Source organism: Microbacterium sp. GCM10027623 (assembly GCF_042666935.1).
GTDB lineage: Bacteria > Actinomycetota > Actinomycetes > Actinomycetales > Microbacteriaceae > Microbacterium.
Window position 1 is genome coordinate 948,139 of sequence record NZ_JBHTHE010000002.1, and the last position, 57,289, is coordinate 1,005,427.

Below are 57,289 nucleotides of genomic sequence, written 5' to 3' on the forward strand. Positions count from 1 at the left end.
GTCGTCGGTTCGATCCCGGCAGGGCCCACCTTCACGCGACGCGCTCAGTCATCCGTGCGGAAGCCCGCCGCCTTGTGGGTCCCATCGCAGAACGGCTTGATCGTGGACAGGCCGCAGCGGCACAGCGCGACGGTCCGACGGTTGCGGGGGATCGGCTCGCCGTCCGCGGTCCGCAGCTCCACATCCCCACGCAGGATCAGAGGTCCGTCGGGGTACGGCGTGATGGTCGCCTCCTCGTGCCGCGCGCTCATGCCGACGCCTTCGCCCGCAGCGAGGATCCGCCGTGCTCCCAGGCGTCCAGCATGTGCGCGGCGACGCGTCCGTCCACGGCCAGGCAGGCCGCAGCCCCGAACATGATGTCGGCCAGCAGGTCCGGCCGGTCGAACGCGAGGGAACCCGCGAGGTCGCGTGCCGCGATCTGCTCGTGCACGGCGTCCGCCTCCACGTGCTCGTCGAAGTAGGCGGTGACGTCCTCGCCGAAACCGAGCCGGCGCAGGCCGTCGGCGTAGAGCCGATTCGGTATCGAGGAGGTCATCTCGAACGCCGCGAGGTGGCCGACGATCGCTCCGACGAGCCGCCTGTTCAGCCCGAACATGGACATCATGTTCTGTGAGGCGAGAGTGACCGCGGGGACCTCGTCGAGGTACGCGCCGTAGGTGTCGTCCAATCCCGCACCACGGACGGCCTTGGCGAAGATGCGGGCGTGGACGCGGTCCGGACGACCACCGCCGTACTCGTCGGACTGGATCTCGACGAGCGCGGCCTTCGGCGCACCCGTGAGCCGAGGGATGGCCCAGGAATGCGGGTCCGCCTCCCGCAGGGTGTAGATCGAGCGCTGCATGAAGAACTCCCGGATCTGCTCGGGAGTCGCCTTCTTCGCGACGTAGCGGGACAGGCTGGGTCCTGTGTCGGCCTGCACCAGATCGAACAGGGCCCTCGCGACGGCGTCGACGGTCGGATCCGGCAACGGCGGCACCTCGACGCTGTCGCGCAGCGACCGCTCGAACGCCCGCTCCAGGGTCGCGCGCACCGTGATCAGTGCGGGATCCCACTCCTTTCGGGGATCGAGCGCCTCGAGGGATCCGTAAGCAGACGCGTAGAGCAGGAACAGGGCCAGCTGCACGTCGTCATCTGCGGCAAGATCGTCGCACGCGCGCACGGCCTTGTCCGCGAGTCCGCCCAGCTCAGGACTGCCGGTGCCGATGAGCGCGGCGAGGACGGCGTCGCTCAGCGGCCCGCGGGCGACGAGCTGCGGCTCGGGGCGGATGGCGAGTGCGGTGTCGGTCATGAAGAGGCTCCCGTCGTCGATGACTGAGGAGAGTCTCGTCGAACCCGTCAGGATGCGGCAGGGTCTTGACCCGTGTCACTCTCTCGCGGTAGCGGTTCGATCGGCGCGTGCCGGCCACAGCCGGCGCGGGAGCTCGAAGAGCAGGCTCACCGGCATCCGGCGACCGATCAGCGCGAACACCGTGGACACGGCGACGGTGGCGATGAAGATGACCATGAGTCCGAGCCCGGGGTGGGAGATGCCGGCCTTCAGCGCGAGCCAGCCGAGCGCGGCGAACACCGGATAGTGCGACACGTAGTAGATCAGCGAGTAGCGGCCGACGAAGCGCGCCGGTGCGAGCCAGCGGGCGTCGGGGGCGATGGCGGTGAGCCTGACCAGGATCAGGATGCCGAGCATCGCGGGCAGCGCCGAGAGCGGTGCGTACCAAAGGGGCTCGATGAATCCGGAGTACAGCGCGACGCCGATCGGGATGATCGCGAGTGCGGCGGCGAGCGGGACGCTGAGCCACCGCGCGTACCGATCCCAGTGCTTCTCGACGAATGCGCCGAGGAAGAAGAACGGCATCAGGTAGAAGAAGCGCTGCAGCAGCTCCAGCTCCGGGGGGATCAGGAACATCACGACGAACGGCACGGCGATGAGCACCCAGGCCGGAATCCACCGGATCAGCAGCGCGATGATGTAGTACGCGAAGATGAACTGCATGAACCACAGGTAGGTGTTCCAGAAGCCGAACTGCCAGGGCATGTACTCGACCTGCCCGACCACCGCCTGCGACCCCGCGTAGATCACCGTCCACACGATGATGGGCCACACGATCCGCCGCACCTTGCCCCACACGTATTTCCCGGTCGGCGCATGCAGTGACCCCGCGACCAGCAGGCCGGAGAGCACCATCAGCATCGGCATCCGGAAGGGCGCGAAGAAGGAGCTCAGGAATTCGAAGAACCCGGGAACCTCGCCGATGCGGTACTCGACGATCTGCGTGCTGTGATGCAGGATGACGAGCAGGATCGACAGCCCGCGCAGCAGGTCCATCCAGCCGATCCGCCGGTCGTGACGGTCCAGCGCGCGCCCGATGTCGGCGCCGGTGCGGACGGTGGCCTTGCGGGCATCGGCGCGGGTGGTCGGCGTGGGCGGCGCGGAATCGGTGTGCTCGGACATCCGGGTCAGTATACGAGGGGCATCCGAGCGGGAGTGTGAGTGACGCTCACATCTCCTCGTGCGTGGCGGGGTCGCCGCCGAAGAGCCTGCCGTCCGGACGGCCGAGCGCGGTGATCGCGTCGACCTCGCCGTCGTCGAGCACCACGGAGGCGGCGTCGAGGTTGGCCTGCTGGTGCTCGGCAGACGAGGCCTTCGGGATGGAGACGACTCCGCGAGCGACATGCCAGGCGATCACGGCCTGCGCCGGAGTGATGTCGTGCGCGGCTGCGACCTCGCGGATCACGGGCTCCGCGAGCACCTCCCGCGCGCGCCCCAGAGGGCTCCACGCCACGGTGACGATGCCGCGCTCGGCGTGCAGGGCGACGGCATCCGTCTGAGGGAAGTACGGGTGCACCTCGATCTGGTTGGCCACCGGTCGCACCCCGCCGTCGGCCTCTATGCGGTCGAGATGCTCGGGAAGGAAGTTCGACACGCCGATCTGGCGGACCGTGCCGCGCTTCTGCGCCTCGATCAGCTCGCGCCAGGCCTGGGTGTAGAGTCCCTCGCTGGGGTTCGGCCAGTGGATCAGGTGCAGATCGGTGGCGTCGACCCCGAAGCGGAAGCGGCTCTCCTCGATGCTGGTGCGCGCCTTCGCCGACGCGTGGTGCCGCCCGGGCAGCTTGGTGGTGAGGATGACCTGGGAGCGGTCGACGCCGGACGCGGCGACACCAGCTCCCACAGCGCCCTCGTTCTCGTAGTTGAACGCCGAGTCCACCAGTCGGTAGCCGAGTCGGATGCCGGCGGCGACGGCGGCGGCACCGGCTTCGCCGTTCAGGCGGTACGTGCCGAGCCCCACGGCAGGCAGGGCGAACCCGTTGTGAGCGATGAACGATGCGGGCTGCGACATGGGTCCTCCTGCTGAGCTGGTTCTGACAGCCTACGCGCGGAGTGGTCGGACCCGGGACGGCCCGACCTGCCACGATGGGAGGATGCCGCACACCGCCCGCCCCACTGACGATCAGCGCTGTCCGTGCACGAGCGGCGATGTGTTCGCCTCCTGTTGCGGACCGGTGATCGCCTCCGGGCTCGCGCCCACCGCGACGCGATTGATGCGCTCCCGCTTCACGGCATTCGCGATCGGCGACGCCGCTCATCTGCGGCGCACCTGGCATCCGTCCACCCGGCCGCGCGATGTGGGACTCGACGATCACGTGCGATGGCTGCGTCTGGACATCCTGGACTCCGTGCGGGGCGGTCCGTTCGACCTGGACGGGATCGTCGAATTCCAGGCGTTCTACCGCGACGAGGGAACGCGAGGGTCTCTGCAGGAGCGCAGCCGCTTCGTCCGCGAGGATCGGGTCTGGCTGTACGTCGACGGGGTCACCGCCAGCAGATAGGTTTGACAGCGTGAAAGCCACTCCCGAGAACCAGCGCACCCTGCTCGAGATCGCAGACCTCGACCGGCGGATCCAGCAGACCGAACGGGCGCGGACGCAGCCGTCGCAGGCAGCCAGGATCAACGAGCTCGCGGCACTGCGCAAGCAGCAGCTCGGCGAGCTGACCGCACTGACGGGAGTCCTCGACGACGCGCGCGCGGAGCAGGCGCGCATCGAATCCGACGTGGTCCTGGCCACGCAGCGCCGCGACCGTGACGGCGAGCGCCTCGCCGCCTCGACGGACCCCAAACAGGCACAGGCACTGGAGAACGAGATCGACAGTCTGACCCGGCGCATATCGATGCTGGAGGACACCCAGCTCGAGGTGATGGGCCGCGTCGAAGAGGCGCAGAACGACGTCGACGCACAGCAGGCTCTCATCGATCAGACCCAGTCCGAGGGCGCGAAGCTGACAGCCGCGGCCAAGGCGGACATCGCGGCGGCCGCCACCGCCGGCGAGCAGCTGGTCCGCGATCGCGCCGCCCTGGCCGGCACGGTCGCCGCCGAACTGCTGGCCGACTACGAGCGCCGTGCATCTCGCGGTGGCATCGGCGTGGGACTGCTGCGCGGAGGCGTGTGCGAGGGCTGCCGCATGGTGCTCTCGGGCACCGACATCACCGAAATCCGCAAGGCCCCCTCCGACGAGGTGCTCTCCTGCCCGGAGTGCGGGGCGATCCTCGTGCGCACTGAGGAATCGGGGCTGTGACCAGCCGGATGCCGTGACCGGGCCCACCAGGCCAGCGCAGCCCCCGCACGCCGTCGTGGCACGCCCCGGTGACGGTCATGGCTGGTTGATCGCCGTCCTCGATTCGCCTTCCGCCGAGCTCCGGTCCGAGAGGATCTCGGATGACGCGTTTCCGGACCGCATCCGCGCACTGGAGGCCGAGCTCGCTCCGCGATGGACGGTCCGCACGCTGCGCAGTTTCTACCCGCCGCTGCTCGCCCACGGCATCCGGCTGCGCCGCGCTCGCGATCTGGTGCTGTGCCATGCGATCCTTCGTGACACCGCCGTGCTGGCGCGCCCGCTGCCGGCCTCCGCCGTCTGGGTGCGCACGGACGACACCGCCGAGACGATCGTGCAGCCGGGGCTGTTCGACGTCGACGCGGAATCCGTCGCCCGTGGTGGCGACTTCGATGAGGTGCTCGCGCAGTGGCGAGCGCAGCTCGCAGCACTCGCGCAGGCCCCGGATGCACGTCTGGAGCTGCTGTGCGCGGCGGAGTCGACCGGTGCGCTGATCGCCGAGGAGATGACCGCGGCAGGGCTGCCGTGGTCCCGCGCGATCCACGAGCGCATCCTCGAGGATTCCCTCGGCGCACGGCCGCTGCGCGGTGCCAGACCGGCGAAGTTGGCCGCACTGGCGACGCAGATCTCCGCGCACCTGAACGATACGGAGCTCAACCCGGACAGTCCGCCGCGGCTGCTGCGAGCGCTGCACCGGGTCGGCGTGTTCGTGGAGTCCACCTCGAGGTGGCAGCTCGCCGAGGTCGATCATCCGGTCGTCGCGCCGCTGCTGGAGTACAAGAAGCTCTCGCGGCTGTTCGCGGCCAACGGATGGACGTGGCTGGACGACTGGGTGCAGGACGACCGGTTCCGCCCGATCTACCTCACCGGCGGCGTGGTGACGGGCCGGTGGGCGTCGTCCGGCGGCGGTGCGCTGCAGATTCCCCGGCAACTGCGACGGGCCGTGCATGCCGATCCCGGCTGGACGCTGGTCGGTGCGGATGTCGCGCAGCTGGAGCCGCGGGTGCTGGCGGCCATGTCGCACGATTCGGCGATGGCGGATGCCGCACGCGGCGCGGACCTGTACGAGGGCGTCGTGCGCTCCGGAGCGGTGGGCACCCGCGAAGAGGCGAAGTATGCGGTGCTGGGCGCCATGTACGGTGCGACCACGGGGGAGAGCGGCCGGCTCGTTCCCCGCCTGCGCACCGTCTACCCGCGGGCGATGGCGCTCGTCGACGACGCGGCTCGCACCGGCGAGCAGGGCGGCGTCGTGAGCACACTGCTCGGACGCAGCTCCCCGCGCCCCGACGACGCCTGGCGCACTGCCCAATCCCGGGCCAGCGACCCGGGCGCCGGCGGTGCCGACGAATCCCGGGCGCGCAGCCGAGCGCGGGATCGGGGACGGTTCACGCGCAACTTCGTCGTTCAGGGAACCGCGGCCGAGTGGGCGCTGCTGTGGCTGGCCGAGATCCGTCATCGCCTGATGGCTCTGCCGCCGGCATCCGTCCCCGCCCCGGCATCCGGACCCGTCTTCGGCCGCCGAGCGCACCTGGCCATGTTCCTGCACGACGAGGTGATCGTGCACTGCCCGATCGACCAGGCGGATGCCGTCGCCGCCGCCGTCCGCGCGGCGGCTGCCGCCGCGACGGCACGACTGTTCCCCGGGTTCGACATCGACGTTCCTCTGGATCTGCATGTCAGCGAGGACGCGCGCAAGTGATCGGCCGCCGAGCGACGTTAGAATCGGAGGGCGAGCGGGTCGGCCGGACGGTCGCGTGGCGGGAGACCGCACCGAGGAACGTCCGGGCTCCACAGGGCAGGGCGGTGGGTAACACCCACCCGGAGCGATCCGCGAGACAGTGCCACAGAGAGAAGACCGCCGTCGCCTTCGGGCGGCGGTAAGGGTGAAAGGGTGGTGTAAGAGACCACCGGGGGACATGGTGACATGTCCTGCCAGGTAAACCTCGCCCGGAGCAAGACCAGACAGAGGACGTCGACGCGGCCCGCCGAGTCCTCGGGTAGGTTGCTGGAGCGGCACGGCAACGTGTCGCCGAGAGAGATGGCCGTCAAGGGAGCGAGAGCTCCTGAACAGAACCCGGCGTACAGGCCGGCCCGCTCGCACCACGACGCAGAAGGACCCGATCACCCCCTGATCCCCAGGGGTGCGACCGGGTCCTTCACGCTTGTCGGACCTCGTGATCAGCCGGCGGCGAGGGAGGCCGCTCCGATGATGCCGGATGCGTTGCGGTGCACGGCGGCCACGATGGGCGTCCTCAGCTCGAGCAGCGGAAGGAACTTCTCGGGGTGCTTGGAGACCCCGCCACCGACCACGAACAGGTCCGGGCTGAAGAGGAATTCGACGTGGCTGTAGAACTCCTGCAGGCGCGCCGACCAGTCCTCCCAGGACAGACTCTCGCGCTCCATGGCGGAGTACGCGGTCCAGCGTTCGATCGATTCGCCCTCGCGGTTCAGGTGACCCAGCTCGGTGTTCGGGATCAGCACGCCGTCGTAGAGGAAGGCGGAGCCGATCCCGGTTCCGAGAGTGGTGAGGATCGTCAGGCCCATGGCATCGCGCGCCGCGCCGTGGCGCGCCTCGGCGACCCCGGCGGCGTCGGCGTCGTTCACGAAGGCGATGTGGCGGCCCAGTCCGTCCTCGAAGAACTTCTCGGCTTCGAAGTCCACCCAGTCCTGGGAGATGTTGGCTGCGGACAGGGTCCTGCCGCGCTTGACGATGGCGGGGAACGCCACGCCGAGCGGCAGCTCCGATTCGGTCACGTTCAGCGTCTTGAGGACCTCGCGCACGGTCTCCAGGACGTCGGCGGGTCGCGCCCCCTTCGGCGTGTCGACCCGGATCCGGTCAGAGTCGAGCGTTCCGTGCTCGAGATCGACGATTGCTGCCTTGATGCCCGTGCCGCCGATGTCGACGCCGATTGCCTGCTGTGCCATGCCGAATAGCCTATCCAGGTGGGCGAGCGCGATTAGGATCGTGACAGATCCCGACGAAGGAGCCGACATGTCCGACGGAGACGAGAAGTACTGGTACAACCTCAGCACTCGCGAGGTGGAGTTCGGCATGCAGTCGGCTGCGGTCGATCGCGTGGGCCCGTTCGACACGGCCGACGAGGCGGCGCACGCCCCGGAGAAGCTCCGCGAGCGCTCGCGCGCCTGGGCGGAGGACGATGCCGCGGAGGACTCGTGGGGCGCGGCGGCCCGCTCAGATGCCGGCGAGGACGAGGAGTGAGCATGGACAAGCAGCGCGATTTCGTGCTGCGCACGATCGAGGAGCGCGGCGTGAAGTTCGTGCGCCTGTGGTTCACCGATGTGATCGGCACGCTGAAGTCGGTGGCCATCGCGCCGGCCGAGGTCGAGGGCGCCTTCGCCGAGGGCATCGGCTTCGACGGCTCCGCCATCGAGGGGCTGTCCCGCAAGTTCGAGTCCGACCTCCTGGCGCAGCCGGACCCGTCGACGTTCCAGATCCTGCCATGGCGCGGCGAGGTCGACCCGACCGCGCGGATGTTCTGCGATCTCGCCACACCCGACGGACGTCCCGCGGTGTCGGATCCGCGTCATGTGCTGCGTCGCACCCTGGAGAAGGCCGCGGATGCGGGCTTCACGTTCTACACGCACCCCGAGATCGAGTTCTACCTGCTGAAGTCGGCGCAGTTCGGCCCGGAGGGCCCGGAGCCGGTGGACAGTGCGGGATACTTCGACAACGTCCCCGGCGGCACGGCGCACGACTTCCGGCGCAGTGCCGTGCGGATGCTGGAGGACCTCGGCATCTCCGTCGAGTACAGCCACCACGAGGCAGGCCCCGGCCAGAACGAGATCGATCTGCGCTACGCCGACGCGCTGACGACGGCCGACAACATCATGACGTTCCGGACCGTGGTCAAGGAGGTCGCGATCGAGCAGGGCGTGTATGCGACGTTCATGCCCAAGCCGCTGAACAACCATCCCGGCAGCGGCATGCACACGCATGTGTCGCTGTTCGAGGGCGACGTGAACGCCTTCTACGAGGCCGGTGCCGAGTATCAGCTCTCCCTCACCGGCCGCCGCTTCATCGCCGGCCTGCTGCGTCACGCCAACGAGATCGCCGCCGTGACGAACCAGTTCGTCAACTCGTACAAGCGGCTGTGGGGTGGTGACGAGGCTCCCAGTTTCGTCACCTGGGGACACGCCAACCGCTCCGCGCTCGTGCGCGTGCCGATGTACAAGCCCAACAAGGAGCAGTCGACGCGTGTCGAGTACCGGGGGCTCGACTCCGCGGCCAACCCGTACCTCGCATACGCCCTGATGCTCGCAGCCGGTCTCAAGGGCATCGAGGAGGAGTACGACCTGCCTCCCGAAGCAGAGGACAACGTGTGGTCGCTGAGCGACTCCGAGCGTCGCGCCCTCGGTTATGCGCCGCTGCCGGCGAGTCTGGATCATGCCCTGGATCTCATGCAGGAATCCGAGCTCGTCGCCGAGACGCTGGGGGAGCAGGTCTTCAACTACGTTCTGCTCAACAAGCGCAAGGAGTGGGAGGCCTACCGCGGTCAGGTGACCCCGTACGAGCTGCAGAACAACCTCGGGCTCCTCTGAGCCGCCGCCATGGCACGACCTGATGCGTCCGTCTCGCTGTCGGCGCTGGCCCGTCTCGGGTTCGTCGAGCTGACGGCCGCGTCGGCCGATCTTACCGAGCTGTCCGAGCTGACCGGCATCGACCGCGCCGAGCTCGCCGACGGGATGACGGCCGCCGACCCGGATGCGGCCGTCGCGGGAATGCTGCGCATCGCGCGCAGGAATCCGGATCGTGCCCGTGCGGTGCTCGGCGATGCCCGGGCGCGCGCTGCGGCCTGGCGGGTGTTCGGCGTCTCGACGGGCATCGCCGACTTCTTCGCCCGGCGGCCCGAGGAGTTCGAGCCCGCCGTGCTGCTGCGCACGGAGCTGCCAGGGGCCGCCGAACTGACCGAGCGGATGCTGGGCGCGGTCGACGCGCAGGACGGATTCGCCCGTGCCGCGCGTCCGGAGGAGGCGCTCCGCGTGGAATACCGCCGGTGCCTGGCCGAGATCATCGCGGCGGACCTGGCCGCCGAACTGCCCGCCGAGGCCGTCTCGGACGTGTCCGAAGCGCTGGCCGATGCCGCGGCAGCCGCCCTGGAGGCGGGGCTGGCGGTCGCACGCACGGCGGTCTCGGATGCGGGCGGCGAGTCCGCCCGGGCCGAGGTCGCCGCGACACGCCTCGCGATCATCGGCATGGGCAAGGCCGGCGCGCACGAGTTGAACTACGTCAGCGACGTCGACGTGATCTTCGTCGGCGGCACCGCCGACGAGGCGACGGTGGATGAGCCCAGGGCCATCGACATCGCCACGCGTCTCGCCCGCGAGACCGTGCGGGTGCTGTCCGGTATCGACGCCGAACCGGCACTGTGGGAGGTCGATACCGCTCTGCGCCCCGAGGGCAAGCAGGGCGCGCTGGTGCGCTCGCTGGCCTCGCACGTCGCCTACTACGACCGCTGGGCGAAGAGCTGGGAGTTCCAGGCGCTGCTGAAGGCGCATCCCCTCGCAGGTGATCGCGACCTGGGAGCGGACTATGTCACCGCCGTGCAGCCGAAGGTGTGGTCCAGCGCCGAGCGGGCGGACTTCGTCGAGAGCGTGCAGGGCATGCGCGAGCGCGTGACGGACAACATCCCGCCGGATGACGTGCCGTACCAGCTCAAGCTCGGTCCTGGTGGCCTGCGCGACATCGAGTTCACGGTGCAGCTGCTGCAGCTCGTGCATGGTGTGAGCGATCCGACACTGCACACGCGCGGCACGCTGGAGTCGCTGGAGGCACTCGCGGCGGGCGGTTACATCGGCCGTGTCGAGGCAGCCGCGTTCGGCGAGCAGTACCGCACCTTGCGGCTGCTCGAACACCGGCTGCAGCTGCACGAGCTCACCCGCACCCACCTGCTGCCGAGAGACGACGACGGCATGCGCCGACTGGCCCGCGCGACAGGTCTCGCCGACTCCGCGTCAGGGCTCCAAGCCGTGTGGGAGGGCGTGCGCCGGGAGGTGCGCGAACAGCATGTGAGGTTGTTCTACCGGCCGCTGCTGGCGGCCGTGGCCTCGCTGCCGCCCGAGGAGCGCGCCCTGACCACCGGCCAGGCGGCGGACCGCCTCGCCGCCATCGGCTTCCGCGACCCGGCGGGGGCGCTGCGGCACATCGCCGCGCTCACCTCGGGTCTCAGTCGCAAGGCCAGCATCCAGCGGCACCTCATGCCGGTGATGCTGCGCTGGTTCGCCGACGGCAGCGACCCGGACTACGCGCTGATCGCGTTCCGGCGCGTCAGCGAACGACTCGGCGACACGCACTGGTTCCTGCGCATGCTGCGGGATTCGTCCGGGGCGGCCGAGCGGCTCACGCGACTGCTGTCCAGCTCGCGGTACGTCGGCGAGCTGATGGAGTGGATCCCCGAGTCGGTCGCGTGGCTCGACAGTCCTGCCGCCCTGCGACCGCGCGGGGCCGCCGCCCTCGACGAGGAGGCGCGCGCGATCCAGACCCGCCACGCGACCACGGCGTCCGCGCTCCGGGCGGTACGGGCGCTGCGCCGTCGCGAGCTGCTGCGCACCGCGATCGGAGCCGTGCTGGACCGCATCGGCGTGGACGAGATGGCGCGAGCGATCACCGAGATCACCGAGGCGACCATCCAGGCGGCGCTGCGCGCGGTGCGCCGCGAGGTCGTCCCACCCGAGGACGACGCGCTGGATTTCTCGATCATCGCGATGGGGCGCTTCGGTGGGGCGGAGCTCGGCTTCGGGTCCGATGCCGACGTGCTCTTCGTCTACGACGCCAACGGGGTGGAGCCGGAGCGCGCGCAGCGCCATGCGGCGGCCATCGTCGCGGGACTCCGGGAGCACCTCACCGATCATCGGCTCCCGCTCGAGTTGGATGCCGGCCTGCGCCCCGAGGGCCGCAACGGACCGATGGTGCGCACCATCGAGGCGTACACCCAGTACTACCGGCGCTGGTCGCTGTCGTGGGAGGCCCAGGCGCTGCTGCGTGCGCGCGGCATCGCGGGGAGCGTCAAGCTGATCCGGAAGTTCACCGAACTGGCCGACAGCATCCGATTCCCCGAGCAGATCTCGCTGCAGGACCTCCGAGAGATCAAACGGATCAAGGCACGAGTCGAAGGGGAACGCCTGCCACAGGGCGCGGATCCGCGTCGGCATCTCAAACTCGGCCCTGGCACGCTCAGCGACGTCGAATGGATGGTGCAGGTGCTGCAGCTGCAGCACGGCCACCGAGTGCCCGATCTGCGCACCACGTCCACGCTGCATGCGCTGGATGCCGCCGTGCTCGCGGATCTGATCCCCGCCGTCGGCGCCGAGCAGCTGCGCGAGGCCTGGGTGCTGGCCAGCCGGTTGCGCTCGGCGATGACACTGCTCACCGGCCAGACGCGCGACGTGCTGCCCACGGAGCTGCGGGAACTGGATGCGCTCGGTCGACTGCTCGGCTATCCGGATCGCAGTGCCGTCCTGCTCGAGGAGGAGTACCTGCGCGTGACGCGACGGGCGAGACGGGTGTTCGAGAAGCAGTTCTACGGATGAACCAGGGGGGAGAGCATGAGCAAGCGCATCGGGATCGTGTGGAATCCGACCAAGATCGACGAGGACGAGCTGAAGGCGGCCGTGCAGACAGCGGTCGGTGACGACGCCGAGGTGCTGTGGTGGGAGACCGCCGCGGACGATCCGGGCCGTGCGATGGCCCTGGCCGCAGTGGAGGCCGCCTGCGACGTGGTGGTCGCGGTCGGCGGCGACGGGACGGTGCGCACGGTCGGCGAGGTGCTCGCCGGGGTCGACGGCGGGCCTCAGCTGGGAATCGTGCCGCAGGGCACGGGCAACCTGCTCGCCCGCAACCTGGGCATCCCGTTGGGCAGCATCCCCAAGGCGCTCGAGAGGATCGCAGCGGGGGAGCATCGCGATATCGACATGGGCTGGGTGAGGATGGGCGATGACGAGGAGGAGACCGGGTTCCTGGTGATGATCGGCTTCGGCCTCGACGCGCACATGCTCGCCGAGACCGACGACGGTCTGAAGGACAAGGCCGGCTGGCTGGCGTACGTCGAGGCCATGGGGCGTGCCTTCACCGCGGCGCAGAACGTGGAGCTCACCCTCTCGCTCGACGACGGCGAGGAGCAGAGCCTCAGCGGTCACACGCTGCTGATCGGCAACTGCGGCGCGATCCAGGGCGGAGTCACGCTGCTGCCGGACGCCGTCCCGGACGACGGTCAGCTCGACCTGCTGCTGGTGAGCGCCGAGAACGCGGTGCAATGGGCGCAGACCCTGCGCACGATCGTCTGGGACAACGGCATCCGGCGCCTGATCGGAGGAGCCGACGAGACCGTGAGCATCGACGCCGCGCAGCATCTCACGGGCGCCGCCGCCCGCGTGCGCATGGACGGGCCCGTGCCGTTCGAGATCGACGGCGAGGAAGCAGGGGAGGTCGCCGCTTTCGAGGTGCGCGTGCAGCCCGGAGCGCTGCGCATCCTGTGCTGAGCGGGCGGTGCTGACGCGCCGGACGTCGGGGATCTGCGCGCGTCGGTAGACTCGGGCAGTCCCCTCAGTCAGGAGTCACCCCGTGCCCTCTTCGCATCCGACGTTCGGCGTGCTCGCAGCACTGCGCAGCCCGCGGCAGCTCTCCCGCGAGTTCTTCGCGGGCGCGGTGACCACGCTCGCGCTGGTCCCTGAGGTGATCTCGTTCTCGGTGGTGGCCGGCGTCGATCCGATGACGAGCCTCGTCGCGTCCATCGTGCTCTGCCTGACCATGACGTTCCTCGGCGGTCGCCCCGGGGTCGTCACGGCGGCGGCCGGCTCGGTCGCTCTCGTGGTCGCACCCCTCGTGCACGAGCACGGCGTGGAGTACCTGCTGCCGACCGTCATTCTGGCCGGGCTGGTCCAGATCGTGTTCGGACTGCTCGGGCTCTCACGGCTGATGAGGTACGTGCCGCGCTCGGTGATGCTCGGCTTCGTGAACGCGCTCGGCATCCTGATCTTCGTCGCGCAGGTGCCGCACGTGCTCGGCGGCACTCTGCCGGTGTGGGGTCTGTTCGCGCTGACGATCGCCATCGTGCTGATCCTGCCGCGGCTGACCAAGGCGGTTCCGTCTCCGCTGGTCGCGATCGTCGTGGTGACCGCCGTGGTCATCATCACCCAGCTCCAGGTGCCCGATGTCGCGGGGGAGGGCCCCATCGACGGCGGACTGCCCGGGCTGACCCCGCTGACGGTTCCGCTGGATCTGACCACACTGCAGCTCATCTGGCCCACCGCGCTGAGCGTCGCCCTGGTCGGGCTGATGGAGTCGCTGCTGACGGCAAAGCTGGTCGACGAGATCACCGAGACCCCCTCGCACAAGGGCAGGGAATCGTGGGCGCTCGGCGTCGCGAACATCTTCTCGGGTCTGTACGGCGGGGTCGGCGGATGCGCGATGATCGGGCAGACCGTGCTGAACGTGAAGACCAGCGGCGCCAGGACCCGCATCTCGACGTTCGTCGCCGGTGTCTTCATGCTCGCCCTCGTGACCGGTCTGAGCTCGCTGATGGGACAGATCCCGATGGTGGCGCTGGCCGCGGTGATGATGGTCGTCGCCGTCACCACCGTCGACTGGCACAGCGTGCGGCCGTCGACGCTGAGGCGCATGCCCATCCCCGAGACGATCGTGATGGCCGTCACGATCGGCACCGTCCTGCTCACGAACAACCTCGCATACGGGGTGATCGCGGGCGTCGTGCTGGCGATGATCCTGTTCGCCCGCCGCGTCGCACACGTCATCTCCGTCGACCGGGTGCCCGCCGAGGACGGCGAGAGCGTGCGCTACGTCGTGCACGGCCCGCTGTTCTTCGGCAGCAGCAACGATCTCGTCGAGTGGTTCTCGTATGCGGAGGACCCCGCGTCCGTCGTCATCGACCTGCGCGACGCGCAGATCTGGGACGCGTCGACGGTCGCAGCCCTCGACTCCATCGCCGCACGCTACGAGCGCCGAGGGGCGGGCATCACCATCGTGGGCCTGGACAGCCGCAGTGAGCGCTTCCACGGCCGCCTGAGCGGCTACCTGGGCGCCTGAGCGACTATCTGGCCGCCTGAGCGGCCCGTCGGCACCGCATCCGCTCGCATCCGCGCCGAAACGCGAGAAACCACTTCGCGCGTGAGACGCACGCGCAGGCGTGGTGTCTCGTGCGAGAAGTGGTTTCTCGGCGTGGGAAGGGGTGTTCAGACTCCGTAGTACAGCTCGAACTCGTACGGGTGCGGGCGCTGCGCCATCGGCAGGATCTCCTTCTCGTACTTGTACGAGATCCAGGTGTCGATGAGCTCCTGGGTGAACACGCCGCCCTCGAGCAGGAAGTCATGGTCGTTGCGCAGGGCCTCGAGCGAGTCGAGCAGCGAGTTCGGCACCTGCGGGATGTTCTTCGCCTCCTCGGGAGGAAGCTCGTACAGGTCCTTATCGATCGGCTCCATCGGCTCGGTGCGGTTCTTGATGCCGTCCAGACCCGCCATCAGCTGCGCGGCGAACGCCAGGTACGGGTTGCCCGACGCATCCGGCACGCGGAACTCGATGCGCTTGGCCTTCGGGTTCGAGCCCGTCAGCGGGATGCGGATGGCGGCCGAGCGGTTGCCCGCCGAGTAGGCCAGGTTGACCGGCGCCTCGAAGTGCTTCACCAGGCGGTGGTAGCTGTTCAGGGTCGGGTTGGTGAAGGCCAGCACAGCGTGCGCGTGCTTGAGCAGTCCGCCGATGTACCAGCGCGCGACATCGCTGAGCTGGCCGTAGCCGGCCTCATCGAAGAACAGCGGCTTGCCCTCGAGCCACAGCGACTGGTGCGTGTGCATGCCCGAGCCGTTGTCGCCGAACAGCGGCTTCGGCATGAACGTGACCGTCTTGCCCCACTCCTCGGCCGTGTTCTTGACGATGTACTTGAACTTCAGGATGTCGTCGGCTGCGCTGACCATCGTGTCGAAGCGGTAGTTGATCTCCTGCTGACCCGCGGTGCCGACCTCATGGTGCGAGCGCTCCAGGTGGAAGCCCGAGTCGATCAGACGCAGCGTGATGTCATCGCGCAGATCAGCGGTCTTGTCGACCGGCGCGACGGGGAAGTAGCCGCCCTTGAACGGCGTCTTGTTGCCGAGGTTGCCGCCCTCCTCCTCGCGGCCGGAGTTCCAGGCGGCCTCCTCGGAGTCGACCTTGTAGAAGCTCTCGCCGGAGGTGACGGAATAGCGCACGTCGTCGAAGATGTAGAACTCCGCCTCGGGCGCGAAGTATGCCGTGTCGGCGATGCCGGTGGAGGAGAGGTACTTCTCTGCCTTCTTGGCGACCTGACGCGGGTCCTTGCTGTAGATCTCGCCGGTGCGGGGGTTGTAGATGTCGAAGATCATGACGAGCGTCTTCGCCTCGCGGAACGGGTCGAGATACGCGGTGGTGACATCGGGGATCAGCTGCATGTCGGATTCGTGGATGCTGGCGAAACCGCGGATCGAGGATCCGTCGAAGAGCTGTCCGTCGCGGAAGAAGTCCTCGTCCACCGTCGATGCCGGGATGTTGAAGTGCTGCTGCACCCCCGGGAGGTCGGTGAATCGGATGTCGAGGAACTTGACGTCGTTCTCCTCGATATAGCGGAGGACCTCTGCGGACTCTGTGAACATGTACGACTCCTGATCGGGTATCGGTTGCATCAACCTTACGCAGGTTATGCATGGGGAGTTTCTCAGTCGTGTCCGCCGTGTTTCGGGCATGTTACGCGTCGTCGGTAGGCTTGAGGGGTGAACGACTACCCCGGCGAACGTCTTGGACTGCCCGCGACGGGCCCCCGCAGCATCGCCAGGATCGGCCGCAGGATCGGCGCCCTCGCGATCGATTACCTGGCAGCGACGATCATCGCCACCGGGTTCTTCGGCTTCGACCAGTTCGCTCTCCCCGGCGAGGCGGGGCTGAGCCAGTTCGCTCCGATGATGGTGTTCGCCGTGCTGCAGATCGTGTTCATCCCGTTCGCGGGAGGAAGCCCCGGTCATCGCCTCCTGGGCATGCGGGTGGTGCGTTACGGGGGCGGGTGGATCGGGCTGTGGCGACCGGTCGTGCGCACACTGCTGCTCGTCCTGGTGATCCCGGCGGTGATCTGGGATGCCGATCAGCGCGGCCTGCATGACAAGGCGGCCGGCACCGTGCTCATCCGCGCCTGATCCTCAGACGCGACCGCTGTTGCGTCGGCGGGCCTCGCGCGGCGCGCGGCCTCCGAGGAACGATCGCGCCGGGTCGATCGCGTAGCCCTGACGCAGCACCTCGCGCCCGATCAGCATCCGGAATCCCATCTCGTCGCGATTGGTCAGCGTGACCTCTCCCGTGACCTCCCGCCCTACCAGGCTGATCCGCAGTCGCACGACGATGCGGTTCTCCGCATGCCCCGACGAACTGCGCACGGCACGGCGGTCGTGGACGCGGCATTCGTGCACGACCGCGTCCTCCCGGCTCTCCTGCCAGGGGTGAACGGCGAAGCGCACCCAGTCCTGTCCGTCGCGGGTGAACTCCGACACGTCGAACGCGTGCAGCGACGAGGTGCGCGCTCCCGTGTCGATCTTCGCCTTGATCCAATCGACGCCCAGCTCGGGCAGTGCGACCCATTCGCGCCAACCCGTGAACGTGTTTGAATGAGAAGACCGATTCACCCCTACATCCTGGCAGGAAACCTCTGTGAAGATCGCCGTCCTCTCGCGGGCACCGCAGTCCTACTCCACGCAGCGCCTTCGGACGGCTGCCCAGCAGCGCGGCCACACCGTGAAGGTGCTCAACACGCTCCGATTCGCGATCGATCTCACCGCCGACGCCCCCGACCTGTTCTTCCGCGGCAAGCAGCTCAGCGACTACGATGCGATCCTGCCACGCATCGGCAACTCCATCACCTACTTCGGCACGGCCGTGGTGCGCCAGTTCGAGCAGATGGACGTGTACACGCCGAACACGGCGAACGGCATCTCCAGCGCCCGCGACAAGCTGCGCGCGAACCAGATCCTCTCCCGGCACAACATCGCGATGCCCGCCACAGCGTTCGTGCGCAACCGCGCCGACGTGCGGCCGGCCATCGAGCGGGTCGGCGGCGCCCCGGTGGTCATCAAGCTGCTCGAGGGCACGCAGGGCATCGGCGTCATCCTTGCCCCGCAGGTGAAGGTCGCGGAGGCCATCATCGAGACGCTGCACTCCACCAAGCAGAACGTGCTGATCCAGAAGTTCATCGCCGAGAGCAGGGGCCGCGACATCCGCGCCCTGGTCGTGGGCGATCGCGTGGTGGCCGCGATGCGGCGCGTGGCGGACGGCGACGAGTTCCGCTCCAATGTGCACCGCGGAGGTCGCGTGGAGCCGGTGACCCTCGACCCGGTGTACGAGCAGACCGCCGTGCGGTCCGCGCAGATCATGGGGCTGCGCGTCGCCGGCGTCGACATGCTCGAGGGCGAGGACGGCCCGCTGGTCATGGAGGTGAACTCCTCGCCGGGACTGCAGGGCATCGAGGCGGCGACCAACCTCGACGTGGCCGGCGCGATCATCGACTACATCGCCGGCCAGGTCGCCTTCCCTGACATCGATGTCCGCCAGCGACTGAGCGTGTCGACGGGCTACGGCGTCGCCGAGCTCCTCATCCACGCCGGTGCCGAGCAGGTCGGAAGACAGCTCGGCGATCTGGGTCTGTGGGATCGTGACATCACCGTCCTGACGCTGCACCGCGGTGTGAGCGTGATCCCGAACCCGCGCAAGCATGTGGTGCTGCAGGACGAGGACCGCCTGCTGTGCTTCGGCAAGCTCGAGGAGATGCGCACCATGATCCCGGAGAAGCGCCGCAGGCGCCCGCGTGTGCGGCGACTGCCCAAGGAGCCTCTCGGCGACTGACGACGAAGCGGCCCCTCTCCGTCGGGGAGAGGGGCCGCTTCGTGTCCAGCGATCAGCGCGGTCGCTGCGCCCGCACCTTCGTGGGGTCGATGCCCTTGGGGATCGGCAGCGACGAGAGGGACTGCGAGACCGATTCGATCCTGCGGATGACAGCGGCCATCGTGGCCTTGTCGATGGCCTTCGGGATCTTCTTGATGGTCTTCGAGAGATCCGAGATCTTGACCTCGTCCTCGCCGTGGCCGACGTACAGGACGGTGACCGGCACGCCGTGCGCGACCCGCTGCGCCTTCTGACGTTCTTCGTTCACGAGACGGGTCAGACGGCCCCTGGTGCCCTCGCCGACGATGACGATCCCGCCGCGACCGACTGCGCGGTAGACGGCCTCCTGGGTCTTCGGGTTGATGCCGACCGGGGTGTCGGATGACTGCCAGCTGCGACCGAGGCTCGTGCTCAGCACGTGTCCGCTGGCTCCGGGCATGCCGTCGATCTTCGCATACATCGCATTGGTCGACAGCCGCGTCATCAGGAACATCGCGCCGAGGATTCCGAACATCAGACCCGTGATGCCCCACAGGATGAGGGACAGCACGGTTCCGCCGCCGAGGAGGAACGCGAGGACAAGGCCGACCAGCACACCGGCGATCAGGATCGCGACCTGCGCCCAGGGAAGCCAGCCGTAGACCTCACGGGTGAACCGGTAGAGGGAACGGATCTGGGAGAAGAAGCCTGGTCGCTTCTCAGCTTCGGGAGCACGCTTTGCCATGAGGACCAGCTTACCGAGCGTTCCGGCCCGCAGTGTCCCTGCACATCGATGAGCAACCGGCAGTTCTCCACAGATCGTGGAATCCGCGGCCCGGTGCTCTCCGCGGCGGGGTGTGATGAAGGCATGGACGATGCGGACGAGGTCACGACCCTGGTCCCGGGCGCGCACCGCGTGATCCGGCGGCTGGAGAGTTCGGCGGCGTTCGCGGGCGAGCTGGTCAGCGACGGGGACCGACAGCGGGTGCGGGCGGACGCCGATGGTGTGGACGAGACGCTGTGGCGCTTCTCGGGTGCGGAGCACGTCGCCGGTGTGCGGGATGTCGAGCGCACCCGTGACGGACAGGCAGTCCTGCTGCCCTGGTGCGCCGACGCGGTCGATGCGGTGCTGGCCCGTCGTCTGGCCGCCGGCCGGGCGCTGGTCGCGGGGGAGGTCGTCACGCTGGTCGGCAGCCTGCTGCGGGGAGTCATCGAAGTGGCGGGGCATGACCTGCGTGGCAGGTGGTGGCTGGACGATGAAGCCAGACCGCTGTTCGTGCCGGGGGAGGGCACGACCTGCGCCGACGCTGCGGTGGAGATCATCGAGCGGCTTCGACGCGATTGCTCGGATCGCGCGCTGGAGAGACTGCTTCGGCGTGTCGCGGATGCTGCCGCCGATCACCGCGTCGTGCTTCGCACGCTCGATGCCTGGGAGCACGAGCTGAGCGAGCTCGCCGCTCCTCGACCGATCGATGTCGCCGTGTACGCCCCGGAACGGGTTCGGGAGCTGCCGGTGCATCGCGCGCGGCTGCCTCAGGATGCCGAGCGGATGCAGCAGGGCAGTTCCCTGCGCGATCGAGTGGACGACACTCGGGCGCGGATGGTGGCGCGCCTGAACGCTGTGCGGACGCGTGTCGGGCGGCTGCGACCGAGGCCAGGCGGCCAGGACCGGATGCCGGGCGGGCGCAGGCGGTCGGCCGGTGACAGTCGCACGCCTCGGCGGCGGATGCTGCTGGTCGGTGTGGCCGTCGCCGGGGTGGTGCTCACGGGCGGGCTGATGTGGCCCCCGGATGGCGACGATGCTCCGGGGACGGATGCGGTCGCCGTGGAGGGCGTGCCCGATGCGCCCGCGGATGTCGGCCCGATGCCTGCTGGGGCCTCCGCTCCGGCGGACGCGGCGCAGCCCCCGGACGGCCGGGGCGAGGAGGCCGCGCACGAATCTGCCGAGGACGCGGCGGATGCCCCGTCCGTCGACGGATCCATCGAGGAGGCGGTCACCGGCCTGCTCGTCTCCATCGACTCGTGCCGTGCCGATGACGACGCCGAGTGCGACGGGGCGGTCGTCCGCGGCGCCGTCGACGGCATCCGCGATCGACTCGGCCCCGGCAGCGCCACCCGAGAGGTGTCGCTGATCGAGGATTACGGCGACATCGCGGTGCTGCGTCTGGGGAGGACCGAGGAGCGGCGCGAACAGATGATCGTCATCGTCCGGGAGAACGACGAATGGCTGGTCCGCGACGTGTACGACGTCGCGGACCAGCCATCCGAGGAGGACTGAGCGAACTCAGATCCCGAGGTTCGCGTCGAACTCCGCGGCCTCCAGACGGTTCTTCAAGGCGCCCAGGAACCGGGCGGCGTCCGCTCCGTCGACGATGCGGTGGTCGTACGAGATCGCGAGGTACACGTACGAACGGATCGCGATCGCATCCGCACCGTCGACCGTGATCACGCCGGGGCGCTTGAACACGATGCCGGTGCCGAGGATCGCCGACTGCGGCAGGAACACCAGCGGCGTGTCGAACAGGGCGCCGCGCGAGCCGGTGTTGGTCACCGTGAAGGTGCCGCCTGCCAGCTCGTCCGGCTTCAGCTTGTTGTCGCGGGTCCGCGCAGCGAGATCGGCGATCTCATGCGCGATCTGCGCCAGGTTCTTCGTCGCCGCGTCACGCAGAACCGGCGTCAGCAGGCCGCGCTCGGTGTCGACCGCGATGGAGATGTTCTCGGTCGGCGGGTAGACGATCTTGTCGCCGTCCACCGTCGCGTTGATGATCGGGTAGGCCTGCAACGCCTCCGCGGCCGCGAGGGTGAAGAACGGCAGGAAGGAGAGCTTGTCTCCGGTCTTCTGCTGGAACTCGTTCTTCTTCGCGTTGCGGAAGTCGGCGAGCTTGGTGACGTCCACCTCGACGAACGTGGTGAGCTGAGCGGTCTGCTGCATGGAGGCGACAGCACGCTCCGCGACCACCTTGCGCAGACGCGACATCGGCTGGGTCGTCCCGCGCAGCTCCGAGACCTCCAGCGGCGCTGCCGCGGGTGCGGCGGCCGGAGCGGACTGTGCGGGAGCCTGGGCCTTCGCCTCAGCCGCCTTGAGCACATCCTCCTTGCGGATGCGACCGCCGACGCCGGTACCGGTGACCGAGGCCAGGTCGATGCCCTGCTGGCTCGCCAGGCGACGAACGAGCGGTGTCACGTAGAGCGTGTCGGCATCGGTCGCGGACGCGGTGGACTCGGCGGGAGCAGCGGTTGCGGGGGCCGACGCGGCGGGGGCCGACGCGGCAGGTGCCGCAGGGGCGGGGGCCGCAGGGGCAGGGGCCGCAGCAGGTGCCGCGGGGGCGGGTGCCGCAGCAGGGGCTGCCTCAGCAGCCGGTGCCGCGGGCTGGGCCGCAGGCTCAGCGGGGGCAGGCGCCTCAGCGGGGGCAGGCGCGGGCGCGGCAGCGCCGGAGCCGATGCGCGCGAGCACCGCGCCGACGGCGACCGTCTCGTCCTCTTCTGCGAGAATCTCCTGCAGGGTGCCTGCGACCGGGGAGGGGATCTCGGTGTCGACCTTGTCGGTCGAGATCTCCAGCAGAGCCTCGTCGACGGCGACGTCGTCGCCCACGGCCTTCAGCCAGCGCGTGACCGTGCCTTCGGTGACGCTCTCGCCGAGCTCCGGGAGAACGACATCGGTCGCCTCGCCTGAAGCCGCAGGAGTCTCCGCCGCCGGCGCGGGCGCCTGCTCGGCGGGTGCCTGCTCGGCGGCGGGTGCCTGCTCGGCGGCGGGCGCCTGCTCGGCCGGAGCCGACTCGGCTGCCGGCGCAGCGGCGGCAGGAGCGTCGCCGGCAGAGCCGGCAGCGCTGCCATCGCCGATGCGAGCGAGAAGGGCGCCGACCTCGACGGTCTCGTCCTCGGCCACGAGGATCTCCTCGATGACGCCGCTGACCGGTGAGGGGATCTCGGTATCGACCTTGTCGGTCGAGATCTCGAGCAGGCCCTCATCCGCCTGCACCGTGTCGCCGACCTGCTTCAGCCAGCGAGTGACAGTACCCTCGGTGACGCTCTCCCCGAGTGCGGGGAGGACCACGGGTGTGCTCATGACGGAGTCTCCTTCAGAAATCTGTGACGCCCCAAGCTTAGTGACCTGGACGCCGGGTTGGTGCGTTCAGAGTGCGTGCAGGGGTTTTCCGGCGAGTGCGAGGAAAGCCTCGCCCAGCGCCTCGCTCTGCGTCGGGTGTGCGTGGATGAGCGGTGCCAGGTCCTCGGGATGAGCCTCCCATGCGACGGCCAGCTGACCCTCGGTGATGAGCTCGCCGACGCGGTCGCCGAGCAGATGCACGCCGAGGACGGGGCCGTCCTTCTGACGGACGACCTTCACCGTTCCCGCCGTGCCGATGATCTCACTCTTGCCGTTGCCGGCGAGGTTGTACTCGTAGGCGACGACGGCCTCCGCGCCATGCGCCGCGATCGCGGCCTCCTCGGTGATGCCGACGGACGCCACCTCCGGGCTGCAGTACGTCACGCGGGGGATCTGGGACTCGGGCACCGCAGCGACCGTCATGCCCGCGATGCGCTCGGCGACCGCGACGCCCTGCAGGAAGCCGCGGTGCGCGAGCTGCAACCCCGGAACGATGTCGCCGACCGCCCAGAGCCCCGGTACCCCGGTGCGCAGCTGCTCATCGACGATCACGAAGCCGCGCTCCATGGTGACGCCGGCCTCTTCGAATCCCAGGCCGGCAGTGGCGGGCCCGCGGCCCACGGCGACGAGCAGATAGTCGGCGGTGAAGGTCTTGCCGTCCTCGAGCGTGACGGTCACCTGAGCATCGTCCTGCTCGGCCTTCTGGAACCGGGTGCCGAGGTTGTAGGCGATGCCCTTGCGGCGGAAGGCGCGCTCCAAACCCTTGCTCAGGACGACGTCCTCGTTGGGCACGAGGTGCGGCAGCGCCTCGACGATCGTGACCTCGGCGCCGAAGGAGTGCCAGACGCTGGCGAACTCCACGCCGATGACGCCTCCGCCGAGCACGATGACCTTGGCGGGCACCTCGTCGAGCTCGAGCGCCTGCTCGCTGGTGAGGATGCGCCCGCCGATCTCCAGGCCGGGCAGCGTGCGGCTGTACGAGCCGGTCGCCAGCACGACATCCGCGCCGACGTAGCGGTCGTCGCCGACGCTCACCGAGCGGTCGCTCTCCAGCCGGCCCTCACCGGCGACGACGGTGATGCCGCGCGCCTTGATGAGGCCATCGAGGCCCTTGAACTTCTTCGCGACGATGCCTTCGCGGTACGCCGTGACACCGGCGACGTCGATGGCCTCCAAGCTCGCGGTGACGCCGACGGATGCTGCGGTGCGCACGTGATCGGCGACCTCGGCCGCGTGCAGGAGGGCCTTCGTCGGGATGCAGCCGCGGTGCAGGCAGGTGCCGCCGACCTTGTCCTTCTCGATCAGCGCCACCTTCTTGCCCAGCTCGCTGGCGCGCAGCGCTGCGGCGTATCCGCCGCTGCCGCCGCCGAGGATGACGAGGTCGAACTCGTGAACAGCCATCAGGCCTCCTTGACCGAAGCGCGCGCGAAGGCCACGAGCGCGCGGACCGCGACGCCGGTCGGCCCCTTCTCCGTGAACCCGTACGGTGACCCCTTGTGCTCCGAGGATCCGGCGATGTCGAGGTGCACCCAGGGGATGCGCGGCGCGTCATCGGCATCCGATACCCGGCCGACGAAGCGCTGCAGGAAGAGTCCTGCGAACAGCGACCCGCCGGAGCGGTCCGACATGTTCGCGTTGATCATGTCCGCGATCTGGGAGTCGAGCAGGTCCTCCATGTACTCGGGCAGCGGCAGGGCCCAGGCCTGCTCGCCCACCTGCTCGGCGGCGGCCAGGTACTCGGCGACCGCGGCGTCGTCTCCCATCACACCGGTGTGGCGCATGCCGAGCGCGACGATGATCGCACCGGTCAGGGTGGCGACGTCGACGATGACGTCGGGATGCTCACGACTGGCGGCGACCAGACCGTCGGCCATGACCAGACGTCCCTCCGCATCGGTGTTGAGCACCTCGACCGTCTGGCCGTCCAGCATCCGCAGCACGTCGCCAGGACGCGTGGCACGCCCCGAGGGCATGTTGTCGGCGATGCACATCCAGGCGGTCACGCGGACCGGCAGCCCGAGCGCGGCGATCGCGCGGATCGCGGCGAGGATCGTCGCCGCCCCTGCCATGTCGAACTTCATGCCGACCATGCTGGCCGGAGGCTTGAGCGACAGCCCACCGGTGTCGAAGGTGATGCCCTTGCCCACGAGCGCGATGTGCCGGCCAGCGTCGGCGGGGGAGTAATCGAGGCGGACCAGCCGCGGCGGGCGGTCGGATCCGCGTCCCACGCCGAGGATGCCGCCGAATCCCTGCTCTTCGAGCTGAGCCTCGTCGAGCACCTCGACCTCGATCGGCAGCGCGTCGACCGCGTCGACGGCGGACTGCGCGAGCTGCGCCGGGCTCTGCCATTCGGCGGGCACGGACACGAGGTCCTTCGTGAGGGCGACGGCTTCGGCGATGATGCGGGCGTCCTCGAGTGCGCGGTCGCCGACCTCGGGAGCGTGCAGGATCAGCGACTCTGCCTTGGCCGGCTTCTTCTCGGAGCGGTAGTCGTCGAAGCGGTATCCGCCCAGGAGCGCGCCTTCCGCAGCGGCATCCGCGAACTGCTCCAGTCCGCCGGCGAAGCCGATGGCGACGGTGTCGAAACCGGTGAGGGAGCGGACCGCAGTCGCCGCGGCGTCGCGAACGGTCTGCGCCGTCGGAGTGGCCCCGGCGCTGACCACGGCGAGCGGAACGGAGGCGACGGAGGGGAGGTGCACGCGGGTGAAGGCGGACGCGGAGCCCTTGTAGCCGATGGCGGCAAGCGTCTCGGCCAGTCCTTCATAATCGGACAGTGCGTCTGCGGAGCCACCGGGATCAGGGATGACGAGCACGGCGGCGGCGGCAGAACTTCCAGGGAACGGATCGGTCGTGTGAGTGATCACGGGAAGCGTCATGCTTCCATCCTAGGGATCAGGCGTGCGGTCCCGTCGCCACGCACGGTGCGAGTTCGTCCTCTTCATGTTCGCCCTGAGCGTGAGCAACACCGCTCCGGTACCGGCGACGACTCGTAGCATTGAGGTATGCCGCACTCCGCAGACCTGTACGACTCGATCGCCGGCGCACCCGACGTGCCGACGGGCCTGCCCCTGGTCATTCTGCTCACCGGCTTCACCGATGCGGGAAGCGCCGTCGCAGGCCTCATCGACCACCTGGACGCGACGGCGTCGCCCCAGACCCTGGTGGCCTTCGACAACGACGTCCTGCTCGATTACCGCGCCCGGCGACCGGTGATCGTCTTCGATCAGGACCACCTGACCGAGTTCCGCCCCGCCCGTCTGGAGCTGGCGCTCGCGCACGACGCCCTCGGCCAGCCTTTCCTGCTGCTGTCCGGATACGAGCCGGACTTCGCCTGGAATGCGTTCACGGAGGCCATTCTGAGCTTTGTCGACGCGTTCCAGGTGTCCTCCGTCAGCTGGGTCCACTCGATCGCCATGCCCGTGCCGCACACACGGCCGCTGGGGACAACCGTCAGCGGCAACCGTCGGGACCTTGCCGCGGCGCACTCCGTGTGGCGGCCGCGCACGCAGGTGCCCGCAACGGTGGGCCACCTGCTGGAGTACCGGCTCGTGGAGCACGACGTCCGCGTGGCGGGCTTCGTGCTGCTCGTACCGCACTACCTGGCGGACACCGAGAATCCGGACACCGTGCTGACTGCCGCGGACAAGCTGATGGTCGCCACGGGACTGGTGCTCCGGATGGATGAGGTGCATGCGCGCTCCGAGGAGTATCTCGCGCGCGTGCAGGATCAGGTGACGGGCAGCGATGAGCTGACCCAGATGGTGCACACCCTCGAGCGGCGGTACGACGCCTACATGGCGGGCCGGGAGGGCGACAGCGAGACCGGGGGAGCCGACGAGGCCTTCGACGAGCGCGATCTGCCCAGCGCGGACGAGCTGGCGGCGGAGTTGGAGCGCTACCTCGCCAACCGCCGTCCCGGCGACGAGGACCGACGCGCCTGAAACGACGCGCGGTGTGCAGGCTGAGGATGCCGGATGCTCTCGGGTGTGTGATAATGGACATCTGACCCGTTGTCAAGCATCGATCTCCGCGATCGGGCTTGACAAGGGTCTTACTAGTGTCCGAAATGGCCCGGAGCGTGTGCACCGCTCCGTGAAAGGCGAAACGTGACTCCTGCCACGACCAAGAAGACCCGGACGACCACCAAGAAGACTGCAGATGCAGAGGTCGAGACTCCCGAGGTCGAGACCCCCGAGGTCGCAGACACCGCTGCGAAGACTCCGGCGAAGAAGACTCCCGCCAAGAAGGCGGCCGCCAAGCGCGCCCCTGTGAAGCGCGCGTCGAAGAAGAAGGACGAGACTCCCGAGGTCGACGACGAGGCCGTCGAAGCGGCCGAGGCCGAGGATGAGGAGGAGAACAAGAAGCCCACGTTCTCCGAGCCGCTTCCCACCGGCGCGATCGTCATCTCCTCCTCGGACGAGGATGACGCCCCGGTCTACTCCACCCAGATCACGGGTGCGACGGCCGACCCGGTCAAGGACTACCTCAAGCAGATCGGAAAGGTCGCACTGCTGAACGCGGCCGAAGAGGTCGAGCTCGCCATGAGGATCGAAGCCGGCCTGTTCGCCGAGGAGAAGCTGTCGGCGATGTCCGCTGCGGAGAAGTCCAGCCAGCTGGGACTGGATCTGCAGTGGGTCGCCCGCGACGGACACCGCGCCAAGAGCCACCTGCTGGGCGCCAACCTGCGTCTGGTGGTGTCGCTGGCCAAGCGCTACACCGGCCGCGGCATGCAGTTCCTCGATCTGATCCAGGAGGGCAACCTCGGTCTGATCCGTGCGGTCGAGAAGTTCGACTACACCAAGGGGTTCAAGTTCTCGACGTACGCGACCTGGTGGATCCGTCAGGCGATCACGCGCGCGATGGCCGACCAGGCCCGCACCATCCGCATCCCGGTGCACATGGTCGAGGTCATCAACAAGCTCGCCCGCGTGCAGCGGCAGATGCTGCAGGACCTCGGCCGCGAGCCCACGCCGGAAGAGCTCTCACGCGAGCTCGACATGACGCCCGAGAAGGTCGTCGAAGTGCAGAAGTACGGCCGTGAGCCGATCTCCCTGCACACGCCGCTCGGTGAGGACGGCGACAGCGAGTTCGGTGACCTGATCGAGGACACCGAGGCGGTCGTCCCCGCAGACGCCGTGGGCTTCACGATGCTTCAGCGTCAACTCGAGCAGCTTCTGGACTCGCTGTCCGAGCGCGAGGCCGGCGTGATCCGGATGCGCTTCGGGCTCGGCGACGGACAGCCCAAGACGCTCGACCAGATCGGTGACACGTTCGGCGTGACGCGTGAGCGCATCCGCCAGATCGAGTCGAAGACGATGGCCAAGCTGCGACACCCGAGCCGGTCGCAGTCGCTGCGGGACTACCTCGAATGATGTCGACGGCACCGCAGGCCCGCTCAGCCGGTCTGCGGTACGTCTTCCCTGTGCTGGCGGGCAAGATCGCGCGTGTCGCGACCCGTCTGCGCGGGGGAGGCTCGGCGTTCCCGGGGTATCTCACCAACCGGCTGGCTCCGTCGCTGCTGCCGACTCTGGCCGACCAGTTCCCGTACGGCGTCGTGTTCGTGCTGGGATCGAACGGCAAGACCACCACGACGCACATGATCAGCGAAGTGCTGCGCGCCCACGGGCTCACGGTGTTCACCAACCCGACCGGCGCGAACCTGCCCCAGGGCGTGACCAGCGCGCTGCTCGCGGATGCGACGCTCACCGGCCGCATCCGCGCCGACGTCGCCGTTCTCGAGGTCGATGAGGGCTATGCGGCCGAGCTGGCCGACAAGCTCTCGCCGGCCGTGATCCTGTCGTTGAACGTGCAGGTGGATCAGCTGTACCGGTTCTACGAGACCGAGCGCGTGGCCGACATGATGCTGGACGCGTCGACGCGCGCGCAAGCGCACGTCATCGTGAACCGCGACGACCCGTACCTCAGCAAGATCGACGTGGACGCGATGCGCGCCCCGGTGTCGTTCTTCGGCGTGGCGGCCGAGATCGTCGCCGCTTCCGCGCACGGGCTGGCCAATGCCACGGACACCCGCAGCGGCAACGCCGGCATCCAGGACCGCGAAGCGTACTCGGAGGTGCGCAGCGTGACGGGCCGTGACATCACCGTGCGGGTGGGCGAGGCGGACACCGCCGTGCGGCTTCCCGCCCGAGGCCTGCACTACGCGGCGGATGCCGCTGCTGCACTGGCCGTCGCATCCCGCACCCTGGGGGACCGGTTCTCAGCGGATGCCGCATCGCGCGGTTTCGATCGCATGGCCCCGGCCTACGGACGCGGCGAGGTCATCCCGCTGCGCCGTGACCCGTCGGGCGAGCAGGTCGAATTCGTCATGTTCAAGAACGCGCCCAGCCTGCAGATGAACCTCGACGCGCTCGACGGTGTGCCTGAGCGGTCGCTGATCGCGATCGACGAGGGCACCCCGGACGTGTCGTGGCTGTACGACGTCGACTTCGATGCGCTGGAGTCCGTGGACGTCGTGACCGGTGAGAAGGCGTACCAGCTGGCGTTGGCTCTGGAACACGCCGGGGTGCGCATCGGCGCGGTGGAGCCCGACATGGAGAAGGCCGTCGCGATGATGCGCGCGTTCCCGCCCACGGCGGCGGGGCGGCAGACCTGGTTCGTGAACTACGAGCTCATGATGATCGGCCGCAGGATCCTCGGCCATGGTGACCAGGAGGTGGCTCGCCGATGACCCAGATCACGATCGCGCAGCTGTACCCCGTGGAGCTCGGCGTGACCGGCGACCGCGGCAATGTGCGCGCCATCGAGGCGCGCGTCCGCGCGGCCGGCGCGGATCCCGTGACCGTGCGGGCGGGCGTCGGTGAGGATCTCCCCGACGACATGGACATCCTCGTCATCGGCAACGGCCCGCTGTCGGCCATGCGCGGCGTCCATGCCGATCTGACCGCGCGCGGCGACCGCATCCGCACCTTCGTCGACGACGGCGGCGTGCTGCTCGCCGTCGGCGGCAGTGCCGAGCTGCTCAGCCGCGGGGTGACCACGCTGGACGGCGAGACCATCGAGGGCCTGGGAGTGTTCGATGCGCGCGTCGCACGCACCCGCCAGCGCAAAGTCGGCTACATCACCGTGGAGACGGCCATCGGGCGGGTGATCGGCTTCGAGGACCACGCCAGCGAGTGGACGCTCGAGGACAGCGCCCGTGGCTACGGCCGGGTGACGTTCGGGCAGGGCAGTTTCGCCCTCCCCGGTGCCGCCGAGCGGCCCGTGCGCGGAGAGCTCGTCCGAGTGGGGAACGCCATCGCCGCCAACACGCAGGGTCCGCTGCTGCCGCTGAACCCCGATCTGGTGCGCGAGATGCTCTCCCGCACGGCTGCGCGCCGGGGGATCGAGCTGGACCTGGGCACCGGCGTCGACGCGCTGGATTCCTACGCGGCCGGTGCGCGCGCGGCGATCGAGGAGCTCGTGCACGGCAAGGGCTTCAACACCATCCAGCTCTGAGCCGGAGGACAGTCATGGCAGGCAGCGCAGCTCCGCACGTGCTCCTCTCCCGGAGCGCGCTGGAGGAGAACGCCCGACGCCTTCTGCGCGAGGGCGGCACCGTCGACCTGCGTCACGACGCCTTGGGGCACGGACTCGACGAGGTCGTGCCGATCGTTCGGGACGCCGGTGCGAGCGCCCTCCTGATCGACGAAGGTGGCGACGCCGGTCGCTTCGCGGACGACGCGGGCATCCCCGTGCTCCTCGACGGCGAGGCCGACGTCGATGCGCACGCGCTGTTCGGCATCCCTGACGGCGAGTCCTCCTCCGCTCCGGTGATGCAGCTGCAGGGCCGAGTCCTGTCCACCAAGCCCCTGCTCGCAGGGGAGGCGGTCTCGTACGGCTACACGCATCGCGCGCAGCACGACACGCGGGTGGCACTCGTCACCGGCGGGTATGCCCAGGGCATCCTTCGAGCCCTCGGCAACCGTGCTCGTGTGCAGATCGGGGAGGGCGCGCACCCGATCGTCGGGAGGATCGCGATGGACGTGTGCGTCGTCGACCTGGAGGGTGAGGATGCCGCCGTGGGCAGTCCGGTGATCTACTTCGGCGGGGCGGGCCCGATGCGGGACGCGCTTGGGCAGTGGTCCGCCGTCACGGGGTTGACCGCACTGGAGATGGCCGTCGTCGTCGGCCGACACGGCGAGCGGAGATGGACCGCATGAGCACGCCCGTCCTGAAGATCTCGCGCAGCGCGTTCCGGCACAACATCGCGGTGGTGCGCGAGCGCCTCGGCGGCTCGGAGCTGATGCTGGTCATGAAGGACGACGCGTACGGGCACGGCATCGATTGGGCGGTGCCCGAGGCGGAGCTCGCCGGTGTGACCTGGTTCGGCGGCTACGACATCCCCACCGCGCTGCGGATCCGCAGCCTGACCAGCCGGCGCGTGTACGCCTGGGCGACGTCGTCCGTCGACGAGGTGGAAGCCGCCATACGCGGCGACGTCGAGCTGGGCGTCGGCTCCGAGGACTACCTGCAGGACGTCATCGGTGCGGCCGAACGACAGGGCGCAGCGATCGGCGTGCACCTGAAGATCGACACCGGCCTGCACCGCAACGGCTTCCGTCCGGAAGAGTGGGGACGCGCCCTCGACATCGCGCGTCGAGCCGAGCGTCGCGGGGCGATCCGCATCGTCGGGGTGTGGAGCCACCTGGCGGAGGCGAGCGATGCCGAGGATGACGCCGCGCAGCGGGTGTTCCTCACCGCGGTGCAGCAGCTGACCGACGCCGGCGGCGCCCCGGAGGTGCTGCACCTAACCGCATCCGCGGCCGCCTGGTGGCGGCCGGAGCTGCGCGGCAGCCTGAGTCGCATCGGCGCCTTCTGCTACGGCATCCGCTCGGCTGAGGGCCCGACGCTGGAAGGTCTCTCACTCATCTCCACACTGGTGGCGACGGTGGACGCCGTCGACGGCGACCGGGTGCGGATCGGCGTCGGCGCGTACCACGGACTTCCATCGACCCTGCGCGGCGCGAGCGTCATCACGCCCGGGGGAGCACGTCCGCTCACGGACATCGGCGGCGACAGCTCCGTGGTGCAGGGATGGCCTCATGCCCGGGTGGGCGACGAGGTCATCGTGTTCGGCCCCGGCGCGGCCGGGGAAGCGGATGCCACGGCTCTTGCCGAGCGCATCGACACCGTGGGCGAGGAGATCCTCACCCGCCTGACGCCGGCCGTGCGCCGTGTCGTCGGCGCCTAGCCGGTGGCGCGAGCCGCTCAGGCTTCGATGAGACGGGCGGTCTCGTCCAGCCAGCTGGTCGCGACCGCGCGCAGCTTCTCCTCGTACTTGCGTCCGTGGTGTGCGCAGAACAGCAATTCGGAGCCGTTGACCTCGGCAGCGATGTAAGCCTGTGCCCCGCAGGAATCACAGCGGTCCATCGCGGTGAGGCGGTACTCGACGGTCTCTCGCTCAGTCGTAGCGTTCATTTCGGTGCCTCCTCGGGTAGCGATCTTCGAGATCGTGCTCAATACAACCACGCGTCAGCTGGACACATGCCCGGTTCGCGGCGTGTTCGCTGTACGCGTAGCCCACCTCCGCCGGGCTGCGGTGAGGGGGAGTGTCGCGGCTCCCGAGGGGCTGGCGGCGAAATAGACTCGAGTACTGTGACTGCCGAGTATTCCGCCCACCATCTTCAGGTTCTTGAGGGGCTCGAGGCCGTCCGCAAACGACCCGGGATGTACATCGGGTCCAACGGCTCGCCGGGGCTCATGCACTGCCTCTGGGAGATCATCGACAACGCCGTCGACGAGGCGGTCGACGGCAACGGTTCCCGCATCGACATCACCCTCTTCGACGACGGCAGCGTGCAGGTGTCCGACCGCGGTCGCGGTGTGCCCGTCGATGTGGAGCCGCGCACCGGGCTCACCGGTGTCGAGGTCGTATACACCAAGCTGCATGCCGGAGGGAAGTTCGGTGGCGGGTCGTATGCGGCCTCGGGCGGCCTGCACGGAGTCGGAGCCTCGGTGGTGAATGCTCTGTCCGAGCGCCTGGACGTCGAGGTCGACAGGGGCGGCAAGACGTATGCGATGTCGTTCCATCGCGGTGAGCCCGGCGTGTTCGCCGATGACGGCGAACCCCGGCCCGACGCGCCGTTCACCCCGTTCGAGAAGCGCAGCGAACTGCGCGTCGTCGGCAAGGTCGCCAAGGGCGTCACCGGCACTCGGGTGCGCTACTGGGCCGACAGGCAGATCTTCACGAAGGACGCCGCGTTCCAGCTCGGGGAGCTGGAGAACCGGGCTCGTCAGACCGCGTTCCTCGTCCCCGGCCTCGAGCTGGTCGTGTCGGACGCGCGCGCGGACGTCGCGGCGGGATCCGATGGCGATGCGTCACCGACGGTGACGTCGTATCTGTACGAGGGCGGAATCTCCGAGTTCGTCGACTACCTGGCGGTGGACGCGCCGGTGACCGACACCTGGCGCATCCAGGGCTCGGGGACCTTCACGGAGACCGTGCCGGTGCTGCAGCCGGACGGGCACATGCGTGCCACCGAGGTGCAGCGCGAATGCCAGGTCGACATCGCCCTGCGCTGGGGGACCGGATACGAGACCACCACCCGGTCGTTCGTGAACATCATCGCCACACCCAAGGGCGGCACGCATCAGCAGGGCTTCGAGCAGGAGCTGCTCAAGACGCTGCGCGGTCAGGTGGAGCAGAACGCCCGTCGGCTGAAGGTCGGCAATGACAAGCTCGAGAAGGACGATGTGCTGGCGGGTCTCACTGCGGTGCTGACCGTGAACCTTCCCGAGCCGCAGTTCGAGGGCCAGACGAAGGAGGTGCTCGGCACTCCCGCCGTGCGCTCGATCGTCGCGCAGGTCGTCCGCAAGGACCTCGCCGCGCGGTTCGCCTCGACCAAGCGCGACGATAAGAGCCAGACGTCGATGCTGCTCGACAAGATCGTTTCGGAGATGAAGGCGCGCGTGTCGGCACGGGCGCACAAGGAGACGCAGCGCCGCAAGACGGCACTGGAGTCGTCCTCTCTGCCTGCCAAACTCGTGGACTGCCGGTCGAACGACGTCGCGCAGAGCGAACTGTTCATCGTCGAGGGCGACTCCGCACTGGGCACCGCGCGGCACGCCCGCAACAGCGAGTTCCAGGCGCTGCTGCCGATCCGGGGCAAGATCCTCAACGTGCAGAAGGCGTCGATCGGCGACATGCTCGGCAACGCCGAGTGCGCCGCGATCATCACGACGATCGGTGCCGGCTCCGGGCGCTCGTTCGATCTGTCCGCCGCGCGCTACGGCAAGATCATCCTCATGAGCGACGCCGACGTGGACGGCGCGCACATCCGCACCCTGCTGCTCACACTGTTCTTCCGGTACATGCGTCCGCTCGTCGAAGCGGGCCGGGTGTACTCGGCCGTGCCGCCGCTGCACCGGGTGATCGTGGTGAATCCGGGATCCAAGCCCAACGAGACGATCTACACGTATTCCGAAGCCGAGCTGCACGCGCTGCTGGCCAAGCTGCAGAAGTCCGGCAAGCGCTGGCAGGACCCGATTCAGCGGTACAAGGGACTCGGCGAGATGGATGCGGATCAACTGGCGAACACGACGATGGAGAAGTCGGGACGACTGCTGCGCCGCGTGACCATCGACGATGCCGAGGCCGCGGATGCCGCGGTGCGCACCTTCGAACTGCTCATGGGCAGCGAGGTCGCTCCGCGCCGCGAGTTCATCATGAGCTCCAGCGACCGGCTCAGCCGCGAATCCATCGACGCCTGATCCGCGCCGTCGCGGCCCGCGCTGCTCCTTTCTGCTCGCGCTGCTGATCCCCGCAGGCTTGTCTGCTCGCGCTGCTCTTTTCTGCTCGCGCTGCGTGAATATGCGCAGCGCCAACAGAGAACAGCAACGTGAACGGATGCTCGTCGCGAACGCGCACGGGCGAACCCGACGTCGCGAGGGCCTCGACAGCGGATCCTCAGCGGGGATGCCGGGGCCGCGCGCTGCACGGCGCGGATCATTTAGCCGATGACGGTGCCGATCGAACCGATGACGGCATCAAGAAGCTGGCCGGAGCCATCGCGCTTGGCGCCGGACTCCGGCAACTGTCGCGCGGCGCCGTCGGTTCCGATCGCGTGCGGCTCGACACCCACCCACGCCAAGCGCAGTCGGTCTTCGCCCTTGAGGAAGGCGTGCGCTCGCACACCGCCCGTGGCGCGACCCTTCCCGGGGAACTCCGCGAACGAGGACACCTTCGCGCGCCCGGCATCCGCTCCGGCCAGCATCCCCTCGGAACCCGACACGGTCACGACCTCGGCGCGCTCCGCGTCGGCCACAACGGTGAACGAGATGACCTCGGCGGACGCACTGAGCTTGACGCCCGCCATGCCGCCCGCCGCCGCGCCCTGCGGGCGCACGTGGGAGGCGGCGAAATGCAGCAGCTGGGCGTCGGAGGTGACGAAGACCAGCTCCGCCTCATCGGAGGCGTTCGCCGCGCCGACGAGGCGGTCCTTCGGCTTGAGGGCGATGATCTCCAGCTCAGGGCGCACGGCGAGCGTGGCGGGCACGACGCGCTTGACGACGCCGTCCTTCGTTCCCAGGGCGAGCGGCGTCTCGTCGTCGAAGCGGACCAGAGCCAGCACCCGCTCCGTGCGGTCCGTCAGGCCGAGATAGTCGGCGATACGCACCCCGGCGCCCAGCCCGACGGAGGTAGCGGGAACGGCGGGAATGTCGACCGGGGTGAAGCGCAGCACGCGCCCCGTGCTGGTGACCGCGCCGATCTCACTGCGCGTCGTGGTGTCCAGGCGGGACTGGATCGCGTCGTGCTTGCTGCGGCGCTTCGGCGCCGGGATGCTCGCATCCGCTTCGAGGTCGACGCGCACGGCGCGGCCCGTGGTCGACAGCAGCACGGTGGTGGGTGCATCGGCGATCTGCAGTTCGGCAGCGGACTTGGTCGTGCGCTGCTTCGGGGGAGCGGCGTTCAGCAGCAGCGTGCGCCGCGGCGTGCCGAAGGTCTCGGCCACCTGATCGAGCTCGAGGGCCACCTGGGCGCGCACCAAGGCGGGATCCGCCAGCAGGTTCTCGAGCTCGGCGATCTCGGCCAGCAGCTTGTCGCGCTCGGTCTCGAGTTCGAGGAGCGAGAACTTCGTCAGGCGGCGCAGACGCAGCTCGAGGATGTACTCCGCCTGGACGTCGTCGAGGTCGAAGACCTGCTTCAGCCGCTCTCGGGCGGTCTCCGAATCGTTCGACGAGCGGATGACCTGGATGACCTCGTCGATGTCGAGGATGGCCAGCAGCAGCCCGCGCACCAGGTGCAGGCGCTCGTTGCGGCGTGCGAGGCGGTACCGGCTGCGTCGGGTGACGACTTCAATGCGATGCTGCAGGTAGACCCGCAGCAGCTCCTTCAGGCCGAGGGTGCGCGGCTGGCCGTCCACGAGGGCGACGTTGTTGATCGAGAACGAGTCCTCGAGCGGCGTGTAGCGGAACAGCTGCTCCAGGACGGCGGCCGGATCGAATCCGGTCTTGACCGTGATCACCAGCCGCAGACCGTTCTTGCGGTCGGTGAGGTCCTGGATGTCACTGATGCCCTGGAGCTTCTTCGCGTTGACCGCGTCCTTGACCTTCTCGATCACGCGCTCGGGGCCGACCTGATAGGGCAGTTCGGTGACGACGATGCCCGTGCGTCGCGGGCCCAACGGCTCGATCGACGTCTTCGCGCGCAGTTTGAACGCTCCGCGTCCGGTCTCGTAGGCGTCCTTGACCCCGTCCAGGCCCATCAGGATTCCGCCGGAGGGAAAGTCCGGCCCCGGCACGAACTCCATGAGCTCTGCGGTCGTGGCATCCGGATTGTCGAGCAGGTGCGTCGCCGCGGCGATGACCTCGATGAGGTTGTGCGGCGCCATGTTCGTCGCCATGCCGACGGCGATGCCGCTGGCGCCGTTGACGAGGAGATTGGGGAAGGCGGCCGACAGCACGGCCGGCTGCTGGAACTGACCGTCGTAGTTCGGGACGAAGTCCACGACATCCTCGTCGAGGTTCTCGGTGAGTGCGAGCGCGGATGCCGCCAGACGCGCCTCCGTGTACCGCGAAGCGGCCGGGCCGTCGTCGAGGGAACCGAAGTTGCCGTGCCCGTCGACGAGCGGCACGCGCAGGGCGAAGCTCTGCGCCAAGCGCACCAGTGCATCGTAGATGGCGCTGTCGCCGTGCGGGTGCAGCTTGCCCATCACCTCGCCGACCACGCGGGCGCTCTTGACGTGCCCGCGGTCGGGGCGCAGCCCCATCTCGGCCATCTGATACAGGATGCGGCGCTGCACGGGCTTGAGCCCGTCACGGGCGTCGGGCAGGGCGCGCGAGTAGATCACCGAGTACGCGTACTCGAGGAAGGACCCCTGCATCTCCTGGGACAGATCGATGTCCTGGATGCGCTCGTGGACGGGCTCGGATGACGAGGGCTGTGGCATGGACTTCCTGCTGGACGTTCGGGGTGGACTCGCGACGACGCCCCGGACACGGCGCGGCGATGGGACGCCTGTGAAAGACTGACCCGGATGCCTCTCATGCTACCGTCCAGCCCCGACTCGACGCGGAACATCGCCGGGGTGGCGCCCGAGCTGCTCGCCGCGCTGCGCGGGGCCGGGACGCACCTCGCCCCCGCTCGCTCGGTGGTGCTCGTGGTCATCGACGGCCTCGGCGCGATACCGCTCCGTGCGCATGCAGGTCATGCACGCACCCTGGCCTCGGCGATGGCGAAGAAGGATGTCGCCGGATCCGTGTTCCCCACCACCACCGCTGCGGCACTGACGAGTCTGCTGACGGGCGTCGCTCCGGGAACCCACGGCATGGTGGGCTACCGGGTCCTGAATCCCGAACGCGGCATCCTCGTGAACCAGCTCACCGAGTGGGAGTCCGTGGGCGTGGATCCGCTGGTGTGGCAGTCCGCGCCCACGCTCTTCGAACGGGCGACCGCCGCCGGCCATCCCGCCTTCGTCGTCGGCTTCCCCGCGTATGCCGGCACCGGCTTCACCCGAGCGATCCTGCGCGGCGCCGAGTTCCGCTCCGCGCAGTCGCCGGCTGACCGCGTCGAGCTCGCCTGGGAGCTGGCGGATGCCCACGACGGTGCGATCGTGTACTGCTACCTGCCCGAGATCGACAAGGCCGGACACAAGCACGGGGTGGACTCCGCGGAATGGGCGCGCGCGCTCGAGGACATTGATGCGGCGCTCTCCCGCCGCATCCCCGATGGGGTGGGGGTGCTCGTCACAGCCGATCACGGCATGATCGATGTCCCTCAGCACCGACAGCTGGTCCTCGATGCCGCCGCAGGGTGGCACGACGGCATCCGTCACATCGGAGGCGAGCCGCGGATGCTGCACGTGTACACCGAGCCGGATGCCGACCTGTCCACGATTCTGGGCCGTTGGCGGCGCGATCTCGAAGGCGCAGCCGACGTCCTGAGCCGCACAGAGGCCATCGATGCCGGCCTGTTCGGGGCGGCGGTGACTGACGCGTCCCGATCACGGATCGGCGATCTCCTGGTCGCCGCGCGTTCGAACCACGCCGTGTACGACGGTGAGGCGGAGGATCAGCGCGGACGCAGCATGGTCGGGCAGCACGGATCGCTCACCCCGGAGGAGTGGCGGGTGCCGTTCATCCGGATGGGAGCGTTCGCGCGCTGAGCGCCGTCGCGACCCCGTGGCGCCCTGGCATCCGCGCGTCACGCATCCGCGCGTCACGCGTCCGCGTCCACGCCCGGCTCACTCGTCCGTGCGGGCGCCGAAGACGATCTCATCCCAACTGGGCATCGCGTTGCGGCGCTTGCGCCGACCCGAGGAGGACTCGGCGCTCTCGGGTGCAGGAGTCCGCGCGGGTTCCTCCGGCTCCTCCTCGACCGCGTCGAAGAGAGCGATGGGATTGGGCTCCTCGGCGTCCGCCTCGTCGAACAGGGGAGCCGACTCGCGCTGGCCGCGACGGCGACGCAGCGCCTCCAGCAGGTCGGCGGTCTCGGCGCTCGAGTGGCTCTCCTCCGGGGCGCGACGCGCGGCGGCCTGCTGCACCGCCGGACTGGAGTGCTCCGGCGCGGGACGCGCGGCGTCCGGCTGCTCGTCGGGCGGAGGGAGCAGTCGAGGGCCGAACGCGCCCGAATCGAAACGGCTGTCGTCCTTGTACGGCGAGACGCGCTCGGAATCCACCGCGCGCAGGCGGGGGATCAGACCCTCCGGGAGCGCGCCGGCCCGCGACAGCTGCGTGGCATCGGCGTTCAGCGGTGAGAGCGAGCTGCGGCGCGGGTCGAAAGCCCAGCGGGCGTCGTGCTCGACATCCTCCGCCGTGAACTCCAGCTTCACGGTCCAGCCCGACTCATCCTTCCAACTGGCCCAGCGTTCGTCCACGGCGCCGAGATCCGCGAGCTTCGCGCGCACGGCCACGCCGAAGGTGGGCTGCGCGTCGGGCTCGACCTCACTGCCGATCAGGACGGGCACGGCGAGCGCCTGCCCGACGATGTGCTCCCGCTCAGCCAGCACAGGTCCCTCGAAGCGGGCGACGTCCGATTCGCTGACTCCGAGCAGTGCGGCGACCTCGGAGGTCGACAGGCCCGCGCGGATCTGCGTCTGGATGTCACGCGGGCTCGCGGCAAGGCGCGCGGCCGTCGGCTCGCTCTCTCGGGTCGCCCGTCGGACCTCGCGGTGCAGCACGTCGTCGATGGGCAGGGCGAAGCGCTGTCCGGACTCCGTGGCGAGAACGAGTACGCCCGCCTCTGTTCCGACGATGGTGACGTTTTCCATGCGAATGCCCCTCTGATGGGTGTGCGTTCATGGTGTCACGGAGACCCGGCGGACGGTGGGAATACCGTGGGCGTGCCGTGAGTTTCCCCGTGCGAGGACGGGAGCATTTGCGAAATGGCTCGCCGTCGTGCAAACTAACGCCGCTGAACACCCGAATCAGCACACCCCCCGAAACCACTCGCACCACGGAAAGTGGAGATTTACCGCATGGCAACCGACTACGACGCACCCCGCAAGAGCGAAGACGACTCCGAGTCGATCGAAGCACTCAAGGAGCGTGTGCCGAACGGCCAGACCGGCGCCGGCGACGTCGAGGACTCCGACAACCCGGCGGCTTTCGAGCTGCCCGGAGCCGACCTCTCGGATGTGGAGGACGTCATCGTCGTCCTCCCCGCCCAGGAGGACGAGTTCACCTGCATGAGCTGTTTCCTCGTGAAGCACCGCTCTCAGCTCGACCACGACGGCCCCGACGGGCTGATCTGCAAGGAATGCGCCGCCTGACGCATTCTCGACGCGCGCGCCCCGGCCTCACGGCTCGGGGCGCGTTCTGCGTCAGTCGGGTGTCCGTATCGCGCGGATCGCGGCGCTGAGACGATCCGGGGTGCGCGAGGAGATCGTCCAGGTGCGCATCGGGTCAGCCGGATCGGTGACCGGCACCACGACGATGCCATCGATCCCGCCTCGGATGAGGTGCCAGCCGTCGCGCGCGATGTCACGACTGCGACGATCGTGCGCCTCCTCGCCGGTGAAGGCGGCGGGCTCCCCGAGCCATCGTGCGTCGATGTGCGCGCGGCCCGCGTACAGCACCGTGCCGCGCACCTCGATGGTGGGGGAGAGCAGGATGCTCAGCACCACCAGCACGAGCGCGACCGCTGCACCGATGGCGACCGCGACCCCCGCGGCCACCGGTGCGAACACGAGTGACACCATGGGTCCGACCAGCGCGATGACCACGATCATCCACAGACTGGGCGCGAGTCGCTCGCGGTAGATCGGTCGCGCGTCGCGCTCGGTGTTCTGCATTAGCCTCATGGGGTGACTCATTCCGTTGCCGTTCCCATTATCGCCGCGAACGTCCCGTTCTATGCCAACCCGGGCGACGCCGGAGCCGACCTGGTCGCCACGGAGGCGGTGCGCCTGGAGCCTGGCCAGCGCGCCCTCGTCGGCACAGGGGTGCGCATCGCGCTGCCGGAGGGGCATGCGGCGTTCGTCGTACCCCGCAGCGGCCTGGCCGCCAGACACGGCATCACGGTCGTCAACGCACCGGGCACGGTCGATGCCGGGTATCGGGGCGAGATCAAGGTGAGCCTTCTGAACACCGACAGCGAGCACGCGTACGATGTGGCGGTCGGCGATCGCATCGCGCAGCTGATCGTGATGCCCGTGGTCCAGGCGCGCTTCGAACCCGTTGCCGAGCTCCCGGACAGCGTCCGCGGCGAGGGCGGCTTCGGATCCACCGGCTATACCCAGGGAAAGAGCGAATGACTGAAGAGATCGAACCCACACTCAAGTCGGCGCCGGTGGACCGCGCGACGGCCGGGCCGTTCGACGACGCGGAAGCCAACCCGGTCCGCCCCTATATCGACCTCGGCGGCATCAAGGTGCTGCCCCGCGAAGGACTCAATCTGCGCCTCGAGGTGGAGGAGCAGACCAAGCGCATCGTCGCGGTCGGGCTCGACTACGCCGGATCGTCGCTGCAGGTGCAGCCGTTCGCCGCGCCGCGCTCCCGCGGGCTGTGGGATGAGACACGGGTGCAGCTGCGCGATCAGATCCGCACGCAGGGCGGCCGCGTCGAGGAGCGCGAGGGCCCGCTCGGCAAGGAGCTGCTGGCCGAGGTGCCGGCGACCGCGGCGGAGGGCTCGGAGATGCGCCTCGCGCGCTTCGTGGGAGTGGACGGCCCCCGATGGTTCCTGCGCGGCGTGATCGGCGGAGACGCGGCATCCGACCCCGCGGCCGCGGAGCAGGTCGAGGATCTGTTCCGGTCGATCGTCGTCGTCCGCGGTGGATCGCCCATGCCCCCGCGTGACCTGATCCCGCTGAAGATGCCGTCGACCCCGGGCTCGGCGTGACCGGCTCCGACGACACGCAGCCGAACCGCGGGGCGACGGAGCCCTCGGCCGCCGAACTCGTCGGAGCCGCGCTGGGCGGTGCCGCGCGCCGTGCGGGCCTGGACCCCGATAGCGGCGCGAGCACGCAGAAGGTCGTCTGGAGCGCCATGGGCGGCTGGCGCGGCGTGCTGGAATCGGTGCTGCCGAGCCTGGCGTTCGTGCTGCTGTTCACGCTGCGCCCCGACCCGCTGATCCTCTCTCTCGGGGTCTCGGTGGGGCTGGCGGCTGTGTTCACCCTGGTCAGGCTCGTGCAGAAGTCGCCGCCGTCCGCGGCACTGGGCGGGCTGTTCGCCGCCGGAGCCGCAGCACTGCTGGCGCTGTGGACGGGTCGCGGCGCGGACAACTTCGTCCCGGGGCTCATCACGAATGCCGTGTACGGCACCGCGATGCTCGTCGCCGCACTCGTCGGCTGGTCGCTGATCGGTCTTGCTGTCGGATTCCTGATGGGTGAAGGCACGGCGTGGCGCGCGGACCGGAGGAAGCGCCGGGCCTTCTTCTGGCTCGGCATCGCCTGGGGTCTGCTGTTCCTGCTCCGTCTCGCGGTCCAGCTGCCCCTGTACCTGACCGATCAGGTGACCCTGCTCGGCACGCTGAAGCTGATCATGGGACTGCCGCTGTTCGCTCCGATGATCGCGGTCACCTGGCTCGCGGTGCGTGCGCTGTACCCGCGTCGCGAATGATCGGGATGCCTTCCGCATCTGATAGATTTATCTCGACATCAAGATAAATTTCAGGCTTCTGTCGAGAGAGCAGGCGGTGCACACTGGTAAGGCGTGCCTTGCTAGCCGCGATGCTCGATCGACGAGCAAGATGGAGTCGCCTGTCGCTCCCATCAGATTCAGAAGGAGACGGATACGTGTCCACGGTGAACAGCTTCGGTGCCAAGAGCACCCTGACGGTCGGCAGCACCGACTATGAGATCTACCGCATCGACACGGTCGAGGGAAGCGAGCGGCTTCCGTTCAGCCTGAAGGTGCTCCTGGAGAACCAGTTGCGCACCGAGGATGGTGCCAACGTCACGAAGTCCCAGATCGAGGCGCTCGGCTCGTGGGATCCGACCGCGGATCCCGACACCGAGATCCAGTTCACGCCGGCCCGCGTGCTCATGCAGGACTTCACCGGCGTGCCCTGCATCGTCGACCTGGCGACCATGCGCGAGGCGGTCACCGCTCTGGGCGGCGACCCCAGCCGCATCAACCCGCTCTCGCCCGCTGAGATGGTCATCGACCACTCCGTGATCGCCGATCTGTTCGGCACCGAGAACTCCCTGCAGCGCAACGTCGAGATCGAGTACGAGCGCAACGGCGAGCGTTACCAGTTCCTGCGCTGGGGCCAGACGGCCTTCGACGACTTCAAGGTCGTCCCCCCGGGCACCGGCATCGTGCACCAGGTGAACATCGAGCACCTGGCCAAGGTCGTCTACGACCGCACCGTCGACGGCGTGCTGCGCGCCTACCCCGACACTCTCGTCGGCACCGACTCGCACACCACCATGGTCAACGGGCTGGGCGTGCTGGGCTGGGGCGTCGGCGGCATCGAGGCGGAGGCGGCCATGCTCGGCCAGCCGGTCTCCATGCTGATCCCGCGGGTGGTGGGCTTCAAGCTCACCGGCGAGATTCCCGCCGGTGTCACCGCGACCGACGTCGTGCTGACCATCACGGATCTGCTGCGCCAGCACGGCGTGGTGGGCAAGTTCGTCGAGTTCTACGGCGCCGGAGTCGCCTCCGTGCCTCTGGCCAACCGTGCCACGATCGGCAACATGTCGCCGGAGTTCGGCTCGACTGCCGCCATCTTCCCCGTGGATGACGTCACGCTGGACTACCTCCGCCTCACCGGTCGCCCCGAAGAGACCGTGGCACTGGTCGAGGCATACGCCAAGACCCAGGGCATGTGGCACGACGCCGACAAGGAGCCCGTGTACAGCGAGTACATGGAGCTGGACCTCGGCACCGTCGTCCCCTCGATCGCCGGCCCGAAGCGCCCGCAGGACCGGATCCTGCTCTCCGAGGCCAAGGAGCAGTTCGAGAAGGACATCCTGAACTACGCCGCGGCATCGACCAGCGACGACATCGTCGACCTGGAGTCGAAGCACTCCTTCCCGGCCTCCGACCCCGGTCAGGTCCCCGGTGACGAGGAGTCGACCACTCGTCCGGTGCACATCAACAGCGGCGCCCCGGCGCAGGCCTCGACGCCGGTTCCCGTCACCACCCCTGCCGGCGACAACTACATCCTCGACAACGGCGCGGTCACGCTGGCGGCGATCACCTCCTGCACCAACACGTCGAACCCGTCGGTGATGGTCGCGGCCGGTCTGGTCGCGCGCAAGGCGCTGCAGAAGGGCCTGAAGCAGAAGCCCTGGGTCAAGACCACCCTCGCCCCCGGCTCCAAGGTCGTCACCGACTACTACGAGAAGTCGGGTCTGAACGAGGATCTCGAGGGACTGGGCTTCTACACCGTCGGCTACGGCTGCACGGTCTGCATCGGAAACTCCGGTCCGCTCATCGACGAGGTCTCTGCCGCCGTCAACGAGCACGACCTCGCCGTCACCGCGGTCCTCTCCGGAAACCGCAACTTCGAGGGCCGCATCAGCCCGGACGTGAAGATGAACTACCTGGCTTCGCCGCCGCTGGTCATCGCGTACGCCCTCGCGGGTTCCATGCACTTCGACTTCGACACCGATCCGCTCGGGAAGGACACCGAGGGCAACGACGTCTTCCTGAAGGACATCTGGCCCACCACGGACGAGGTGCAGGAGATCGTCGATTCCTCGATCTCGCGCGAGCAGTTCATCAAGCAGTACGCCACCGTCTTCGATGGTGACGAGCGCTGGACGAGCCTGCCGACCCCGACCGGTCCCATCTTCGAGTGGGATGAGGACTCGACGTACGTGCGCAAGGCGCCGTACTTCGACGGCATGACGATGGAGCTGACCCCGGTCGCCGACATCACCGGCGCTCGCGTGATGGCGGCTCTGGGCGATTCCGTGACGACCGACCACATCTCGCCGGCAGGCGCGATCAAGGCCGGCACGCCCGCAGCGCAGTACCTGCAGGAGCACGGCGTGGAGCGCAAGGACTTCAACTCCTTCGGCTCGCGGCGCGGAAACCACGAGGTGATGATCCGCGGCACGTTCGCGAACATCCGCCTGAAGAACGCTCTCGTCAAGGCCGTCAACGACGGTCAGCAGATCGAGGGCGGCTACACCCGCGACTTCACCCAGCCCGGTGGCCCGCAGGCGTTCATCTACGACGCGTGCATGAACTACCAGGCGCAGGGCGTGCCGCTGGTCGTGTTCGGCGGCAAGGAGTACGGCTCCGGCTCATCGCGCGACTGGGCGGCGAAGGGCACCACGCTGCTGGGTGTCAAGGCGGTCATCGCCGAGAGCTTCGAGCGCATCCACCGTTCGAACCTGATCGGAATGGGTGTCGTCCCGCTGCAGTTCCCGGAGGGGCAGTCCTGGGAGTCGCTCGGCCTGGACGGAACCGAGATCATCGCGATCGAAGGTCTCACCCAGCTCAACGAGGGCACCACGCCGAAGACGGTCAAGGTCACGGCCACCCCCAGCGAGTTCTCGGACGAGGGCAAGCAGCCGGTCACGTTCGATGCCGTGGTCCGCATCGACACGCCCGGTGAGGCCGACTACTACCGCCATGGCGGAATCCTGCAGTACGTGCTGCGCTCGCTGGTCTGACGCGCACTCATCGAAGGGCTCGGATGCTTCAGGCATCCGAGCCCTTCGGCGTCGCCGCACCTTCCGCACAGCCACCCGGAGATAGACTTGACGGGTTCGCGCGTCCTCCCGGTCGCGCAGTCGTCGAGTCGCGGAGGAGCGTCCATGCCGATCCTGCCGAGTATCACCGGTCCCAGAGACCTCGACCGGCTCACGCCGGAGCAGCTCGCCGAGCTGGCCGCCGAGATCCGTGCGTTCCTGGTCGAGAACGTCGCACGCACCGGAGGGCACCTGGGTCCCAACCTCGGCGTCGTCGAGTTGACGATCGCGCTGCACCGGGTCTTCTCCTCTCCGGAGGATCCGTTCATCTTCGACACCGGTCACCAGTCGTACGTGCACAAGCTGCTCACGGGACGGCAGGACTTCTCTCAGCTGCGCTCGCGCGGGGGCCTTGCCGGCTATCCCCAGCGTGCGGAGAGCCCGCACGACGTCGTGGAGTCCTCGCACGCGTCGAGCTCACTGAGCTGGGCCGACGGCATCTCCCGCGCCCTGACCGCCACCGGCCGCGCGGACCGCCATGTGGTCGCCGTCGTCGGTGACGGCGCGCTGACCGGTGGGATGACCTGGGAGGCGCTGAACAACATCTCCGACGACAACGAACGCAACCTCGTCATCGTCGTCAACGACAACGGCCGCTCGTATGCGCCCACGATCGGCGGTATGTCCCGCTATCTGAACCGGGTGCGCACGGCCGCGACCTATCGAGAGATGCATCGCAAGTCCGACCGGCTGTTCCGCGCCTTCGGGCCCTTCGGACGGGCGCTCTTCCGCGGCGTCCGCGGTGGGACGCGCGGCTTCCTGTCGCGCTTCACCAACAACGTCGCACTGTATTCCAACCTCGACATCAAGTACCTCGGCCCGGTGGACGGACATGACATCCCCGCGCTCCTCGAGACCCTGGAGCTGGCGAAGGACTACGGCGCACCGGTGATCGTGCATGTCATCACCGAGAAGGGCCGCGGCTATCAGCCCGCCAGGGATGACATCGCCGACCAGTTCCATGCTGTTGGGCGCATAGACCCCAAGACGGGCGATGCCCTCGGTGCTGCCTCGGGCGTCTCCTGGTCGTCGGTGTTCGCCGACGCGCTCGTCGAGGCCGGTGCCAGGAACGAGAAGATCATCGCCATGACGGCTGCGATGCTGCGCCCCACGGGCCTCGCACCGTTCGCGGAGCGCTTCCCGAACCGGGTCTACGACGTGGGCATCGCCGAGCAGCACGCCGTGGCCTCAGCAGCCGGCCTCGCCTACGGCGGATTGCACCCCGTGGTCGCGATCTACGCGACCTTCATGAATCGCGCCTTCGACCAGGTGCTGATGGACGTCGGGCTGCACAGGGCCGGCGTGACGTTCGTCCTGGACCGCGCCGGGGTCACCGGGCCGGATGGTCCGAGCCATCATGGCATCTGGGATCTGGCGATGCTGCAGATCGTTCCCGGCATCCGTATCGCCGCACCGCGCGACGCGACCCGTCTGCAGGAGCTTCTGGATGAGGCGGTGGCGGTGGACGACTCCCCGACGGTGATCCGCTACCCGAAGGGATCCGTCCCCGACGACATCCCTGCGATCGAACGGCTTCCCGATGGCGTCGACCTGCTGATGCGAGACGAGACCGAGGACGTGCTGCTGGTGGGCATCGGTCCGTTCGCGGCACTGGCACTGGACGTCGCCAGCCGATTGCGCGCTCAGGGCATCGGGGCGACGGTGATCGACCCGCGTTGGGCGATCCCCGTGCAGCCGTCCGTCCTGGAGCTGGCGGCACGGCACCGTCTGGTCATCACCCTGGAGGACGGCATCCGCGTGGGCGGTGTGGGAACCCGGGTGCGCCAGGTGCTGCGCGAGGCCGGGATCGACACGGCCGTCGACGAGCTGGGCGTGCGGGACGAGTTCATCGAGCACGCCACGCGCGAGCAGATTCTGCAGGATGCCGGGTTGACAGCGGCGAAGATCGCCCAGGACGTGGTTGCCCAGGTGCTCGGCAAGCGGGTGCCGGTGGCGCGTCAGTCGGGTGAGACCGGCGCGATCGAGCTGCCTGTCCACGAGTCCCGCTGACCTCAGGATCGCCTGCCAGGACCGAGGAGCCGACCTCAGCCGCGGGACTCCTGACGAAGCGGCCTGGTCGCCGCGCGGCCAGGTGGATCCGTGACTGCCGCGCGGCCAGGACGATCCGCGACCGTCGCGACGGGTCGTAGCGGGGGTGGCTCCTGCGAAGGGGCCACCCCCGCTCGACGTGGTGTGGTGGGCGCGTGCCGATCAGCTCGCGATGCCGCGGATGGGCGGGTTGTGGAACGTCGCACCGAACACGCGCTCCGAGGCGTCCTCGCGGTCCAGGTACGGTGAGGCACCGCCGTCGATGAACGGCCAGCCGGCGCCGAGGATCAGGCAGAGGTCGATGTCCTCGACCTCGGGCACGACGCCCTCATCGAGCATCAGCTTGATCTCCTGGGCGAGCCCGTCCTGCACGCGGCGGAGGATCTCGTCGGCGGATGCCGGAGTGCTCCCGGCGACCTGCTTGACGATCTTCTCGGCTGCCTTCGTGAAGCCGGTGACACGACCGCCCTTGTCCTTCTCGACGACCTGATCGAGATCGGCCAGTGCGTGGAAGTTCTCGTTCGCGTAGAAGCGGTCGGGGAAGTGACGGACCATGGTATCCTGCACGTGTGCGGCGACCTTCCACCCCACCAGGTCGATCAGCTGGAACGGACCCATCGGCAGACCGAGCGGTCCGAACGCCTTCTCCACGTCGGCGACCGGGGTGCCCTCGTACACGGCACGCGCCGCCTCGCCCATGACCTTCGCGAGCAGACGGTTCACGACGAACCCGGGCGCGTCGGCGGTGAGAACCGCATTCTTGCCCAGGCCCTTCGCGACGACGAATGCCGTCGACAGCGCGGCTTCCGATGTGGCATCCGTCTTCACGATCTCGATCAGGGGCATGACCGCGACCGGGTTGAAGAAGTGGAAGCCGACGAGTCGCTCGGGGTGCGCGAGCTTCGAGCCGATCTCGGCGACCGACAGCGAGGAGGTGTTGGTCGCGAGGATCGCGTCCTCGGCGATGAGCTTCTCGATCTCGCCGAACACCTGCTGCTTGACGCCGACCTCCTCGAACACCGCCTCGATGACGAAGTCGCAGTCCGCATACAGGGACTTGTCGGTGGTGCCGGTGACGAGCGCGCGCAGCCTGTTGGCGGTGTCGCCGTCCAGACGGCCCTTCGCCTCGAGCTTGCCGATCTCCTCGTGGATGTAGGCGACGCCCTTGTCGACACGCGCCTGGTCCAGGTCGGTGATGAGCACGGGCACCTGCAGCTTGCGCACGAACAGCAGCGCGAACTGGCTGGCCATCAGGCCCGCACCGATGATGCCGACCTTGGTGACCTTCTTCGCCAGTGCCTTGTCGGGGGCGCCGACAGGTCGCTTGGCGCGCTTCTGCACGAGGTCGAACGCGTACATCGACGCGGCGAACTGGTCGCCGGTGACGAGATCGGCGAGCGCCTCGTCCTCGCGGGCGAAGCCCTCGGCCCTGGTGCCGCTCTTGGCCTTGTCCAGCAGGTCCAGGGCGACGTACGGCGAGCGGGGAACCGTGCCGATCTTGGACTCCAGCATCCCGCGGGCCATCTTGATGGCGATGGGCCACTTCGTGAGTCGCTCGATCTTGCCCGGCTCGTTCTTGCGCTCGACCTTCTTGCCACCGAGGACGGCATCCGCCCAGGCCAGCGAGTTCTCCAGGAAGTTCGCGGCGGGGAAGATGGCATCCATCAGGCCCATCTCGAACGCCTGCTGGGGCTTGAGCATCCGGTTCTGCTTCAGCGGGTTCGAGATGACGACCTCGAGGGCGTTCTCGATGCCGATCAGGTTCGGGACCAGGTAGGCGCCGCCCCAGCCGGGGATGATGCCGAGGAATACCTCGGGCAGTGCGAGGGCCGCCGCCGACGCGTCCACGGTGCGGTACGAGGAGTTCAGGGCGATCTCCATGCCGCCGCCGAGGGCGAGGCCGTTCACGAAGGCGAACGAGGGGACGCCGAGCTCGGACAGCGAGCCGATCACCTTGTGACCGAGCTGCGCGATGAGGCGGGCGTTGTCCTTCGAACCGACCCGGCTGATGTCGGACAGGTCGGCTCCGGCAGCGAGGATGTACTGCTTTCCGGTGATGCCGACGGCCTGGATCTCGCCGGCCGCGGCTCGTGCCTTCAGTCCTGCGAGGGTCTCACCGAGCTCGGCGAGGGTCGCCGGGCCCAGCGTGTTCGGGCGGGTGTGATCGCGACCGTTGTCGAGCGTGATCAGGGCGAGGACCTTGCCCGAGGCGAGACGGATGTCGCGCACCGGGGAGTGTGTGATGACCTCTCCCTCGGTCAGTGCCATGATGGGTGCGAAGTCGACGTCGTCGTAGCTCACTTCTTCCTCTTCTTTCCGTCGAAGAACGGGTTCTCCCAGATGACCGAGCCACCCTGTCCGAGGCCGACGCACATCGCGGTGAGGCCGTAGCGGACATCGGGACGCTCGGCGAACTGGGCGGCGAGCTGGATCATCAGGCGCACGCCGGTCGCGGCGAGCGGGTGCCCGACGGCGATGGCGCCGCCCCACGGGTTGACGCGCGGGTCGTCATCGGCGATGCCGAAGTGGTCGAGCAGCGAGATCACCTGGATGGCAAAGGCCTCGTTCAGTTCGAACAGGCCGATGTCATCGATCGTGAGTCCGGCCTTCTTGAGCGCCTTCTCGGTGGAGGGGATCGGGCCGATGCCCATGATCTCGGGCTGCACTCCGGCGAACGCGAACGACACCATCCGCATCTTCGGGGTGAGGCCGAACTCCTTGACGGCGCCGCCGCCGGCCAGCAGCGACATCGTGGCGCCGTCGGTGAGGGGCGACGAGGTGCCGGCGGTGACCCTGCCGTGAGGGCGGAACGGCGTCTTCAGCGCGGCCAGGTCCGCCATGGTGGTCTGCGGGCGTCGGCCCTCATCCTCGGTGGCGAGCCCCCAGGCGCCGTCTGCGTCCTTGACGGCCACAGGCACCAGGTCGGGCTGGAGCTTGCCCGCGTCGTACGCGGCCTGCACCTTGTGCTGGCTGAGCATGCCGAACCTGTCGGAGCGCTCCTTGGTCAGGTGCGGGAAGCGGTCGAAGATGCGCTCTGCGGTCACGCCCATGTTCAGCGCGCCGGCGTCGACCATCTTCTCGGCGACGAACCGCGGGTTGGGGTCGGCGTTCGTGCCGATCGGGTGGTGGCCCATGTGCTCGACTCCGCCGGCGAGGGCGAGATCGTACATCCCGATGCCGATCGAGCCCGCCATGGTCGTCACGGAGGTCATCGCGCCCGCGCACATCCGATCGATCGCCAGTCCGGGGACGGTCTGAGGGAGCCCGGCGAGGATCGCGACCGAACGGCCGAGGGTGAGCCCCTGGTCTCCGGTCTGCGAGGTCGCGGCGATCGCCACATCGTCGATGCGGTCGGCCGGGACGGAGGCGTTGCGCTCCATCAGCCCGATCGTCGCCTTGACGGCGAGGTCATCCGCGCGGGTGTTCCAGTACATGCCCTTTTCGCCGGCGCGCCCGAAGGGTGTGCGCATTCCGTCGACGAAGAAGACGTCCGAGATCTCGGCCACTCCTGCCTCCATTGGTTTGGGATACCGCCAGCCTAGGAGTGGGCCCCGAGCGTCAGGAATCGGTTGGGTCGAACCTACGAAGCCGCTTCGACGGCATCCGAATCGATTTGCGGGCCTTCTACAAAGGCGGTCGCGATCTTCTGTGCAGTATGCGCAATCTGCCAGGGGCGCGCCCCGAGCTCGGCGAGCGCTTCGCCGATGGCCTCGGGTGTGAGCCCGGGCGGATGCCATGCCACCCGGCGCAGGTGGTCGGGGGTGAGGAGGTTCTCCGTCGGCATGTGCATCTCCTCGGCCAGGGCCTCGATGACCGGCCGGGCCGCCTTCAGACGGAGATCCGCCTCGGGATTGCGGTCAGCCCAGGCCCGCGGTGGCGGGAGGGCGTCGCTGGGAACACGTTCACGGGGGAGGTCCTCGGTCGTTCGTCCGCGCTCGATGGCGTCCCACCAGCGGTCGAGCTGGGTGCGACTGGCTCGACCATTGAAGTCCTTGAGCCCGGCCAGCGCCTGCTTGCTCGTCGGCGACGCGAGGACCGCGGCCAGCAGGGACCGGTCCGGGATCAGACGGCCGGGGGACACGTCGATCTCCTTCGCATACTCCTCGCGCGCGGTCCACAGTTCGCGCGCCACGGCGAGTTGCCGCGCTCCACGGACCTTGTGCAGCCCGCTCAGGCGGCGCCAGGGCTCGGCGCGCGCCGGCTTCGGCTCGCGCGTGAGAGTCGCCTCGAACTCCTCGCGAGCGATCTCCGTCTTGCCCGCCTCGCTGAGCTCCTGGGCGAGGACGTCGCGGACGTCGATGAGGTGGAACACGTCCAGTGCGCCGTACTCGAGCCACGACTCGGGGAGAGGACGCGTCGACCAGTCGGCGGCCGAGTGCGCCTTGGTCAAGGTGATGCCGAGCGCATGCTCGACGACGGCGGCCAGGCCGAACCCGTCGCTGCCGAGCAGCCGCGACGCCAGCTCGGTGTCGAAGATCGTCGCCGGGTTCAACCCCAGCTCGCGCAGCGACGGCAGATCCTGACTCGCGGCGTGGAAGACCCACTCCACGTCGCCGATGGCGCTCTGAAGGGCGGAGAAATCGCCGATCGCGGGCGGATCGAAGAGGAAGACGCCCGCACCGCGGCGGTAGACCTGCACGAGGTAGGCGCGCTGGGAGTAGCGGAAACCGGAGGCCCGCTCGACATCGACCGCCACGGGGCCGTCGGCCTGCGCAAGGGCGCGACATGCTTCCTCGAACTCCGTGCGGTCACTGATCACGGAGTATTCAGCCACGTCCGCCCCTTCTCGCGCCGAACACGGCGACGTCCTCGGACCCGGGCGGCAGACCCGCCAGCATCCCCACCAACTCCACCCATGCTTCCACATGCAGGCGGAGCGGCGCAGCGGGAGTCCAGGAGGCGCGCAGCTCGATCTGCGCGCCATCGCCTTCCCGGGAGAGCGATCCGAAGCCCTTGGAGAGCATCTTGGTGGAGGTGCCGGATGCCGAGTGGTAGCCGGCAGCGCGCGATTCCAGGGCGTCCACGAGCCAGGACCAGGCGACGTCCGCGAGCAGCGGGTCGGTGCCGATCTCGGGCTCGAGAGGCGCCTGCGCGAACGCGATGATCCGCCATGCCCCGTTCCAGGCGTCCGGCTCCTCCGGGTCATGCAGCAGCACGAAGCGCCCGGAGCCGTACGACGAGTCTCCGTGCTCGTCCGGTCGGACGTCCGCGGCGAACGCGATCGAGAAGGGCGCTATGCCGGTGGGAGAGGGGATCTCCCGCACGACGATGTCCGTCCGGAACGGGGTATCGCGCAGCTGGGCCGCGGCCTCGTCGAAGAGGGCTGCGGCATCCGGGTGTGCGGTCACGTGGACAGGCTAGAGTCAGGAGGCGATGAAGAGTCTCAGGCACGCCGTGGCCGTCGCCGTCCCCGCCCTGCTCGCGGTGGGCGCGGCAACTGCCTTCACCGTGCTCGCCACCGCCCGCCGCGTGGTCACGCCCTCGGTCCGTCGTCCGGACACGCACATCCTCGCCGTCGACACCGGGGCGCAGACCATCGAGCTCAGCCGCACCAGGGACACGGAGCTGCCCGGCCGCTACGGCCTGTTCACGTCGGGAACCTACGACTACGTGAAACTGGGCGCGGTGCTCAGTGCGGATGCGAGGACCGTGCGCCGCAAGCTGCTGACGCAGATCGAGGCGGGGTCGCAGGTCGATCGGGATGCCGCCTTCAGCGGCTGGTATTACGTCACGCCGAGCGAACTGCACCTGCCGTGGGAGAGCGTGCTCATCGGCTCCCCGGCTGGTCCCTGTCCGGCGTGGTTCTTCCCCGGCTCCTCGGACACGTGGGTGATCCAGGTGCATGGCAGGGGCACGACGCGCTCGGAGTGCCTGCGGGCGGTGCCGGTGTTCCACGCGATGGGACATCCCACGCTCGTCGTCTCCTACCGCAACGACGGGGAGGCGCCGCCGTCCCGCAGCGGCAGGTACGCGCTCGGCTCGTCGGAGTGGCGTGATGTGGATGCCGCCATCGGCCATGCTCTGCGCCACGGGGCGAAGCGCGTCGTGCTCATGGGCTGGTCCATGGGCGGTGCGATCGCGTTGCAGACCGCCGTCTCGTCGGAGCACAGAGAGCACATCGCCGCACTCGTCCTGGATTCGCCGGTCGTGGACTGGCGGACCGTGCTGCGGTTCCAGGCGCGCGAGCAGGGTCTGCGCGAGCCCATTCCCGCCCTCGCCATGGGGGTGTTGGAGAACACGGTGATGGCGCGCCTGCGGGGGGCGGAGGATGCGATCGAGTTCGATCGTCTCGACATGGTGGCGCGGGCATCGGAACTCGACGCACCGATCCTCATCCTGCACAGCGACGACGACGGGTTCGTGCCGTCCGACGCCTCTCACGCCCTTGCGGCGGCACGGCCCGACCTGGTGACCATGCCGACGTTCGCGGTGGCGCGTCACACCAAGCTCTGGAACTATGACCAGGCCGGCTGGACGGCTGCCATCACCGATTGGATGATCGCGCGGGAGCTCAGCGCTTCTGCCTGACCTGCTTCTTCGCCCGCATCAGCATGCCGGTCATGCCGCCGATCCGCAGCGGTGAGACGGCGCGGGTGAGCCCGATCGTCTGCGGGTAGTCGTTCGGGATGGCGAGCACCTCGTCGGGCGTGAGCCCGGTGATGCCCTGCACGAGGATACTGGCGAATCCTCGCGTGGTCGGGGCCTCCGGCGGCGCCGTCGCATGCATCGCGACGACGCCGTCGTTGACCTCGACGTAGATGTACACGGGGGACTGGCATTCGGCGACACGCTCGCACATCTCCGGATGGTTCGCGACCTCTTCCGAGACCTCGGGAAGCTCATTCGCGTACTCGAGCAGAAGCTCGAGGCGATCGGCTTCGGGGAGTTCCAGGAACTCGTCGCGGGTCGTGGCCAGCGTGTCGGGTACGTACGTGTCAGTCACCGTGCAATTCTCTCACCATCAGAGTGAGCCGGGCTCGCTGCCGCTGACGATCGGAACGCGCACAGCGCTGCCCCACTCGGTCCAGGACCCGTCGTAGTTGCGCACCTTCTCCAACCCGAGAAGGTGCTTGAGCACGAACCAGGTGTGGCTGGACCGCTCTCCGATGCGGCAGTACGCGATGACGTCGTCGCCGTCGGCGATGCCCGCCCCGTCACGGTAGATCGCGTCGAGCTCGGCGCGGGTCTTGAAGCCACCGTCCTCGGCGACCGCCTTGCCCCACGGCACGCTCTGAGCGGTGGGGATGTGGCCGGCGCGCAGGCTGCCCTCCTCGGGGTAAGCCGGGGCGGTGGTCCGCTCGCCGTTGTACTCCTCGGGGGAGCGCACGTCGATCAGCGGGCCCTGACCGATGAACGCCAGCACGTCCTCCTTGTAGGCGCGCAGCACGGAATCGTCGCGCTCGACGACCGGGTACTCGGTCGCCGCACGCACCGTCTTGTCGGTCGTGAGCGGGCGTCCCTCGGCGATCCACTTGTCGCGGCCGCCGTCCAGCAGACGCACGTCCTCGTGTCCGAACAGCGAGAACACCCAGAGCGCGTAGGCGGCCCACCAGTTGTTCTTGTCGCCGTAGATGACCACGGTGTCGTCCCGTGAGATGCCCTTGCGGCTGAGCAGGTCCGCGAAACCCTGGCCGTCGACGTAGTCGCGCACGACCGGGTCGTTGAGCTCGGTGTGCCAGTCGACCTTCACCGCTCCCGGGATGTGTCCCGTCTCGTACAGCAGGACGTCCTCGTCGGACTCCACGACGACCAGTCCCGGCGTGTCGACGTTCGCTGCCAGCCATTCCGTGGTGACGAGGCGGCCGGGTTCGGCGTACTCGGAGAATTTGGTGGATGAGTTGTCGTGCTCGACAGTCACAGTTGCTCCTCTGGATTCAGGACGCGGGGTTGGGTCGGTCGACGGCGTAATGTTGAGCCGTCTCCTTTGACCATAGATCCCTTTCGGCACGCCGGCATCCGGATCGTAAGACTATGACTTCAGGAATGTGATGACCCAGCAGACCAGCACCGGCGTCGTGCACCTCACCGAGCGCACACCGTCAGTCACCGGACCCGAGATGCTGGCGAGCCTGGTTCCGCCGCCGCAGTTCTCCTCCGCCACCTTCGACACCTATCGAGCCGATCCGACCTATCCCTCGCAGGCGGGTGCGAAGGACGCGCTGCAGCGCTTCTGCGGCGGCGGCGAGCCGGCGAAGAAGACGGGATTCTTCCGCCGCGCGCCGAAGCCCACGCCGATGAAACCGGGCGTCTACCTCGACGGCGGCTTCGGCGTGGGGAAGACGCACCTGCTGGCGGCGGTGTATCACGCGCTGCCAGCGCGACGGAAGTACTTCGGCTCGTTCATCGAGTACACGGCCCTCGTCGGAGCCCTCGGTTACCGCAACACGGTGGACCTGCTGCGCGGCGCCGATCTGCTGTGCATAGACGAGTTCGAACTCGATGACCCGGGCGACACGATGGTGATGACACGCCTGCTCGGCGAACTCGTGGCGTCCGGTACGAAGCTCGCCGCCACCTCGAATACCCCGCCGAACGCGCTCGGGGAGGGCCGCTTCGCCGCGCAGGACTTCCTGCGCGAGATCCATGCGATGTCCGACAGCTTCGAGACTCTCCGCATCGACGGCGTGGACTACCGGCAGCGGTCCATCGACGGCAGCGCCGCCGTGCTGGACGACGCGGACTATGCGCGGCGCCTGGCCGACGCGGCCGGCGACGGCGTCGCCTCGGACGACGAGTTCTCCGACGTCATCCGCCACCTGGCCAAAGTGCATCCGTCCCGCTACATCCGCATGATCGACGGACTGGACGTCGTCGGGCTGCGGGATGTGCGCGTGCTCACGGATCAGTCCGAGGCCCTGCGCTTCGTGGCGTTCGTCGACCGGGTGTACGACGCGCAGCTGCCGGTCCTGGCCACCGGAGTAGGACTGGACTCGGTGTTCGCCGACGAGATGATGGGCGGCGGATATCGCAAGAAGTACCTGCGCGCCGTCTCCCGCCTCAATGCCCTCACGCACTCCGCGGACACCGTGTAACGAGATCGTCATTTCGACACCGCCCGCGTAACACGATCGCAACACGGGGTGCGTACGGCCGAAACACGGCGATCCCAGACTTGACCTCATTCTTCGATGAAAGAGGTTCGACATGGATGCTGCTGGGAACATCTCCTGGGCCATCACCGCGACCGCGCTCGTGCTGCTGATGACGCCCGGAGTCGCGTTCTTCTACGGCGGGCTGGTCAAGGCAAAGAGCGTCATCAGCATGATGATGATGAGTTTCGGCGCGATCGGCCTGATAGCCGTGCTGTGGGTGCTCTACGGCTACTCGATGAGCAGTGTGGCCGACCCCGCGCACTTCGCCGGCGACCCACTCGCCGACTTCGGCCTCGCCGCCACGACGGAGGGCGACGGCTCGAACGTGGCGCTGCTGAGCATCGCATACGGCGCGACCTTCGCCATCATCACGATCGCCCTCATCTCCGGTGCGATCGCGGATCGTGCCCGCTTCGGCCCGTGGCTGATCTTCGTGGGCGTGTTCGGCACGATCGGATACTTCCCCATCGCCGCCTGGGTCTGGGGCGGAGGCTGGATCATGAACCTCGGCACCGCGCTGTTCGGAGCCGACAGCGGCATCGCCGTGATCGACTACGCCGGCGGCACGGCCGTGCACATCAACGCGGGAGCCGCAGCTCTGGCGCTGTCGCTGGTCCTCGGCAAGCGCATCGGATTCCAGAAGGGCATCCTGAAGCCGCACAACGTCCCTCTGACGCTGCTGGGAGCCGCGCTGCTCTGGTTCGGTTGGTTCGGCTTCAACGCAGGCGCCGAGTGGCTGGCGGAGGACATGGGCAATGTCGGCCTGATCGCCATCAACACCCTGGGTGCGTCGGCCGCCGGCATCCTCGGCTGGATCCTCATCGAGAAGATCCGCGACGGCAAGCCGACCTCGGTGGGCGCGGTGTCCGGTCTGGTCGCCGGCCTCGTCGCCATCACCCCGGCCTGCGCCAACCTGGCTCCGGGATGGGCGCTCCTGCTCGGCGCGCTCTCGGGCATCGCCTGCGCGCTGGCCGT

49 protein-coding genes, 1 tRNA gene and 1 other RNA gene (2 of these 51 running past the window's edge) are annotated in these 57,289 nt (G+C 68.8%); 30 read left to right on the forward strand and 21 right to left on the reverse strand.

Annotated elements, in window-relative coordinates; all coding sequences use genetic code 11:
- Positions 1 to 28, forward strand: a tRNA-Val gene (locus tag ACFQY2_RS11915) (it extends 45 nt beyond the left edge of the window).
- 16 nt (positions 29 to 44) lie between these two features.
- Here the strand turns inward: ACFQY2_RS11915 and ACFQY2_RS11920 are convergent.
- From ACFQY2_RS11920 to ACFQY2_RS11935, 4 genes are all read right to left on the reverse strand, one after another.
- Positions 45 to 251, reverse strand: a complete 207-nt coding sequence (locus tag ACFQY2_RS11920) for a CDGSH iron-sulfur domain-containing protein (protein ID WP_378746029.1) — start codon at positions 249 to 251, stop codon at positions 45 to 47.
- A complete protein-coding gene (locus tag ACFQY2_RS11925) occupies positions 248 to 1,288 on the reverse strand; it encodes an iron-containing redox enzyme family protein (protein ID WP_378746031.1) in 1,041 nt (346 codons plus the stop codon). The genes ACFQY2_RS11920 and ACFQY2_RS11925 overlap by 4 nt, the downstream gene beginning before the upstream one ends.
- 75 nt (positions 1,289 to 1,363) lie before the next feature.
- Complete coding sequence (locus ACFQY2_RS11930; RefSeq protein ID WP_378746032.1) at positions 1,364 to 2,449, reverse strand: acyltransferase family protein; 1,086 nt, start codon at positions 2,447 to 2,449, stop codon at positions 1,364 to 1,366.
- Positions 2,450 to 2,495: 46 nt separating this feature from the next.
- Positions 2,496 to 3,335 (reverse strand): aldo/keto reductase, encoded by an 840-nt coding sequence (locus ACFQY2_RS11935; protein ID WP_378746033.1) that lies wholly within the window; start codon positions 3,333 to 3,335, stop codon positions 2,496 to 2,498.
- 82 nt (positions 3,336 to 3,417) lie between these two features.
- Here ACFQY2_RS11935 and ACFQY2_RS11940 point away from each other — a divergent pair, with 82 nt between their 5' ends.
- The 4 genes from ACFQY2_RS11940 to rnpB all read left to right on the forward strand — a co-directional run bounded on the left by ACFQY2_RS11940 (position 3,418) and on the right by rnpB (position 6,704).
- A complete protein-coding gene (locus ACFQY2_RS11940) occupies positions 3,418 to 3,825 on the forward strand; it encodes a YchJ family protein (protein WP_378746034.1) in 408 nt (135 codons plus the stop codon).
- A 10-nt stretch (positions 3,826 to 3,835) separates the two neighbouring features.
- A complete protein-coding gene (locus ACFQY2_RS11945) occupies positions 3,836 to 4,570 on the forward strand; it encodes a zinc ribbon domain-containing protein (RefSeq protein ID WP_378746036.1) in 735 nt (244 codons plus the stop codon).
- Between the two features lie 13 nt (positions 4,571 to 4,583).
- Positions 4,584 to 6,305 carry a bifunctional 3'-5' exonuclease/DNA polymerase gene (locus ACFQY2_RS11950; RefSeq protein ID WP_378746037.1) on the forward strand — a complete coding sequence of 574 codons (1,722 nt, stop codon included), beginning with the start codon at positions 4,584 to 4,586 and terminating at the stop codon, positions 6,303 to 6,305.
- 35 nt (positions 6,306 to 6,340) lie between these two features.
- Positions 6,341 to 6,704, forward strand: an RNA gene (rnpB, locus tag ACFQY2_RS11955) — RNase P RNA component class A.
- An 80-nt stretch (positions 6,705 to 6,784) separates the two neighbouring features.
- On the opposite strand, the gene ppgK is transcribed toward rnpB, so the two are convergent.
- On the reverse strand, positions 6,785 to 7,531 hold the full coding sequence (gene ppgK / locus ACFQY2_RS11960) for a polyphosphate--glucose phosphotransferase (RefSeq protein WP_378746038.1): 747 nt from the start codon (positions 7,529 to 7,531) through the stop codon (positions 6,785 to 6,787).
- Positions 7,532 to 7,598: 67 nt separating this feature from the next.
- Here ppgK and ACFQY2_RS11965 point away from each other — a divergent pair, with 67 nt between their 5' ends.
- The 5 genes from ACFQY2_RS11965 (at position 7,599) to ACFQY2_RS11985 (ending at position 14,666) form a co-directional block, all read left to right on the forward strand.
- Positions 7,599 to 7,826, forward strand: a complete 228-nt coding sequence (locus ACFQY2_RS11965; protein ID WP_378746039.1) for an SPOR domain-containing protein — start codon at positions 7,599 to 7,601, stop codon at positions 7,824 to 7,826.
- 2 nt (positions 7,827 to 7,828) lie between these two features.
- Entirely contained in the window at positions 7,829 to 9,166 is a 1,338-nt protein-coding gene (locus tag ACFQY2_RS11970; RefSeq protein ID WP_378746040.1) for a glutamine synthetase family protein, read from the forward strand.
- A gap of 9 nt (positions 9,167 to 9,175) precedes the next feature.
- A complete protein-coding gene (locus ACFQY2_RS11975) occupies positions 9,176 to 12,154 on the forward strand; it encodes a bifunctional [glutamine synthetase] adenylyltransferase/[glutamine synthetase]-adenylyl-L-tyrosine phosphorylase (protein ID WP_378746041.1) in 2,979 nt (992 codons plus the stop codon).
- Positions 12,155 to 12,169: 15 nt separating this feature from the next.
- Complete coding sequence (locus tag ACFQY2_RS11980; protein ID WP_378746043.1) at positions 12,170 to 13,102, forward strand: diacylglycerol/lipid kinase family protein; 933 nt, start codon at positions 12,170 to 12,172, stop codon at positions 13,100 to 13,102.
- Between the two features lie 82 nt (positions 13,103 to 13,184).
- Complete coding sequence (locus tag ACFQY2_RS11985) at positions 13,185 to 14,666, forward strand: SulP family inorganic anion transporter (RefSeq protein WP_378746044.1); 1,482 nt, start codon at positions 13,185 to 13,187, stop codon at positions 14,664 to 14,666.
- Positions 14,667 to 14,812: 146 nt separating this feature from the next.
- Here ACFQY2_RS11985 and glnA read toward each other — a convergent pair whose 3' ends face one another.
- The gene (gene glnA, locus ACFQY2_RS11990; RefSeq protein ID WP_378746045.1) at positions 14,813 to 16,237 is read right to left on the reverse strand and encodes a type I glutamate--ammonia ligase; all 1,425 of its coding nucleotides are present in this window, start codon (positions 16,235 to 16,237) and stop codon (positions 14,813 to 14,815) included.
- Between the two features lie 117 nt (positions 16,238 to 16,354).
- Here glnA and ACFQY2_RS11995 point away from each other — a divergent pair, with 117 nt between their 5' ends.
- Positions 16,355 to 16,771, forward strand: a complete 417-nt coding sequence (locus ACFQY2_RS11995) for an RDD family protein (RefSeq protein WP_378746046.1) — start codon at positions 16,355 to 16,357, stop codon at positions 16,769 to 16,771.
- 3 nt (positions 16,772 to 16,774) lie between these two features.
- On the opposite strand, the gene ACFQY2_RS12000 is transcribed toward ACFQY2_RS11995, so the two are convergent.
- Positions 16,775 to 17,254, reverse strand: coding sequence for an ATP-dependent zinc protease (locus ACFQY2_RS12000; RefSeq protein WP_378746048.1), 480 nt, complete (start codon positions 17,252 to 17,254; stop codon positions 16,775 to 16,777).
- A gap of 25 nt (positions 17,255 to 17,279) precedes the next feature.
- Between ACFQY2_RS12000 and ACFQY2_RS12005 the strand changes: the two genes are divergently transcribed.
- The gene (locus ACFQY2_RS12005) at positions 17,280 to 18,467 is read left to right on the forward strand and encodes a RimK family alpha-L-glutamate ligase (protein WP_378746049.1); all 1,188 of its coding nucleotides are present in this window, start codon (positions 17,280 to 17,282) and stop codon (positions 18,465 to 18,467) included.
- Positions 18,468 to 18,519: 52 nt separating this feature from the next.
- Here the strand turns inward: ACFQY2_RS12005 and ACFQY2_RS12010 are convergent, their stop codons facing one another.
- Positions 18,520 to 19,230, reverse strand: a complete 711-nt coding sequence (locus ACFQY2_RS12010; RefSeq protein ID WP_378746050.1) for a DUF4191 domain-containing protein — start codon at positions 19,228 to 19,230, stop codon at positions 18,520 to 18,522.
- 123 nt (positions 19,231 to 19,353) lie between these two features.
- On the opposite strand from ACFQY2_RS12010, the gene ACFQY2_RS12015 reads away from it, so the two are divergent.
- On the forward strand, positions 19,354 to 20,763 hold the full coding sequence (locus tag ACFQY2_RS12015) for a hypothetical protein (protein WP_378746051.1): 1,410 nt from the start codon (positions 19,354 to 19,356) through the stop codon (positions 20,761 to 20,763).
- A gap of 6 nt (positions 20,764 to 20,769) precedes the next feature.
- Here the strand turns inward: ACFQY2_RS12015 and sucB are convergent, their stop codons facing one another.
- The 3 genes from sucB to ACFQY2_RS12030 all read right to left on the reverse strand — a co-directional run bounded on the left by sucB (position 20,770) and on the right by ACFQY2_RS12030 (position 25,466).
- Entirely contained in the window at positions 20,770 to 22,551 is a 1,782-nt protein-coding gene (gene sucB / locus ACFQY2_RS12020; RefSeq protein ID WP_378746053.1) for a 2-oxoglutarate dehydrogenase, E2 component, dihydrolipoamide succinyltransferase, read from the reverse strand.
- Positions 22,552 to 22,617: 66 nt separating this feature from the next.
- The gene (lpdA, locus tag ACFQY2_RS12025; protein WP_378746054.1) at positions 22,618 to 23,991 is read right to left on the reverse strand and encodes a dihydrolipoyl dehydrogenase; all 1,374 of its coding nucleotides are present in this window, start codon (positions 23,989 to 23,991) and stop codon (positions 22,618 to 22,620) included.
- The gene (locus ACFQY2_RS12030) at positions 23,991 to 25,466 is read right to left on the reverse strand and encodes a leucyl aminopeptidase (RefSeq protein WP_378746055.1); all 1,476 of its coding nucleotides are present in this window, start codon (positions 25,464 to 25,466) and stop codon (positions 23,991 to 23,993) included. The genes lpdA and ACFQY2_RS12030 overlap by 1 nt, the downstream gene beginning before the upstream one ends.
- 126 nt (positions 25,467 to 25,592) lie before the next feature.
- Between ACFQY2_RS12030 and ACFQY2_RS12035 the strand changes: the two genes are divergently transcribed.
- From ACFQY2_RS12035 to ACFQY2_RS12060, 6 genes are all read left to right on the forward strand, one after another.
- Complete coding sequence (locus ACFQY2_RS12035) at positions 25,593 to 26,531, forward strand: proteasome assembly chaperone family protein (protein WP_378746056.1); 939 nt, start codon at positions 25,593 to 25,595, stop codon at positions 26,529 to 26,531.
- A 165-nt stretch (positions 26,532 to 26,696) separates the two neighbouring features.
- Entirely contained in the window at positions 26,697 to 27,962 is a 1,266-nt protein-coding gene (locus tag ACFQY2_RS12040) for an RNA polymerase sigma factor (protein ID WP_378746057.1), read from the forward strand.
- Positions 27,959 to 29,278: a MurT ligase domain-containing protein gene (locus ACFQY2_RS12045; RefSeq protein WP_378746058.1), complete on the forward strand. Its 1,320-nt coding sequence runs from the start codon at positions 27,959 to 27,961 to the stop codon at positions 29,276 to 29,278. The genes ACFQY2_RS12040 and ACFQY2_RS12045 overlap by 4 nt, the downstream gene beginning before the upstream one ends.
- Complete coding sequence (locus ACFQY2_RS12050; protein ID WP_378746059.1) at positions 29,275 to 30,045, forward strand: cobyric acid synthase; 771 nt, start codon at positions 29,275 to 29,277, stop codon at positions 30,043 to 30,045. Before ACFQY2_RS12045 ends, ACFQY2_RS12050 begins: the two co-directional genes overlap by 4 nt.
- Positions 30,046 to 30,059: 14 nt before the next feature.
- Entirely contained in the window at positions 30,060 to 30,749 is a 690-nt protein-coding gene (locus tag ACFQY2_RS12055) for an alanine racemase C-terminal domain-containing protein (protein WP_378746061.1), read from the forward strand.
- Positions 30,746 to 31,780: an alanine racemase gene (locus ACFQY2_RS12060; RefSeq protein WP_378746062.1), complete on the forward strand. Its 1,035-nt coding sequence runs from the start codon at positions 30,746 to 30,748 to the stop codon at positions 31,778 to 31,780. Before ACFQY2_RS12055 ends, ACFQY2_RS12060 begins: the two co-directional genes overlap by 4 nt.
- Positions 31,781 to 31,797: 17 nt before the next feature.
- Here the strand turns inward: ACFQY2_RS12060 and ACFQY2_RS12065 are convergent, their stop codons facing one another.
- Complete coding sequence (locus tag ACFQY2_RS12065) at positions 31,798 to 32,007, reverse strand: hypothetical protein (RefSeq protein WP_378746063.1); 210 nt, start codon at positions 32,005 to 32,007, stop codon at positions 31,798 to 31,800.
- 177 nt (positions 32,008 to 32,184) lie between these two features.
- Here ACFQY2_RS12065 and ACFQY2_RS12070 point away from each other — a divergent pair, with 177 nt between their 5' ends.
- Positions 32,185 to 34,299: a type IIA DNA topoisomerase subunit B gene (locus tag ACFQY2_RS12070; RefSeq protein WP_378746064.1), complete on the forward strand. Its 2,115-nt coding sequence runs from the start codon at positions 32,185 to 32,187 to the stop codon at positions 34,297 to 34,299.
- A gap of 239 nt (positions 34,300 to 34,538) precedes the next feature.
- On the opposite strand, the gene ACFQY2_RS12075 is transcribed toward ACFQY2_RS12070, so the two are convergent.
- Positions 34,539 to 36,977, reverse strand: a complete 2,439-nt coding sequence (locus tag ACFQY2_RS12075; protein WP_378746065.1) for a DNA topoisomerase (ATP-hydrolyzing) subunit A — start codon at positions 36,975 to 36,977, stop codon at positions 34,539 to 34,541.
- An 87-nt stretch (positions 36,978 to 37,064) separates the two neighbouring features.
- On the opposite strand from ACFQY2_RS12075, the gene ACFQY2_RS12080 reads away from it, so the two are divergent.
- Complete coding sequence (locus tag ACFQY2_RS12080; RefSeq protein ID WP_378746066.1) at positions 37,065 to 38,192, forward strand: alkaline phosphatase family protein; 1,128 nt, start codon at positions 37,065 to 37,067, stop codon at positions 38,190 to 38,192.
- Between the two features lie 78 nt (positions 38,193 to 38,270).
- On the opposite strand, the gene sepH is transcribed toward ACFQY2_RS12080, so the two are convergent.
- On the reverse strand, positions 38,271 to 39,296 hold the full coding sequence (sepH, locus tag ACFQY2_RS12085; RefSeq protein WP_378746067.1) for a septation protein SepH: 1,026 nt from the start codon (positions 39,294 to 39,296) through the stop codon (positions 38,271 to 38,273).
- A 207-nt stretch (positions 39,297 to 39,503) separates the two neighbouring features.
- On the opposite strand from sepH, the gene ACFQY2_RS12090 reads away from it, so the two are divergent.
- On the forward strand, positions 39,504 to 39,797 hold the full coding sequence (locus tag ACFQY2_RS12090; RefSeq protein WP_378746068.1) for a DUF4193 domain-containing protein: 294 nt from the start codon (positions 39,504 to 39,506) through the stop codon (positions 39,795 to 39,797).
- Between the two features lie 51 nt (positions 39,798 to 39,848).
- On the opposite strand, the gene ACFQY2_RS12095 is transcribed toward ACFQY2_RS12090, so the two are convergent.
- Positions 39,849 to 40,328: a DUF3093 family protein gene (locus ACFQY2_RS12095; RefSeq protein ID WP_378746069.1), complete on the reverse strand. Its 480-nt coding sequence runs from the start codon at positions 40,326 to 40,328 to the stop codon at positions 39,849 to 39,851.
- Between the two features lie 3 nt (positions 40,329 to 40,331).
- Between ACFQY2_RS12095 and dut the strand changes: the two genes are divergently transcribed.
- The 5 genes from dut (at position 40,332) to dxs (ending at position 47,183) form a co-directional block, all read left to right on the forward strand.
- A complete protein-coding gene (gene dut, locus ACFQY2_RS12100) occupies positions 40,332 to 40,781 on the forward strand; it encodes a dUTP diphosphatase (RefSeq protein WP_378746071.1) in 450 nt (149 codons plus the stop codon).
- The gene (locus ACFQY2_RS12105) at positions 40,778 to 41,365 is read left to right on the forward strand and encodes a DUF3710 domain-containing protein (RefSeq protein ID WP_378746072.1); all 588 of its coding nucleotides are present in this window, start codon (positions 40,778 to 40,780) and stop codon (positions 41,363 to 41,365) included. The genes dut and ACFQY2_RS12105 overlap by 4 nt, the downstream gene beginning before the upstream one ends.
- Entirely contained in the window at positions 41,362 to 42,084 is a 723-nt protein-coding gene (locus ACFQY2_RS12110) for a DUF3159 domain-containing protein (protein ID WP_378746073.1), read from the forward strand. Before ACFQY2_RS12105 ends, ACFQY2_RS12110 begins: the two co-directional genes overlap by 4 nt.
- A 176-nt stretch (positions 42,085 to 42,260) precedes the next feature.
- The gene (gene acnA / locus ACFQY2_RS12115; RefSeq protein WP_378746074.1) at positions 42,261 to 45,095 is read left to right on the forward strand and encodes an aconitate hydratase AcnA; all 2,835 of its coding nucleotides are present in this window, start codon (positions 42,261 to 42,263) and stop codon (positions 45,093 to 45,095) included.
- A 144-nt stretch (positions 45,096 to 45,239) separates the two neighbouring features.
- Positions 45,240 to 47,183, forward strand: a complete 1,944-nt coding sequence (gene dxs, locus ACFQY2_RS12120) for a 1-deoxy-D-xylulose-5-phosphate synthase (protein ID WP_378746075.1) — start codon at positions 45,240 to 45,242, stop codon at positions 47,181 to 47,183.
- Positions 47,184 to 47,384: 201 nt separating this feature from the next.
- On the opposite strand, the gene ACFQY2_RS12125 is transcribed toward dxs, so the two are convergent.
- The 4 genes from ACFQY2_RS12125 to ACFQY2_RS12140 form a co-directional block, all read right to left on the reverse strand.
- Entirely contained in the window at positions 47,385 to 49,490 is a 2,106-nt protein-coding gene (locus tag ACFQY2_RS12125; RefSeq protein ID WP_378746170.1) for a 3-hydroxyacyl-CoA dehydrogenase NAD-binding domain-containing protein, read from the reverse strand.
- Between the two features lie 29 nt (positions 49,491 to 49,519).
- The gene (locus ACFQY2_RS12130; RefSeq protein ID WP_378746076.1) at positions 49,520 to 50,728 is read right to left on the reverse strand and encodes a thiolase family protein; all 1,209 of its coding nucleotides are present in this window, start codon (positions 50,726 to 50,728) and stop codon (positions 49,520 to 49,522) included.
- A gap of 74 nt (positions 50,729 to 50,802) precedes the next feature.
- Positions 50,803 to 51,996 (reverse strand): ribonuclease D, encoded by a 1,194-nt coding sequence (locus ACFQY2_RS12135; RefSeq protein WP_378746077.1) that lies wholly within the window; start codon positions 51,994 to 51,996, stop codon positions 50,803 to 50,805.
- Positions 51,989 to 52,570: a DUF3000 domain-containing protein gene (locus tag ACFQY2_RS12140; protein WP_378746078.1), complete on the reverse strand. Its 582-nt coding sequence runs from the start codon at positions 52,568 to 52,570 to the stop codon at positions 51,989 to 51,991. Before ACFQY2_RS12140 ends, ACFQY2_RS12135 begins: the two co-directional genes overlap by 8 nt.
- A 25-nt stretch (positions 52,571 to 52,595) precedes the next feature.
- Between ACFQY2_RS12140 and ACFQY2_RS12145 the strand changes: the two genes are divergently transcribed.
- Entirely contained in the window at positions 52,596 to 53,750 is a 1,155-nt protein-coding gene (locus ACFQY2_RS12145) for an alpha/beta hydrolase family protein (protein ID WP_378746079.1), read from the forward strand.
- Here ACFQY2_RS12145 and ACFQY2_RS12150 read toward each other — a convergent pair.
- Both ACFQY2_RS12150 and ACFQY2_RS12155 read right to left on the reverse strand, forming a co-directional pair.
- Positions 53,734 to 54,165 carry a SufE family protein gene (locus ACFQY2_RS12150; protein ID WP_378746080.1) on the reverse strand — a complete coding sequence of 144 codons (432 nt, stop codon included), beginning with the start codon at positions 54,163 to 54,165 and terminating at the stop codon, positions 53,734 to 53,736. The genes ACFQY2_RS12145 and ACFQY2_RS12150 overlap by 17 nt on opposite strands.
- 18 nt (positions 54,166 to 54,183) lie before the next feature.
- Complete coding sequence (locus tag ACFQY2_RS12155; RefSeq protein ID WP_378746081.1) at positions 54,184 to 55,080, reverse strand: sulfurtransferase; 897 nt, start codon at positions 55,078 to 55,080, stop codon at positions 54,184 to 54,186.
- 130 nt (positions 55,081 to 55,210) lie between these two features.
- On the opposite strand from ACFQY2_RS12155, the gene zapE reads away from it, so the two are divergent.
- Both zapE and ACFQY2_RS12165 read left to right on the forward strand, forming a co-directional pair.
- Positions 55,211 to 56,254 (forward strand): cell division protein ZapE, encoded by a 1,044-nt coding sequence (gene zapE, locus ACFQY2_RS12160; RefSeq protein WP_378746083.1) that lies wholly within the window; start codon positions 55,211 to 55,213, stop codon positions 56,252 to 56,254.
- A 112-nt stretch (positions 56,255 to 56,366) separates the two neighbouring features.
- Positions 56,367 to 57,289 carry the 5' portion of an ammonium transporter gene (locus tag ACFQY2_RS12165; protein WP_378746084.1) on the forward strand. The gene runs 313 nt beyond the window's last position, so only the first 923 of its 1,236 coding nucleotides appear in the window; the start codon lies at positions 56,367 to 56,369; its stop codon lies off the right edge, out of view.

Coding starts and splice junctions, on each gene's coding strand:
- ACFQY2_RS11975 (WP_378746041.1), top strand. CDS start 9,176: ATGGCACGACCTGATGCGTCCGTCTCGCTGTCGGCGCTGGCCCGTCTC.
- lpdA (WP_378746054.1), bottom strand. CDS start 23,991: ATGGCTGTTCACGAGTTCGACCTCGTCATCCTCGGCGGCGGCAGCGGC.
- ACFQY2_RS12095 (WP_378746069.1), bottom strand. CDS start 40,328: ATGAGGCTAATGCAGAACACCGAGCGCGACGCGCGACCGATCTACCGC.
- ACFQY2_RS12090 (WP_378746068.1), top strand. CDS start 39,504: ATGGCAACCGACTACGACGCACCCCGCAAGAGCGAAGACGACTCCGAG.
- ACFQY2_RS11970 (WP_378746040.1), top strand. CDS start 7,829: ATGGACAAGCAGCGCGATTTCGTGCTGCGCACGATCGAGGAGCGCGGC.
- ACFQY2_RS11965 (WP_378746039.1), top strand. CDS start 7,599: ATGTCCGACGGAGACGAGAAGTACTGGTACAACCTCAGCACTCGCGAG.
- ACFQY2_RS12055 (WP_378746061.1), top strand. CDS start 30,060: ATGGCAGGCAGCGCAGCTCCGCACGTGCTCCTCTCCCGGAGCGCGCTG.
- ACFQY2_RS12105 (WP_378746072.1), top strand. CDS start 40,778: ATGACTGAAGAGATCGAACCCACACTCAAGTCGGCGCCGGTGGACCGC.
- dxs (WP_378746075.1), top strand. CDS start 45,240: ATGCCGATCCTGCCGAGTATCACCGGTCCCAGAGACCTCGACCGGCTC.
- ppgK (WP_378746038.1), bottom strand. CDS start 7,531: ATGGCACAGCAGGCAATCGGCGTCGACATCGGCGGCACGGGCATCAAG.
- ACFQY2_RS12035 (WP_378746056.1), top strand. CDS start 25,593: ATGCCGCACTCCGCAGACCTGTACGACTCGATCGCCGGCGCACCCGAC.
- zapE (WP_378746083.1), top strand. CDS start 55,211: ATGACCCAGCAGACCAGCACCGGCGTCGTGCACCTCACCGAGCGCACA.
- sucB (WP_378746053.1), bottom strand. CDS start 22,551: ATGAGCACACCCGTGGTCCTCCCCGCACTCGGGGAGAGCGTCACCGAG.
- ACFQY2_RS12030 (WP_378746055.1), bottom strand. CDS start 25,466: ATGACGCTTCCCGTGATCACTCACACGACCGATCCGTTCCCTGGAAGT.
- ACFQY2_RS12060 (WP_378746062.1), top strand. CDS start 30,746: ATGAGCACGCCCGTCCTGAAGATCTCGCGCAGCGCGTTCCGGCACAAC.
- ACFQY2_RS12010 (WP_378746050.1), bottom strand. CDS start 19,230: ATGGCAAAGCGTGCTCCCGAAGCTGAGAAGCGACCAGGCTTCTTCTCC.
- ACFQY2_RS11930 (WP_378746032.1), bottom strand. CDS start 2,449: ATGTCCGAGCACACCGATTCCGCGCCGCCCACGCCGACCACCCGCGCC.
- ACFQY2_RS11925 (WP_378746031.1), bottom strand. CDS start 1,288: ATGACCGACACCGCACTCGCCATCCGCCCCGAGCCGCAGCTCGTCGCC.
- ACFQY2_RS12050 (WP_378746059.1), top strand. CDS start 29,275: ATGACCCAGATCACGATCGCGCAGCTGTACCCCGTGGAGCTCGGCGTG.
- ACFQY2_RS12145 (WP_378746079.1), top strand. CDS start 52,596: ATGAAGAGTCTCAGGCACGCCGTGGCCGTCGCCGTCCCCGCCCTGCTC.
- ACFQY2_RS11920 (WP_378746029.1), bottom strand. CDS start 251: ATGAGCGCGCGGCACGAGGAGGCGACCATCACGCCGTACCCCGACGGA.
- ACFQY2_RS12045 (WP_378746058.1), top strand. CDS start 27,959: ATGATGTCGACGGCACCGCAGGCCCGCTCAGCCGGTCTGCGGTACGTC.
- ACFQY2_RS12080 (WP_378746066.1), top strand. CDS start 37,065: ATGCCTCTCATGCTACCGTCCAGCCCCGACTCGACGCGGAACATCGCC.
- ACFQY2_RS12015 (WP_378746051.1), top strand. CDS start 19,354: ATGGACGATGCGGACGAGGTCACGACCCTGGTCCCGGGCGCGCACCGC.
- sepH (WP_378746067.1), bottom strand. CDS start 39,296: ATGGAAAACGTCACCATCGTCGGAACAGAGGCGGGCGTACTCGTTCTC.
- ACFQY2_RS12065 (WP_378746063.1), bottom strand. CDS start 32,007: ATGAACGCTACGACTGAGCGAGAGACCGTCGAGTACCGCCTCACCGCG.
- ACFQY2_RS11935 (WP_378746033.1), bottom strand. CDS start 3,335: ATGTCGCAGCCCGCATCGTTCATCGCTCACAACGGGTTCGCCCTGCCT.
- glnA (WP_378746045.1), bottom strand. CDS start 16,237: ATGTTCACAGAGTCCGCAGAGGTCCTCCGCTATATCGAGGAGAACGAC.
- ACFQY2_RS11980 (WP_378746043.1), top strand. CDS start 12,170: ATGAGCAAGCGCATCGGGATCGTGTGGAATCCGACCAAGATCGACGAG.
- ACFQY2_RS11940 (WP_378746034.1), top strand. CDS start 3,418: ATGCCGCACACCGCCCGCCCCACTGACGATCAGCGCTGTCCGTGCACG.
- ACFQY2_RS12075 (WP_378746065.1), bottom strand. CDS start 36,977: ATGCCACAGCCCTCGTCATCCGAGCCCGTCCACGAGCGCATCCAGGAC.
- ACFQY2_RS12125 (WP_378746170.1), bottom strand. CDS start 49,490: ATGGCACTGACCGAGGGAGAGGTCATCACACACTCCCCGGTGCGCGAC.